The 57671-nt window shown below is 73.8% G+C and carries 44 protein-coding genes and 3 pseudogenes; 15 read left to right on the top strand and 32 right to left on the bottom strand.

The window, feature by feature from the left end:
* Positions 1-182 precede the first annotated feature (182 nt).
* Entirely contained in the window at positions 183-809 is a 627-nt protein-coding gene (locus tag OO57_RS43605; protein WP_158715036.1) for a hypothetical protein, read from the top strand.
* A gap of 170 nt (positions 810-979) precedes the next feature.
* Here the strand turns inward: OO57_RS43605 and leuE are convergent.
* The 11 genes and pseudogenes from leuE to bldG all read right to left on the bottom strand — a co-directional run.
* A pseudogene (gene leuE, locus OO57_RS06700) lies at positions 980-1402 on the bottom strand (leucine efflux protein LeuE); the annotation flags it as partial.
* A 136-nt stretch (positions 1403-1538) separates the two neighbouring features.
* The gene (locus tag OO57_RS06695) at positions 1539-3143 is read right to left on the bottom strand and encodes an alpha/beta hydrolase (RefSeq protein WP_033251360.1); all 1605 of its coding nucleotides are present in this window, start codon (positions 3141-3143) and stop codon (positions 1539-1541) included.
* 251 nt (positions 3144-3394) lie between these two features.
* Entirely contained in the window at positions 3395-4504 is a 1110-nt protein-coding gene (locus OO57_RS06690; protein ID WP_033251359.1) for a hypothetical protein, read from the bottom strand.
* Positions 4505-4663: 159 nt separating this feature from the next.
* Complete coding sequence (locus tag OO57_RS06685; protein WP_033251358.1) at positions 4664-5869, bottom strand: DNA polymerase III subunit delta'; 1206 nt, start codon at positions 5867-5869, stop codon at positions 4664-4666.
* A gap of 227 nt (positions 5870-6096) precedes the next feature.
* Positions 6097-9219, bottom strand: coding sequence for a dTMP kinase (tmk, locus tag OO57_RS06680; protein ID WP_033251357.1), 3123 nt, complete (start codon positions 9217-9219; stop codon positions 6097-6099).
* A gap of 78 nt (positions 9220-9297) precedes the next feature.
* Positions 9298-12198 (bottom strand): type I DNA topoisomerase, encoded by a 2901-nt coding sequence (topA, locus tag OO57_RS06675; protein WP_033251356.1) that lies wholly within the window; start codon positions 12196-12198, stop codon positions 9298-9300.
* A gap of 358 nt (positions 12199-12556) precedes the next feature.
* Positions 12557-13111 carry a DUF3592 domain-containing protein gene (locus OO57_RS06670; RefSeq protein ID WP_033251355.1) on the bottom strand — a complete coding sequence of 185 codons (555 nt, stop codon included), beginning with the start codon at positions 13109-13111 and terminating at the stop codon, positions 12557-12559.
* A gap of 347 nt (positions 13112-13458) precedes the next feature.
* Positions 13459-14964 carry a DUF7059 domain-containing protein gene (locus tag OO57_RS06665; RefSeq protein WP_051776746.1) on the bottom strand — a complete coding sequence of 502 codons (1506 nt, stop codon included), beginning with the start codon at positions 14962-14964 and terminating at the stop codon, positions 13459-13461.
* A gap of 241 nt (positions 14965-15205) precedes the next feature.
* A complete protein-coding gene (locus tag OO57_RS06660; protein WP_033251353.1) occupies positions 15206-15916 on the bottom strand; it encodes a hypothetical protein in 711 nt (236 codons plus the stop codon).
* Positions 15917-16201: 285 nt separating this feature from the next.
* Complete coding sequence (locus tag OO57_RS06655; protein WP_033251352.1) at positions 16202-16621, bottom strand: ATP-binding protein; 420 nt, start codon at positions 16619-16621, stop codon at positions 16202-16204.
* Between the two features lie 158 nt (positions 16622-16779).
* Entirely contained in the window at positions 16780-17121 is a 342-nt protein-coding gene (gene bldG, locus OO57_RS06650) for an anti-sigma factor antagonist BldG (protein WP_014136695.1), read from the bottom strand.
* 222 nt (positions 17122-17343) lie between these two features.
* On the opposite strand from bldG, the gene OO57_RS06645 reads away from it, so the two are divergent.
* Positions 17344-19698, top strand: coding sequence for a DEAD/DEAH box helicase (locus OO57_RS06645; protein WP_033251351.1), 2355 nt, complete (start codon positions 17344-17346; stop codon positions 19696-19698).
* 249 nt (positions 19699-19947) lie between these two features.
* Here OO57_RS06645 and OO57_RS40730 read toward each other — a convergent pair.
* From OO57_RS40730 to OO57_RS45195, 6 genes and pseudogenes are all read right to left on the bottom strand, one after another.
* Positions 19948-20301 (bottom strand): annotated as a pseudogene (locus tag OO57_RS40730) (Rv3654c family TadE-like protein); the annotation flags it as partial.
* Positions 20298-20636, bottom strand: a complete 339-nt coding sequence (locus tag OO57_RS06640) for a TadE family type IV pilus minor pilin (RefSeq protein ID WP_234337242.1) — start codon at positions 20634-20636, stop codon at positions 20298-20300. The pseudogene OO57_RS40730 and the gene OO57_RS06640, both read right to left, overlap by 4 nt.
* Positions 20637-20679: 43 nt before the next feature.
* Positions 20680-20931 carry a DUF4244 domain-containing protein gene (locus OO57_RS06635; RefSeq protein ID WP_033251349.1) on the bottom strand — a complete coding sequence of 84 codons (252 nt, stop codon included), beginning with the start codon at positions 20929-20931 and terminating at the stop codon, positions 20680-20682.
* 138 nt (positions 20932-21069) lie between these two features.
* Positions 21070-21918, bottom strand: a complete 849-nt coding sequence (locus OO57_RS47165) for a type II secretion system F family protein (protein WP_051776740.1) — start codon at positions 21916-21918, stop codon at positions 21070-21072.
* 80 nt (positions 21919-21998) lie between these two features.
* The gene (locus tag OO57_RS40340; protein ID WP_063737509.1) at positions 21999-23078 is read right to left on the bottom strand and encodes a type II secretion system F family protein; all 1080 of its coding nucleotides are present in this window, start codon (positions 23076-23078) and stop codon (positions 21999-22001) included.
* Between the two features lie 94 nt (positions 23079-23172).
* A complete protein-coding gene (locus OO57_RS45195; protein ID WP_033251348.1) occupies positions 23173-23571 on the bottom strand; it encodes a hypothetical protein in 399 nt (132 codons plus the stop codon).
* Positions 23572-23708: 137 nt separating this feature from the next.
* Here OO57_RS45195 and OO57_RS39165 point away from each other — a divergent pair, with 137 nt between their 5' ends.
* Together OO57_RS39165 and OO57_RS06610 are read left to right on the top strand one after the other, a co-directional pair.
* Entirely contained in the window at positions 23709-24896 is a 1188-nt protein-coding gene (locus OO57_RS39165) for a DNA processing protein DprA (RefSeq protein ID WP_051776738.1), read from the top strand.
* Positions 24893-26107: a hypothetical protein gene (locus tag OO57_RS06610; RefSeq protein WP_033251347.1), complete on the top strand. Its 1215-nt coding sequence runs from the start codon at positions 24893-24895 to the stop codon at positions 26105-26107. Before OO57_RS39165 ends, OO57_RS06610 begins: the two co-directional genes overlap by 4 nt.
* A gap of 52 nt (positions 26108-26159) precedes the next feature.
* On the opposite strand, the gene OO57_RS06605 is transcribed toward OO57_RS06610, so the two are convergent.
* From OO57_RS06605 to ssd, 4 genes and pseudogenes are all read right to left on the bottom strand, one after another.
* Entirely contained in the window at positions 26160-28643 is a 2484-nt protein-coding gene (locus tag OO57_RS06605) for a site-specific integrase (protein WP_234337241.1), read from the bottom strand.
* Positions 28640-29848, bottom strand: a complete 1209-nt coding sequence (locus tag OO57_RS06600; RefSeq protein WP_199811214.1) for a tyrosine-type recombinase/integrase — start codon at positions 29846-29848, stop codon at positions 28640-28642. The genes OO57_RS06605 and OO57_RS06600 overlap by 4 nt, the downstream gene beginning before the upstream one ends.
* 146 nt (positions 29849-29994) lie before the next feature.
* Positions 29995-30849: pseudogene (locus OO57_RS06595) on the bottom strand (TadA family conjugal transfer-associated ATPase); the annotation flags it as partial.
* Positions 30850-31257: 408 nt separating this feature from the next.
* A complete protein-coding gene (ssd, locus tag OO57_RS06590; protein WP_033251346.1) occupies positions 31258-32358 on the bottom strand; it encodes a septum site-determining protein Ssd in 1101 nt (366 codons plus the stop codon).
* Between the two features lie 569 nt (positions 32359-32927).
* On the opposite strand from ssd, the gene OO57_RS06585 reads away from it, so the two are divergent.
* Positions 32928-33791 carry an HAD family hydrolase gene (locus OO57_RS06585; protein ID WP_376058606.1) on the top strand — a complete coding sequence of 288 codons (864 nt, stop codon included), beginning with the start codon at positions 32928-32930 and terminating at the stop codon, positions 33789-33791.
* 387 nt (positions 33792-34178) lie between these two features.
* Here the strand turns inward: OO57_RS06585 and OO57_RS06580 are convergent, their stop codons facing one another.
* Positions 34179-35069, bottom strand: a complete 891-nt coding sequence (locus OO57_RS06580) for a hypothetical protein (RefSeq protein WP_033251345.1) — start codon at positions 35067-35069, stop codon at positions 34179-34181.
* Between the two features lie 201 nt (positions 35070-35270).
* Here OO57_RS06580 and OO57_RS06575 point away from each other — a divergent pair, with 201 nt between their 5' ends.
* From OO57_RS06575 to OO57_RS38350, 3 genes are all read left to right on the top strand, one after another.
* Positions 35271-36257, top strand: a complete 987-nt coding sequence (locus OO57_RS06575) for an ATP-binding protein (protein WP_033251344.1) — start codon at positions 35271-35273, stop codon at positions 36255-36257.
* Between the two features lie 189 nt (positions 36258-36446).
* On the top strand, positions 36447-36578 hold the full coding sequence (locus tag OO57_RS46685) for a hypothetical protein (protein ID WP_267884952.1): 132 nt from the start codon (positions 36447-36449) through the stop codon (positions 36576-36578).
* A gap of 80 nt (positions 36579-36658) precedes the next feature.
* A complete protein-coding gene (locus OO57_RS38350; protein ID WP_051776734.1) occupies positions 36659-38995 on the top strand; it encodes a SulP family inorganic anion transporter in 2337 nt (778 codons plus the stop codon).
* Between the two features lie 16 nt (positions 38996-39011).
* Here the strand turns inward: OO57_RS38350 and OO57_RS06565 are convergent, their stop codons facing one another.
* Positions 39012-39518 carry a hypothetical protein gene (locus OO57_RS06565; RefSeq protein WP_033251343.1) on the bottom strand — a complete coding sequence of 169 codons (507 nt, stop codon included), beginning with the start codon at positions 39516-39518 and terminating at the stop codon, positions 39012-39014.
* 311 nt (positions 39519-39829) lie between these two features.
* On the opposite strand from OO57_RS06565, the gene acs reads away from it, so the two are divergent.
* On the top strand, positions 39830-41785 hold the full coding sequence (gene acs, locus OO57_RS06560; RefSeq protein WP_033251342.1) for an acetate--CoA ligase: 1956 nt from the start codon (positions 39830-39832) through the stop codon (positions 41783-41785).
* A gap of 80 nt (positions 41786-41865) precedes the next feature.
* Here the strand turns inward: acs and OO57_RS06555 are convergent, their stop codons facing one another.
* Positions 41866-42948, bottom strand: a complete 1083-nt coding sequence (locus OO57_RS06555; protein ID WP_158715035.1) for a serine hydrolase domain-containing protein — start codon at positions 42946-42948, stop codon at positions 41866-41868.
* A 445-nt stretch (positions 42949-43393) separates the two neighbouring features.
* On the opposite strand from OO57_RS06555, the gene nhaA reads away from it, so the two are divergent.
* The 3 genes from nhaA to OO57_RS06540 all read left to right on the top strand — a co-directional run bounded on the left by nhaA (position 43394) and on the right by OO57_RS06540 (position 46311).
* On the top strand, positions 43394-44647 hold the full coding sequence (gene nhaA, locus OO57_RS06550; protein WP_051776771.1) for a Na+/H+ antiporter NhaA: 1254 nt from the start codon (positions 43394-43396) through the stop codon (positions 44645-44647).
* A 127-nt stretch (positions 44648-44774) separates the two neighbouring features.
* The gene (locus OO57_RS06545; RefSeq protein WP_033251341.1) at positions 44775-45245 is read left to right on the top strand and encodes a phage holin family protein; all 471 of its coding nucleotides are present in this window, start codon (positions 44775-44777) and stop codon (positions 45243-45245) included.
* Between the two features lie 97 nt (positions 45246-45342).
* On the top strand, positions 45343-46311 hold the full coding sequence (locus OO57_RS06540) for an alpha/beta fold hydrolase (protein ID WP_418909873.1): 969 nt from the start codon (positions 45343-45345) through the stop codon (positions 46309-46311).
* A gap of 417 nt (positions 46312-46728) precedes the next feature.
* Here OO57_RS06540 and OO57_RS06535 read toward each other — a convergent pair whose 3' ends face one another.
* Both OO57_RS06535 and OO57_RS06530 read right to left on the bottom strand, forming a co-directional pair.
* The gene (locus OO57_RS06535) at positions 46729-47430 is read right to left on the bottom strand and encodes a metal-dependent hydrolase (RefSeq protein WP_033251339.1); all 702 of its coding nucleotides are present in this window, start codon (positions 47428-47430) and stop codon (positions 46729-46731) included.
* A 124-nt stretch (positions 47431-47554) separates the two neighbouring features.
* Complete coding sequence (locus OO57_RS06530) at positions 47555-48739, bottom strand: MarP family serine protease (RefSeq protein ID WP_033251338.1); 1185 nt, start codon at positions 48737-48739, stop codon at positions 47555-47557.
* Positions 48740-49032: 293 nt separating this feature from the next.
* On the opposite strand from OO57_RS06530, the gene OO57_RS06525 reads away from it, so the two are divergent.
* Positions 49033-49824, top strand: coding sequence for a DUF4389 domain-containing protein (locus OO57_RS06525; RefSeq protein WP_033251337.1), 792 nt, complete (start codon positions 49033-49035; stop codon positions 49822-49824).
* Between the two features lie 28 nt (positions 49825-49852).
* Here OO57_RS06525 and OO57_RS06520 read toward each other — a convergent pair whose 3' ends face one another.
* The 6 genes from OO57_RS06520 to OO57_RS06495 form a co-directional block, all read right to left on the bottom strand.
* Entirely contained in the window at positions 49853-50554 is a 702-nt protein-coding gene (locus OO57_RS06520; RefSeq protein ID WP_033251336.1) for an NUDIX hydrolase, read from the bottom strand.
* Positions 50551-51468 (bottom strand): endonuclease III, encoded by a 918-nt coding sequence (gene nth / locus OO57_RS06515; RefSeq protein ID WP_051776732.1) that lies wholly within the window; start codon positions 51466-51468, stop codon positions 50551-50553. Before nth ends, OO57_RS06520 begins: the two co-directional genes overlap by 4 nt.
* An 83-nt stretch (positions 51469-51551) precedes the next feature.
* Positions 51552-51935: a hypothetical protein gene (locus OO57_RS06510; protein ID WP_033251335.1), complete on the bottom strand. Its 384-nt coding sequence runs from the start codon at positions 51933-51935 to the stop codon at positions 51552-51554.
* 14 nt (positions 51936-51949) lie between these two features.
* A complete protein-coding gene (locus tag OO57_RS06505) occupies positions 51950-53410 on the bottom strand; it encodes a hypothetical protein (RefSeq protein WP_158715034.1) in 1461 nt (486 codons plus the stop codon).
* A gap of 248 nt (positions 53411-53658) precedes the next feature.
* Complete coding sequence (locus OO57_RS06500) at positions 53659-55059, bottom strand: MFS transporter (RefSeq protein WP_033251334.1); 1401 nt, start codon at positions 55057-55059, stop codon at positions 53659-53661.
* Between the two features lie 82 nt (positions 55060-55141).
* Complete coding sequence (locus tag OO57_RS06495; protein ID WP_033251333.1) at positions 55142-56155, bottom strand: hypothetical protein; 1014 nt, start codon at positions 56153-56155, stop codon at positions 55142-55144.
* Between the two features lie 311 nt (positions 56156-56466).
* On the opposite strand from OO57_RS06495, the gene OO57_RS06490 reads away from it, so the two are divergent.
* Together OO57_RS06490 and OO57_RS06485 are read left to right on the top strand one after the other, a co-directional pair.
* Positions 56467-56739 carry a heavy-metal-associated domain-containing protein gene (locus OO57_RS06490; RefSeq protein WP_033251332.1) on the top strand — a complete coding sequence of 91 codons (273 nt, stop codon included), beginning with the start codon at positions 56467-56469 and terminating at the stop codon, positions 56737-56739.
* 59 nt (positions 56740-56798) lie between these two features.
* On the top strand, positions 56799-57671 hold an 873-nt coding region (locus OO57_RS06485; protein WP_033251331.1), incomplete at its 3' end, for a cation transporter.

Genomic DNA, 57671 nt, shown 5'->3' with positions numbered 1-57671 from the left:
ATGGCGCAGTGCTTACAAACCTACTTCCCGGCTTACGAGAGCTCCGCGCCCCGCTAGCGACTGGCTACATCTGGCTAGTCGCGCTGTGGTTCGCACTTAATGGCCACGTCCCCTCGCATAAAAATTCGTCAGGGGTCGCGCTCTCCGCCTACCAATTGGCTGACGCCGCAGGAAAGCCAGCATTGCTGGCCGCCCTGTCATTCCTGGCCTTCCTTATTGGTAGCCTTTTTCAGGTAAGGCCGGACACCATACGCAGCGGCGTAGTGAGGATTGTCGGCCACAATCGAGCCCAGAAGCTCTTGCGCGGAATTCCAACAGGCGGATGGGACGGCAAGCCACCAGCCGTCAGTCAAAGCTCGATCGCCTCATTGGACACTCTTATTTCAGAGATGGCACGCGAGGCCGACCCCTCGGGCTGGCAGGACTTCATGGCAGACCCAACACGCACCGATCAGGTACTGGCTGACGTTACAAGCGACCTGCGGGCGCTCGCCCTCCGGCTACAGGTTGATAAGCCAGACCTTTTTCAAGACTATGACCGAAAAGCATCAGAAGCCGATTTTCGCGTCAATGTCGGATTGGCGATTGGCGCCCTGGCCACCGCCCTAACAATCGCCGCAGGAAACGGCTGGCTTGCGGCAGGCTTTTTGATTACCTTGGCGATGCTGCGCAGCGGAATCTATCGACAGCAGATAGCCAATGACCTGCTGATCGAAACCCTCACATCGCGCGTTGTCACATGCCAAGCGCTGAATAAGCTTGACCAGAACCTGCGCATTCGAAACAATCCCCGAAGCCAGCTTCCCTAGCCTAAATATCTCCGTTGACACCGCCATCTCAACGACGACAGGGCTCAGGACGGCTCCCGCCAGAGCCGTCCTAGCAGGATTGCAACACGGCTGAAAACCCGCAGGGTTGACGACGGCTCATCATCCTAGGCATGATGAGCTGCCAATCCTGTCTTACTCGGGGTAACCAAGGAGAGCAGGAAGAGGATCGCCTTGGGGTTGAAGAGGCTGATCATCAGCGCGCGGCGGAACGGCCGCTCGCCGTCCGCCGCGGCGGGGCCGTCCTCGGCGGGGGCCTCGGCCAGGGCGCGTTCGCGCCACATCTGGCGGGCCGCCCGCAGCATGCCGTAGCCGATCCACAGCAGGTAGGCGGCGCCGCCGAACTTGACCACGGCGAAGACCGCGGGGTTGGCCCGGAGCAGGGAGGCCGCGCCGAGGGCGGTGAGGCTGATCAGGACGAGGTCGCCGAGGAAGACGCCGCAGGCCGCGCGGTAGCCGGTGCGGACGCCCCGGCGGGCGGCGACGGAGAGCACGTAGAGGGAGTTGGGTCCGGGCAGCAGGACGATGGCCAGTGCGCCGAGGACGTAGGTGGCCAGGTCGTGGACTCCGAGCACTTCGGTCTCCAGGGAGCGGGCAGGCGGCAGGGGGCGCCGTTGGGGCTGCGCCATGCTATCCGCCAGCCCCGTCGACCCGAAATGCTCCTGTCACCCCCGGAGGTGCGGGCACCGCCCACCCCCCGCCCGCCCGGGTTCAGTCCTTGCAGACCTTCCCGTTCGCGGGCGCCTGCCCGCCGAGCAGGTAGCCGTTGATCGCGTCGTCGATGCAGGCGTTCTGCCGCTGGTACGCGGTGTGCCCGTCGCCCTCGTAGGTGAGCAGCCGCCCGGCCTCCAGCTGCCCGGCCAGCGACTTCGCCCAGGCGTACGGGGTGGCCGGGTCCCGGGTGGTGCCGACGACCACGATCGGGTCGGACCCGGCGGCGCGGACGGTGTGCGGGACGCCGGTGGCCCCGTCCGGCCAGTACGCGCAGCCGAGCGCCATCCAGGCCATGTTGCGGCCGAAGTGCGGGGCGGCCTTCTCGAAGGCGGGAACGGCGGCGGCGACCGCGGCCGGGTCGGTGAACGGGGCTGGCAGGTCGAGGCAGTTGACCGACATGTTGGCGTACATCAGGTTGTCGTAGCTGCCGTCGCTGTTGCGCCCGTAGTAGCTGTCGGCGAGCTTGAGCAGCCCGCTGCCGTCCCCCGCCCGGGCGGTGGTCAGCGCCTCGCGCAGGTAGGACCAGAGCGACTCGGCGTACATCGCCTCGGCGACGCCGGTGAGCGCCTGGGGCTCGGTCAGCGGCCGGTTCTGCTCGGTGGGGAGCGGGTGCGCGTCGAGCTGCGCGAACAGCGCGGTGAGCTTCTTCCCGGCCTCCTCGACGCTGCGGCCGAGGGGGCAGTCGTCGCGCGCGGTGCAGTCCTCGGCGAACGCCGTCCAGGCGGTCTCGAAACCGCCCGCCTGGGTGAGGTTCCCGGTGGCGGCGTCCAGCGAGGGGTCCATCGCGCCGTCCAGGACGACCTTGCCGACCCGGCTCGGGAACAGGCCCGCGTACGTCGCGCCGAGGAAGGTGCCGTACGACTTGCCGACGTAGTTGAGCTTCCGGTCGCCGACCAGCTCCCGCAGCACGTCCATGTCGCGGGCCGCCTCCACGGTGGAGACGTGGCCCAGCAGGTCGCCCGCCTCGGCCCGGCAGCCGTCCGCGAACTCCCTGTCGGCCTTCACCACCGCGTCGACCTCGCCCTGGTCGTCGGGGGTGAGGTCGACGGCGGTGTACGCGTCCATCCGGCTGCCGGGCAGGCAGGTGATCGGCGCCGAGCGCCCGACCCCGCGCGGGTCGAAGCCGACCAGGTCGTAGTCGGAGCGCACCCCCGCGTCGTAGCGCGCCGCGACCCGCTCCAGGTAGTCGACCGCCGAACCGCCCGGCCCGCCCGGGTTGAGCAGCAGCGAACCGATCCGGTGCGCCGGGTCGCCCGCGGGCTTGCGGGCCACCGACAGCTCCACGTCCTGCCCGCCCGGGTGCGCGTAGTCCAGCGGCACCTTGAAGGTCGCGCACTCGAAACCGGAGTCGCACGCCCGCCAGCTCAACTCCTGCGCGTAGTACCGGTCCAGGTCGGCCGACCGCTCGACCGGCAGCGGCTCCAGCGGGGTGGCCCCGGGCGCGGGCGCGCCGGTCGCCACGCTGTCGGTGGAGCTGTCCGGGCTGCCGGACGGGGTGCCGGACGAGGCCGGGTGCCCGGAGGTGCAACCCGCCAGCAGCAGCGACAGGGCGGCGGCCAGCACGGCGGCGGACGCCGACCGACGGCTCCGGGCGACACTCATGAAGGTGGGTCCTCTCCCCTGGGGAACGGCGCGGCAGCCGGGGCCGACACCGGGAGGCCGAGCCTAGCGGGCAGCACCGCCACGCCCGGCGACCCGCCCGGGCACCACCCCGCCCGGCCGACCGGCACGCCGCCGATCGCACCACCGCCCCGCGCCGAACGGCCCAACCCCCGCACCACGTCGGCGCCACGTCGGCACCACACCGCACGACCCGGCCCTCCCCCAGCGCCCCACCGCGCGACGACCGCCCGCTACTTGGGCAGCCCCTCCGCCAGGTACTGCACCGCGACCCGCACCAGCCGCAGCCGCTCCCGCTCCGGCGTGTAGTCCTGCACCACCTCCGAGGTCCGCACCTGCGCCCGCGCCTTGGCGTCCCGCAGCGCCGCCTGCACGGCCCGCCCGGAGGCCAGCCCGTCCGTGTCCCGCTTCGCCGCGGCCAGCAGCAGCCGCGCCGTCACCGCGCCGGGCGCCTCCGCCGCCGCCCCGACCAGCGCCCGCGCGTCGTACCGGCCGGAGACCGCCGCGGCCGCCCCGTACAGGTCGGGCCGGGCCAGTCCGGCCGCGGCCGCGCAGGGGGCGCCGTCGTCCACGCCGAGCACGCTCCAGCCCGCGGGGCCGGCCGGCAGGGTGCGGAAGGCCGCGCCGACGGCGGAGCGCAGCGCCGCGTCGTCCGCGACCGCCTGCGGGGCGGCGGCCACCAGGTCGCAGGGGTGGCCGGTGCCGCCGGGCGCCTCGGGGGCGACCACCACGAACGGGCGCGCCTTGCCCTGCTGCACCGCCGACGCCACCCCGTCGAACACGTCCGGCAGGTCGGCGTCGGCGGTCCGCCCGGGCGTCCCGGAGTGCAGCACGATCACCGGGAACCGCTCCGCCGTGCTCTTCCCGTACTCGGCGGGCAGCCACACCCGCACCGTCCGGGCCCGCCCGTCCGGCCCGGGCACCGAACCCTGCATCAGCTCCCCGCCCGCCGCCCGGCCCACGCTCGCGAACGCCACCGCAGCGGCCGCCGAAGCCCCGGACGCCCCGGACGCCGCCGACCGCGACGGCACCGACTGCACCGACTGCACCGACAGCGGCGGAGGGGCCGCCGCCCGGTCCGCACCGCCCGCCTCCGCCGCGACCGCCCGCACCGCACCGCGCCCGCCCCGCTCCCCCAGCAGCACCGCCACCCCCAGCGCGCTCACGCACGTCAGGCACAGCGCCGCCGCGGACGCCCGCACCAGCACCGGCCGCACCTCCGCCGCCAGCTCGTACGTCTGCGCGGCCCGCAGGTCCCGCCAGCGCACCATCGCCGACCGGGCGAGCCAACTGCCCGCCACCACCGCCACCAGCAACGACAGGACGAGGAGCGAACGGGGCATGGGGACGCACCACCTCGGGGAAGGACCGGCCGCCGGACGCGGGCGCGTGGTCAGTGCACAGGGTGCAAGACCAGGTGCCCACTCGCCCGGGGGCGGTACGGGCGTCTCCGCACGTTCACTCGAACGAGCGACGGCCGGACGCCGCGGACGGACCGGGGCTCAGCCCGCCCGCAGCGCCACCGTCATCGCCTCCACCGCCAGCAGCGGGTCCACGTTCCGGTCCAGCGCCCGGCGGCAGGCCAGCACCGCCTCGATCCGGCGCAGCGTGTTCTCCGCCGCGCCCTGGCCCGCGACCCGCTGCAGCGCCGGGCGCTGGTCGTCGTTGGCCAGCGCCCCGCCCGCGCCCAACTGCAGGGCCAGCACGTCCCGGTAGAAGCCCAGCAGGTCGCCCAGCGCCACGTTCAGCGTCTCGCGGCGGGTCCGGGTGGCCCGGCTCTTCTGCCGCTTCTCCAGTTCCTTGACCGCACCGGCCATGCCGCGCGGCGCCCGGCTGCCCTCCGCGGCGCCGTACGCGGCCCGCAGGTCCTCGGTCTCCCGGGCGTCCTGGGTCTCGGCCAGCGCCTCGGCGTCCGCCTTCGCGGTGTCCACCAGCCGCTGGGCGGCCGCCAGGCAGCCGCCCAGGTCGGCGACCTCCAGCGGGATCCGCAGCACCTCGGCCCGGCGCGCCCGGGCCTGCTCGTCCACCGCGAGGCGCCGCGACCGGTCGATGTCGCCCTGCCCGGCCAGCGCCGCGATCCGGGCCGCCTCCGGCTCCACCCCGTCCCGCCGCACCAGCATGTCGGCGACCGCCTCCGCGGCGGGCGTGCGCAGCACCAGCAGGCGGCAGCGCGAGCGGATCGTCGGCAGCACGTCCTGCACCGACGGGGCGCACAGCAGCCACACCGTCCGCGGCGAGGGCTCCTCGACGCCCTTCAGCAGCGCGTTCGCCGCCGCCTCGGTCAGCCGGTGCGCGGCGTCCACCAGGATCACCGACCAGCGGCCGCCGGTCGGGTAGCTCGCGGCCCGCAGCACCAGGTCGCGCATGTCGCCGACGCCGATCGACAGGCCGTCCGTCCGCACCTGCTTCACGTCCGCGTGGCTGCCCGACAGCACGGTGTGGCAGCCGTCGCAGAACCCGCAGCCCGGCACCCCGCCCAGTTCCAAGTCCGGGCTGGTGCACTGCAGCGCCGCCGCGAACGCCCGCGCCGCCGTCACCTGCCCGGCCCCGGGCGGGCCGGTGAACAGCCAGGCGTGCGTCATCAGCGAGGCGTTCCCCGCCGGGGCCTCCCCCCGCCCCGCCAGCACGCTCGCCCGGGCCGCCCGCGCCGCCGCCTGCAACTGCTCGACCACCCGGTCCTGCCCCACCAGGTCGTCCCACACACTCACGCCGCGCTCCTCGTCACCGATGCCACCGCTACCGCCGTTCCCGCCGCTCCCGCTCCCGCTCCCGCCGCCCTGGCCCGCCCGCCGAGCCTAACCCCGCCCGGGGACAGCCCCGGCCCGGCAGGGGCCGCACGTGCAACGAGGCCGCGACGCGGGCAGTGACACCTGCCGTCCCGTCGCGACCTCGCCGCACCCACTGCGCCGTTCCGTTCCCGGCCGAGCAGCAGGGCCTAGTCCTTGCGGCGGCGCCAGCCACCCTTCTTCGGCTGCTCGTCCGTCCCGTCCTCGGGCTCGTCCGTCTCCCAGCGGGCCCACTCCTCGCGGGAGCCGAGCAGGCTGTCGGTCAGGCTGGGCAGGTCGTCGAGCGGCGTCTCCTCGGCCCACTCCGGCCGGGGCCGCAGCTCGCGGGTCTGCGTGGAGTCGGGCTCGTCCCGGAACAGGCCCTTGGGCACCCGCGCGGTCGGGTCGTCCGCCTTGGGCAGCACGGCCGTCTCCTCGACGTCCCCGGCCCGGTCCTCGTCCGCGACCACCGGCAGCACCGCGGTCTCGTCGACCCCCGGAGCAACCCCCGGAGCGGCCGCCGGAGAGGTCCCCGGAGCGACCGGCGCGGGCTTGGGCAGTTCCCGGGTGGTGTCCGCGTCCCCGCCCTCCGCTTCGACCTTCGGCAGCACCGCGGTCTCGTCGGCCCGCGCCGGAGCCGGAGCCGGAGCCTCCGCCGCGAGCGCCGCGGCCGCCCCCGCCTCCGCGGCCCGCCGCGCGGCCTCCGCCCGCTGCAGCGCCTCCTCGGCGCGCCGCCGCTGCTCCTCCCGCTGCAGCTCGCGCTGGCGGGCGAACTCGACCCGGGCGGCCTCCTCGGCCGCGGCCTTGCGGGCCGCCTCCGCCGCCGCCTCGGCCCGGGCGGCCTCCTCGGCGCGCCGCTTCGCGTCCTCCTCGGCGCGGCGCGCGGCCTCCGCCTCGGCGGCGAGCCGGGCGGTCTCGGCGGCCTTGCGGGCGGCCTCGGCCTCGGCGCGGGCGGCTTCCTCGGCGGCGAGCCGGTCCTTCTCGGCCTGCTCGGCGCGCAGCTGCTCCAGCAGTTCGAGGCGCTTGCGCTCGGCCTCCTCGGCGGCCTTGCGGGCGGCCTCGGCCTCGGCGGCGCGCCGGGCGGCCTCCTCGCGGGCCTTGCGCTCCTGCTCGGCCTTGGCGACCTTCTCCTGGCTGGAGAGCGGCAGTTCGCGGTCGAGCCGGTGCCGGATCGCGGTGGTGACGACGGCGGGGGCCTGGGTGCCGTCGACGACCAGGTAGCGGGCCGGGTCGGCGGCGGCGAGCGCCAGGAACCCGGAGCGGACCCGCTGGTGGAACTCGGTGGGCTCGGACTCCAGCCGGTCGAGCGCCTCGGTGAAGCGGTCGCGGGCGGCGGTCGGGTCGACGTCCAGGACGACCGTCAGGTCGGGGACGAGCCCGCCGGTGGCCCAGCGGGAGATCCGGGCGACCTCGGTGGCGGCGAGGTCGCGCCCGGCGCCCTGGTAGGCGATGGAGGAGTCCATGTACCGGTCGGTGATGACGACCGCGCCGCGCTCCAGGGCGGGGCGGATGACGTTCTCGACGTGCTCGGCCCGGTCGGCGGCGTAGATCAGCGCCTCGGCCCGGTGCGAGAGCCCGGTGTTGCCGACGTCCAGGACGAGGGCGCGCAGCCGCTGCCCGATCGGGGAGCCGCCGGGTTCGCGGGTGAGGACGACCTCGTGGCCCTTGGCGCGGATCCACTCGGCCAGCGCCTGCGCCTGGGTGGACTTGCCGGCGCCGTCGCCGCCCTCCAGGGCGATGAAGTAGCCCTGGCCGGCGGCCCGGTGCGGGGCGACCTCGGCCCGGCCGCGGACGGCCTGGGCCAGCTCGCGGCCGAACGGGACGACGCCGCGCTGGTCGTCGGTCTTGAGCAGCACGACGGCGGCCAGCACCAGGGTCAGCAGCCCGGCGGTGGAGACGGCGAGCGCGGCGCCGTCGTGGATGAAGGTGAAGTGGCCGCGGCCGACCTCGCCGAGGGAGACCTGCCCGTACGCGGCGGCCAGCAGCGGCATGCCGACCAGGGCGGCGCCGACGACGGTCCGCAGGACGGCGTACAGGTGCTCGGTGACCTTGCCGAGCCGGATCTCCTCGATCTCCTGGGCGAGCAGGCCGCGCCCGGTGGCGATGACCACGCCCGCGGCCAGCCCGGCCAGCACGGTGAACAGCAGCACCAGGACGAAGTCGAGGACGAGCCCGGCCAGGATCAGCGCCACGCCGGAGGTGACCAGGCCGAGGGCCAGCAGTCGGCGGCGGGACAGGCCGGGCAGGGTGGCCCGGCTGAGCCGGACGCCGATCGCGGGGGCGCCCGCGGCGGCCAGCACCAGCAGGCCGTAGCCGATCGGCCCGGCCAGGTGCTCGCCCGCGGTGAGCAGGCCGAGCGCGGCGACCCCGGCCATCGAGGCGTACGCGGCGGCGATCGAGAAGGTGAAGTACGGGGCGGAGCCGGTGCGGCCCTTCTTCAGGGACGGACCGGGCGTGGCGTCGGTGGGCGCGCGCAGGCCCTGCAGCGGGGAGCGCGGTGCGGCGCTCGCCCCGGCGGGCAGCTCCTGGAGGTACAGCAGCGCGGCGTTGGTGGCGAACAGCGCGGCGGCGCCGAGCCCGGCGACGGTGAGCTGGTGCGTGCGCAGCCAGTCCAGGCCGAGCGCGGCGAGCACGTTGTTGAGCAGGGTGAGGCCGACCAGCCCCGCGGCGGCCAGCGGCAGCGCGGCCCAGCCGGTGCGGGCGTCGAGGGTGCGGACGGCGTCCAGCGCGGCGGCGGACGGCGGCCCGGGCTGTTCGGGGACGGCCAGCAGGCCGGGGACGGCAGCGGCCTTGCCGATGGTCCAGACCCGTTCGGCGGCGCCGGCCAGGAAGGCGGTGCCGAGCAGCAGCCAGGTGGCCGAGCCGGGCGACCAGACGGCCCACCAGGGGGCCAGGCCGATCAGCAGGGCGCGGAACAGGTCGGCGCCGAGCAGGCTCCAGCGGCGGTCGAGCTTGCCGCCGACCAGCGCGTGGACGGGGCCGAGCAGGACCGCGCCGAGCAGCCCGGTGGCGAACAGCCGGGCCGCGAACAGCGCGGCGACGGCGAGCGCGAGCGCCCGGTAGCCGTGCCCGAACTGGCCGCCGAGCGCGGCGGCCACCACGGTGAGCGGCACCAGCACCAGGACGGTCAGCCGGTCGGCCGTCCCGCCGAGCAGCTGGGTGGTCCAGAGTTTCCGGTAGGGCCGCAGCCTCAGCAGCGCACGGGCCCGCTCGCCGGGCGTCCCGGCGGGGGCGGCCCCGGGGAGGCCGGGGGCGGCGGTGCGTGCGGTGGGGGGCAGCTCCTCGCTCGTCATACGGTCAGCGTAGCGAGTGCGGGTGCCCTCCCTTAACGGGCCTGCCCGGATTCGAACAGGCCCGTTACGGAGTGTCCGTCAACTCTCCTCGGAACCGCCGCCCGCGGCGCCGGTCTCCGGGGCCGCCGCGGCCTTGGCGGTGGTCTTCTTCGCCGCCGTCTCGGTGGCCGTCTTCTTGACCGCCGTGGTCTTCTTCGCGGCGGCCTTCTTGGCCGTGGTGGTCTTCTTGGCCGCCGTCTTGGTGGCCGCGGCCTTCTTCGCCGGGGCCTTCTTGGCGGTCTTCTTCACCGGCCCGCGGGCGCGCTTCTCGGCGAGCAGCTCGTAGGCCCGCTCGGGGGTGATGGTCTCGACCTCGTCGTCCTTGCGGAGCGTCGCGTTGGTCTCCCCGTCGGTGACGTACGGGCCGAACCGGCCGTCCTTGACCACCACGGGCCGCTCGCTGACCGGGTCGTTGCCGAGCTCCTTGAGCGGCGGCGCGGCGGCGGCCCGCCCGCGCGCCTTGGGCTGGGCGTAGATGGCCAGCGCCTCGTCCAGGGTGATGGACAGCAGCTGGTCCTCGCTGGTGAGCGAGCGCGAGTCGGTGCCGCGCTTGAGGTACGGGCCGTAGCGGCCGTTCTGCGCGGTGATCTCGTTGCCCTCGGCGTCGGCGCCGACGACCCGCGGCAGCGACAGCAGCTTCAGCGCGTCCTCCAGCGTGACGGTGTCCAGGTCCATCGACTTGAACAGCGACGCGGTGCGCGGCTTGACGGCGTTCTTGCCGGTCTTCGGCGTGCCCTCGGGCAGCACCTCGGTGACGTACGGGCCGTACCGGCCGGCCTTGGCGACCAGCGGGTTGCCGCTGACCGGGTCGGTGCCGAGCTCGCGCTCGCCGCTGGGCTTGGCGAACAGCTCCTCGGCGAGCCCGACGGTCAGCTCGTCCGGCGGCAGGTCCTCGGGGACGTCGGCGCGCTGGCCGGGCTCGCCCTCGACGGCGGCCGGGCGCTCCACGTACGGGCCGAAGCGGCCGACCCGGAGCACGATGCCGTCGCCGATCGGGAAGGAGCTGATCTCCCGGGCGTCGATCGCGCCGAGGTCGGTGACGAGCTCCTTGAGGCCGCCGAGGTGGTCGCCGTCGCCGTTGCCCGCGTCGGCGGCGCCGCCGACCGCGCCGCCGACCGCCGCACCGGCCTCGCCCACGCCGAAGTAGAAGCGCTTGAGCCACGGCACGGACTCGGCCTGGCCGGCCGCGATCCGGTCGAGGTCGTCCTCCATCTTCGCGGTGAAGTCGTAGTCGACCAGGCGGCCGAAGTGCTTCTCCAGCAGGTTGACCACCGCGAAGGACAAGAAGGACGGCACCAGGGCGGTGCCCTTCTTGAACACGTACTTGCGGTTGATGATCGTGTCGATGATCGAGGCGTAGGTGGACGGGCGGCCGATCTCCCGGTCCTCCAGCTCCTTGACCAGCGAGGCCTCGGTGTAGCGGGCCGGCGGCTTGGTGGCGTGGCCCTCGGGGGTGAGCTTCTCGGCGGCCAGCGGGTCGCCCTCGGCGACCTGCGGCAGGCGGCGCTCGCGGTCGTCCAGCTCGGCGTTCGGGTCGTCCGCGCCCTCGACGTAGGCCTTCAGGAAGCCGTGGAAGGTGATGATCTTGCCGGAGGCGGAGAACTCGGCGTCCCGCCCGTCGGCGGACCGGCCGCCGACCTTGACGGTCACCGACTGGCCGACCGCGTCCTTCATCTGGGAGGCGACGGTGCGCATCCAGATCAGCTCGTACAGCCGGAAGTCGTCGCCGCCCAGCCCGGTCTCGGCGGGCGTGCGGAAGCGGTCCCCGGACGGGCGGATCGCCTCGTGCGCCTCCTGCGCGTTCTTCACCTTGGAGGCGTAGGTGCGCGGCGCGGACGGCAGGTAGTCGGCCCCGTACAGCTGGGTGACCTGGACGCGGGCCGCGGTGACCGCGGTCTCCGACAGCGTGGTCGAGTCGGTGCGCATGTAGGTGATGAAGCCGTTCTCGTACAGCTTCTGCGCCACCTGCATGGTCCGCTTCGCGCCGAAGCCCAGCTTGCGGCTGGCCTCCTGCTGCAGCGTGGTGGTGCGGAACGGCGCGTACGGGGAGCGGCGGTACGGCTTGGACTCGACGCTGCGGACGCTGAACGAGGTCTGCTGCAGCCCGGCGGCCAGCGCGCGGGCGGCCTGCTCGTCCAGGTGCAGGGTGGTCGCGGCGCTCTTCAGGCGGCCGTCCGGGCCGAAGTCGCGGCCGGTGGCGACCCGCTTGCCGTCGACCGAGACCAGGCGGGCCCCGAAGGACTCCGGGTTCGCCGCGTCGGCGGAGGTGCGGCCGGTGCCGAAGGTGCCGAAGGTGCCGACCAGGTCCCAGTACGAGGCCGAGGTGAAGGCGATCCGCTCGCGCTCGCGCTCGACCACCAGGCGGGTGGCCACCGACTGGACGCGGCCCGCCGAGAGCTTCGGCATGACCTTCTTCCACAGCACCGGGGAGACCTCGTAGCCGTAGAGGCGGTCCAGGATGCGGCGGGTCTCCTGCGCGTCGACCAGGCGCTTGTTCAGGTGCCGCGGGTTGCGCACGGCCTCCTGGATCGCGTCCTTGGTGATCTCGTGGAAGACCATCCGGTGCACCGGCACCTTGGGCTTGAGCACTTCCTGCAGGTGCCACGCGATGGCCTCGCCCTCGCGGTCCTCATCGGTGGCGAGGAAGAGCTCGTCGGACTCCTTCAGCAGCGACTTCAACTTGGTGACCTGGGACTTCTTGTCCGGGTTCACCACGTAGATCGGAGCGAAGTCGTGGTCCACGTCGACGCCGAGGCGGCGCACCTCGCCGGTGTACTCGTCCGGGACCTCGGCGGCCGTGCCGGGCAGGTCGCGGATGTGACCGACACTGGCCTCGACGATGTAGCCGGGCCCGAGGTAGCCCTTGATCGTCTTGGCCTTGGCCGGCGACTCGACGATGACGAGTCGCTTGCCGTGCGCGGTCTCGCTGCTCGGGGACACCTTCGCTCTTCTCTCCCGGTCGTTTACCAAAGCTCCTGGGCTGCCGCAGCAGCTCCTGGGCTGCCGCAGCGCGACGGACCCACCAGCGGAGTGTGACCGTACCCCGGCCACCCTTGTCAAACGGACGGAACCTGCTTTTTCACCGGCAAGGCCGACCGACGCCACTCGAACGGTAACCCGATGGCAGGCCCCGGGGCATGTCTTTCCCCGGCACCACGCCCGTCACCGGGTCCCGTCCGGGCCGCCGCCGAACGGCCGGAACCCGACCCCGGGGCCGACGGACGCCCCCGCTCCGCAGAACCGGAGGAGCGCGTTCCGCGACCGGCCGACGCGCTCCGCGACCCCGGCCGGGGCCGCCTCAGCGCAGCGCCACGGCCAGCAGCGTCAGGCCTCCGGCCAGCGCGGACGTGGCGAGCAGCACCCAGAACAGGTCAGCGGGCAGCGAGGGCAGGTCCTCGTGCGCGGCCAGCACCACCCGGTCCGGCCGGCGCGGGTCGTAGGCGACCTGCACGGCCGCGCCCGGCGCCAACCCGGCCGGCCGCCGCAGCGGCGTGCCGCCCCGCGGCCGGGCCGACACCGACCGGTACGGCTCGGCCGACTCTCCCGGCCCGCCCGCCCCGGCGACCGGATGCAGTTCGTGGACGATCCCGCGGACGGTCCCGCGGGCCGCCCCGGGGCCGACGCCCGCGGCGCCGCCGGTGCGGGCGTCCGGCACCCCCACCGGGTAGGACAGCAGCGGGCTGCTGTCCATCGCGGCGCCCCGGTCCGGATCGGCCACCACCTGCGCGGTGGCGGGCACGCCGCGTCGGCGCAGGTGGTGGCGAAGGCGCAGTTCCACGGCGCACCACAGCAGCAGCGCGCTCCCGAAGACCGTCAGGACCGCCCCGCCCACCAGCGTCGTCGGCGTCTCCACCCCGGTCCTCCCCCGCGCTTCCACAGCCTGTGGACAGCACCCTGGCACCCGGTGGAAAACCGACGGCGGACACCCGGATTACGCCCGGCCACGCGCGGGGAACGACGAGGTGAACACGCCGCCGACGGCGGCCGACCGCCCTGCCCAACGAGACCGGGCCGCGCAGGTCACCGCCCGCGCGCGGCGGCGGCCCCGCACGGTGATCAACGTCACCGCGGCCGGGCGCGGCCGGGCGTGTCCCGGCGCGTCCCGGCGCGTCCCGGCGCGTCCCGGCGCGTCCCGGCGTCTCCTGGTGCGACGGTCGGGAGCGGACGGGAGCGGACGGGAGTAGGCGGGAGCGGGCGGGATCAGCGCACCGGTTCGACGAAGCCCTGCTCGGTGAGCAGCCGCAGCGACTCGGGCACCCGCTCGCGCAGCTGCGCCGCGTCCTCGCCGAGCAGTTGGGCGATCGCGTCGACGATCTCCCCGGCGGCGAGGGTGCCGTCGCAGACGCCGACGAAGCCCGCACCGACCGTGTCGACCTTGGTGGCCCGGCGCATGCCCCGGTTGTGCCGGAGGACCACGTGCTCCGGGTCCTCCGAGCCGGGGTCGCCGATCTGCTCCTGGACCACCTCGTCGGCGAGCAGGTAGCGGGCGGCGAGCAGCCCGGCGTCGTCGTGGGCGCGCAGGAAGTCCTGCCGGGCGAACCACTCCTCGATGTGCGGGCCGAGCGGCTGCTCGACGGGGTGCGGCCACTCCTCGATCCGCACCACGGGCTCGGCCGCGCCGGAGGCCCGCAGGGTGATCCAGCCGAAGCCGATGCCCTCGACGCCCGCCGCCTCGAAGCCGTCCAGCCACTCCTCGTAGCGGGCGGCGTACTCCTCGCCGCGGTGGTCGCCGCCGTCGCGCAGCCACAGCTCGGCGTACTGCGCGACGTCCTGCACCTCGCGCTGCACCACCCAGGCGTCCAGGCCGGTGCCGGCCACCCACCCGGCCAGCCGGTCGTGCCAGTCCTCGCCCTTGACGTGCTGCCAGTTCGCCAGCAGCTGGCAGTAGCCGCCGGGGGCCAGGTGGGCGGCCGCGCCGCGGACCACGCTGCGGCACAGCTCGTCGCCGGCCATCCCGCCGTCCCGGTAGGTGAACCGGCCCGCCGGGGAGATCACGAACGGCGGGTTGGAGACGATCAGGTCGAAGCGACGGTCGCCGACCGGCTCGTACAGGCTGCCCTCGGCGGTCTCCACCTGGTCGAAGCCGGAGAGCGCGGCGGTCAGCCGGGTGAAGTGCAGGGCGCGCGGGTTGAGGTCGGTGGCGGTGACCCGCTGGGCGTGCCGGGCCGCGTGCAGGGCCTGCACGCCGGAGCCGGAGCCCAGGTCCAGCACCTCGCGCACCGGTCGGCGCACCGTCAGGTTGGCCAGCGTGGTGGACGCCCCGCCCACCCCGAGCACCAGGTCGCGCCGCTCGACCCCGGCGGCCGTCCGGCCCGAGCCGATCCCGCCCGCCCCGCCGACCGCGCAGCCCAGGTCGGACACCACCCAGGCGTCGGCGCTGGGCAGCCCGGCCACCTCGTCGGCGTACGGCCGCACGTCCACGGTGGCGCGCAGCCCGTCCCCGTCGGCCGCCAGCCAGCCGTCGGCCAGCAGGCCGTCCAGCAGTCCGCCGCCCGGCAGCGCGGCGGCCGCCGCGGCCGCGGACACCGGCCGCTGCAGCAGGAACAGCCGCACCAGGGTCTCCAGCGGCGAGGCGCCGCGGGTCGCCCGCAGCGCGGGAACGGCCTCGCTCCGGGCCAGCGCCGCGTACGCGGTCGGGCCGAGCAGGTCCAGCAGTCCGTCGGCGGTGAAGGAGGCGCTCAGCAGCGCTTCGCGGAACTCCGCCATCCGGCCGGAATCAAGAACGGGGCTGTTCGTCACCCCGCCATTCTCCCCCGTCCGGCACCCCACCCGCCCCGCCGGACGGGTGGCGACTGGCCCCGCCCCGCCGGACGGGTGGCGACTGCCCTGACGGGGAGTCAACCCGGGCGGCCGGCCCTGCGCACCGGCGCTGCGCACCGGCTCCGAGTGTGGGTCTCGGACCCCGACGCCGGGCGCCGACGCCGGGTACCGGCCTCGGAGCGGAGCCTCAGCTCTTGACGGGCGAGGGCGGACCGGACTGCGCGGCGTCCCCGGACGGGGCGCCGGAGGCCGCCGGGTCGGCCGGAGAGGCGCCGTCGCCGGGGGTCGCGGCGCCGGGCGCGCCGGAGGACGGCTCGGCGGAGGCCGGATCCGTGGAGGCCGTGCCCGTCCCCGCGGCACCGGCCTTGCAGCCGGGCTGCTTCTTCATCGCGTCGCCGAGGTCGCCGCTCTGCAGGGTGGCCAGCGCGGAGGTGGACACCTGGGAGAGCTGCTGCACCTGGTCGCCGACGCTGTGCAGCCCGTCCGCGAACTTGGCCTGGTCGGTGCTGGCCAGCCCGTCGAGCTTCTTCTGCGCGTCCAGGTAGCCCTGCGCGACCTGCTTCAGCTCGTTGACGGCGTCCTGCTGGACCTTCGCCCCGTCGTCGATCTTCGGCGCACCGGCCTTCTGCACCGCGTCGGCCAACTGCTGGTTGGTGGTGGCGAGCGAGGCCAGGTCGGCGGAGAGCCGCTTCTGCAGGTCGGCGGGGGACTCGCCCTCCTTGACGTCCGCGGTGTCCGCGAGGGCCGCCCGGGACTGCGCGACCGGGTCCTTGGCCGCGTCGCAGACGCTCTTCGCCCAGCCGTCGAGTTTCGCCGCCGAATCGTCGGCGGAGCAGCCGACCGCAGCGAGCGCGAGCAGCGCGCCGAGCGCGGGGACGGTCACCAGTCGCTTCTTCACCGGGGCCCTTTCGGTCACTGACACCCGGCTCCGGGCATCGCCAGCGAACCTACACGCCCGCCCGCCCCCGCCCGCCGGGCAGGCCGCAGCACGGCACGACGGAACCCGGCCCCGGCCCCGGCCGCGCAGCAGCAATCGAAGCCGGTGACCGGGCCCGGTGGCGAGAAGCGGTGGCCGGAGGCGGTGCAGCGGTCCGAACGGCCCGAGGGCTCGGGGACTCGACGGCTCAGCCGCCCGCGGCAAGACCGCCCAGCATGTCCGGCGCGTCCGACGGGTCCGACGGATTCAGACCGCGACGGAGATCGGGGTGACCGGCCAGCTCATCCGGATCACGCCGCCGTCGGAGCCGTTGCCGACCTCGACGTCCTCGACCAGGCCGGTGATCACCGCGAGGCCGAGCGCGTCCTCGTCCTCCGGGTCACCGCCGTTCGCGGCGGCACCGGCGGCGTGCGCCGGTCCGGCCTCGTCGGCGACCTCGATGAGGAACCGCTTCTCCTGCTCGGTGAGCGCCACCCGGACCGCGCCGTCCACGCCGTTGCGCTGGTGCAGTGCCACGGCGCGCGAGCAGGCCTCGCCGACGGCGAGGCGCAACTCGTCGAGCACCGACTCGTCCACCCCGGCCCGTCTGGCCACCGCGGCGGCCACCAGCCGGGCGGTGCGCACGTGCTCGGGAAGCGCGCTGAATCGAAGTTCGACGGTTGCCATGTCTCCCCTCCGGGGTTGCTCCCCGCCGCCGGACGCACCGGCCCGCGCGACGGGAGCGGGGACACCGACCACGCCGGCCGGGCAGGGCACTGGGCCCGGCCGACCGGCGACGGTCGATCGAGGTGATTCGGTTGGAACGGCCGATCGACGACGAGTCGTCAGTCGGTCGCGGCGACGGCCTCGTCCACCGAGTTGTGGATCGGGAACACCTTGGTCAGACCGGTGATCCGGAAAATCTTGAGGATGCGCTCCTGGTTGCACACCAGGCGCAGCGAACCCTCGTGCGCACGCACCCGCTTCAGGCCGCCGACCAGCACACCGAGACCGGTGGAGTCGAGGAAGTCGACGCCCTCCATGTCCACGACCAAGTGGTAGTTGCCGTCGTTGACGAGCTCGACAAGCTGCTCGCGCAACTTGGGGGCGGTGTACACATCGATCTCGCCGCCAACCTCGACGACCGTGCGATCGCCGACAGTACGGGTCGACAGGGACAGGTCCACGGAACCTCCAGCACCTTGCCTTGCTACGTCATTGCGATCTTCAACCCGGCGGCTGCCACCGCAGGGTCGCAGGGCCGGGGCGCGGCAAACCGGCAGGTCGGAGCCTCAGCGTTGCGGCCCTCGGCCATGCGGCCGTCACGGGCTTCATTCAACCACCTGCGACCACGGGCGCACGATGGTTAACAGCGATTCTCCGTCACGCCGGTGACACACTGGGTCTTCATGCCGCCCCGTCACCACCAGCCCGAGGCCCTGCTCGCGACCCTTTCCACCGAGCGCGGCAGGTCGGACCGCCTCACCCATACGGAGCACCTGCCCGCCCGCGGGGCCCGGTATGCGCCTTGGCCGGAAGGAATCCGCCAGGAGGTGGTCGCCGCTGCCTCCGGACTGGGCGTGGTGCTGCCCTGGGCTCACCAGGCGGAGGCGATGGACCTGGCCGCCGCCGGGCGGACCACGGTGATCGCCACCGGCACCGCCTCGGGCAAGTCGCTGGGCTACCTGGCCCCGCTGCTGAGCGACCTGCTGACCGGCACCGAGGCCCGCAACGGCCGCGGCGCGACCGCCCTGTACCTGGCCCCGACCAAGGCGCTGGCCGCCGACCAGCGGCGGCGCGCCGCCGAACTCGTCCCCGACCGCGTCCGGGTCGCGCTGTACGACGGCGACACCCCGCCGCAGGAGCGCGAGTGGGTCCGCCAGTACGCGTCCTACGTGCTGACCAACCCGGACATGCTGCACCGCGGGATACTCCCGGCCCACCCGCGCTGGTCCTCCTTCCTGAAGGCGCTGCGGTACGTCGTGGTCGACGAGTGCCACACCTACCGCGGCGTGTTCGGCTCGCACGTCGCCCAGGTGCTGCGCCGGCTGCGGCGGTTGTGCGCCCGCTACGGCTCGGAGCCGACCTTCCTGCTGGCCTCGGCGACCACCGCCGAACCGGCCGTCACCGCCGAACGGCTCACCGGCCTGCCCGCCACCGCCGTGACCGAGGACTGCTCGCCGCGCGGCCCGATGGTGTTCGCGCTCTGGGAGCCGCCGCTGACCGAGAACACCGGCGAGCACGGCGCGCCCGTCCGCCGCAGCGCCACCGCCGAGGCGGGGTACCTGCTCACCGACCTGGTGCACGGCGGCACCCGGACGGTGGCCTTCGTCCGCTCCCGGCGGGCCGCCGAACTGGTCGCCCTGCAGGCCCAGGAGCAGCTCGGCCAGCCGCTCGCCGCCCGGGTCGCCGCCTACCGCGGCGGCTACCTGGCCGAGGAGCGCCGGGCCCTGGAACGCGACCTGCACACCGGCCGACTGCTCGGCCTCGCCTCCACCTCCGCCCTCGAACTCGGCGTGGACGTCTCCGGCCTGGACGCCGTCCTGCTGGCCGGCTACCCCGGCACCCGGGCCTCGCTGTGGCAGCAGGCCGGGCGGGCCGGACGGGAGGGCCAGGGCGCGCTGGCGGTGCTGATCGCCCGGGACGACCCGCTGGACACCTACCTGGTCCACCACCCCGAGGCGCTGTTCGCCACCCCGGTGGAGGCCACCGTCCTCGATCCGGACAACCCGCACGTGCTCGCCCCGCACCTGTGCGCCGCCGCGGCCGAACTCCCGCTCACCGAGGCCGACCTGGAGCTGTTCGGCCCGTCCACCGCACCGCTGCTGCCGGTGCTGGAACGGCGCGGCCTGCTGCGGCGGCGCTCGGACGGGTCCTGGTACTGGACCCGCCGCGAGCGCGCCGCCGACGGCGTCGACCTGCGCGGCAGCGGCGGCAGCCCCGTACAGGTCGTCGAGGCCGACACCGGGCGGCTGCTCGGCACCGTGGACGCCGACGCCGCGCACACCACCGTGCACACCGGCGCCGTCCACCTGCACCAGGGACGCACCTACCTGGTCCGCGAGTTCGACCTGGAGTCCTCGGTCGCCCTGGTCTCCCCCGCCAACCCGCCGTACACCACCTCCGCCCGGGACGTCACCTCCATCGCGGTCCTGTCCACCGACACCACCGAGGAGTGGGGCGAGGCCCGGCTCAGCTTCGGCTCGGTGGAGGTCACCAACCAGGTCGTCGGCTACCTCCGCAAGCGGATCTCCACCGGCGAGGTCCTCGGCGAGAGCAAGCTCGACCTGCCGCCCCGCACGCTGCGCACCCGGGCCGTCTGGTGGTCCGTCACCGAGGACCAGCTCCTCGACGCACTCGTCCCGTTCGACCAGCTCCCCGGCGCCGCCCACGCCGCCGAGCACGCCTCCATCGGCCTCCTCCCGCTGTTCGCCACCTGCGACCGCTGGGACATCGGCGGCGTCTCCGTCCCGCTGCACCCCGACACCGGGCTGCCCACCGTCTTCGTGTACGACGGCCACTCCGGCGGCGCGGGCTTCGCCGAACGCGGCTTCCGGCGCGCCGTCGAGTGGCTGACCGCGACCCGGGACGCCATCGCCGCCTGCGAGTGCGAGCGCGGCTGCCCGTCCTGCGTCCAGTCCCCGAAGTGCGGCAACGGCAACGAACCGCTCGACAAGGCCACCGCGATCCGCCTCCTCACCACCCTCCTCGCCGGAGCACCGACCCCGCCCGCCGCCGAGGAGGCCGCGGCCGACAGCAACTGACCCGGCCCGGCCCGTGCCCGCCCCGCGCCCGGGCACTTCCCGTCCGTCGGGCCCACCGAGCCGGTCGGGCCCACCGGGCCTGTCGGGTCCGCCGAGCCTGTCGGGCCCACCGGTGGACGCGGCCCCGCTCAACTCCCCGCTCAACTCCCCACCCAGTTCTCCTCCCAGCTCTCCGCCCCAGGCCCGGACCGGGCCCGCCCGGGCGCGGGCCAGGGCCGGGGCCAGCGGCACCGGGACGCCGCGGACCGGCGCCCGGACCACCACCTCCACCGCGTCCTGCCCGGGGAGCACCCGGCAGGAGACCAGCTCGGTCCCTTCCTGAGCCTTCGTCAACTCCACGGCCCTCCCGCAGCCGCCGTCCTCGTCGAGCAGCAACCGGTCCGCGGCGGCCAGGGCCGCGAGGTCGGCCGCCGACTCGGCCCGGTGGCGGGCGGTCACCACCGACCCCAGCATCAGGCAGGCCGAGAAGGCCACCACCCCGAGCGCCCCCAGGGCCACCAGCCACACCGTCGCCGACCCGCGGTCACCCGCCGCCCCCGGCGACACCCCGCGCCCCCGCGCCCTCGTCCGCACGGGCCCACCTCCTCCGGTCGTCCACGTCATCCGTCACCCACCGGCACGTCCTCCCGGGCACCCACCGCCGTGGCCGTGAGCCGGACCGAGAGCAGGGCGGCCAGCCGCCCCGGGCCCGGGCAGGGGGCCTCCACGGTGGCCCGGACGGTGGTGGTGTCCAGGTCGATGGCGACCTTCGCGCCGCGCGGCGCCGCGGCGGTGGCCCGGGCCAGCGCGTCGGTGTCGCCGCGGGCGGCGGCCCGGGCCCCGATCCGGGCCGCGTCCACGCAGCGGATCTGGGCTCCGGCCGCCACCACGCCCCAGGTCAGCATCGCCGCCAGCAGTACCAGGGCGGGCAGCCCGACCGCGGTCTCGGCCGTGACCATCCCGCTGTCCGCCGCGCCCCGGCCGCCGCCCGCGGGCCTCCGGTCAGACCGCATGCAGGGCCCGGTCGAGCATCTCGGACAGCGCCCCGGAGACCGTGTCGCTGGTCACCACCTTGTAGAGCACGGCCGCGAAGGCACAGGCCGCCACGGTGCCGATCGCGTACTCGGCCGTGCTCATCCCCGCGTCCGGCGGACCGGCCGCCGCCCTCCGGTAACGGTGCCGGAGCCAGCCACCGAGCCTGCGGGCGGCGAGCAGTACGGCGATCGGCCGGGCGGTCCGTACGAGCTTCTTCATGAGGAACCCCTTCTGGGAGAACGGACTTGAACGGATGTGGGTCGGCGTGGACCGTTGCGGACTGGCGTGGATCGATATGGACCGACGCAGGTGCAACTGGTCGGCCCCGGACGGGCCCGGCGCACGGACGGCGGAGCCTCACAGGCGTTGGGAGAAGGCCGCGGTCAGCCCCGTGACCACCGGCACCACGCCGATCAGCACGAAGGCGGGCAGGAAGCAGAGCCCGAGCGGTGCGGTCGCCAGCACACCCGCCCGGCGGACCCTCGCGTGCGCCGAACGGGCAGCGGCCGCCCGTTGGGACTGGGCCAGCCCGGCCAGGGCCGCAGCCGGCGGGGTGCCGCTGAGGCTGGTGCGGGCCAGGCAGCGGGCGAGCGGGGCCAGCGGCGGGCACTCCTCGGCCAGTTGCCCCCAGCAGTGCTCCGGCCCCGCGCCGAGGGCGAGCCGGGCGGCTGCTCCGGCGAGGCGCTCCCGCATCGGGGACGGCACGCTGTCCGCCACCGCGGCAGCCGCCTCGGCCGGAGAGCCGTTCGACTCCAGGCAGACCGCCAACAGCTCGGCGGTCAGCGGGAGCTGACGGACCAACCGGTCGTGCTCCGCGGCCCGCCGCCGCTCGCCCGGCGACCGCACCCGGGGCAACAGCCGCCAGGCCGCCGAACCGGCCAGCACCCCGGCCACCACCCCCGCCCCGCCGCCGACCAGCACCCCGACCGACACGCCCAGCAGCACCGCCCGCGGCCGGTCGCCCGCCAGCCGTCCGAACCACCGCCGTACGGTGGCCCCCGCCCGCCCGCGCCACCCGTCACGCCCCGCGGAGACCGACACCGCGGAGACCGACGCCCGGGAGGCCGACACCGCCGGAACGCACTGCTCGACCCGGCGGCGTGCCGCCCGTCGGCGCAGCCCCACCAGCACCTCCCCGGTCAGCCCGGCCACCGCCACCGGCGCCAGGACCGCCATCGTCTGCACCTCGTCTCCCTCGTTCGCCACTCGTCGGCACCGGCCCTGCTCGGCCGCGCCCGCTGGATCGCCACGTACCTGCACCACCCCTCGCCGCTGCCCGGCTCCGCTCACCCCCACCGGCCCGCCCACCCCTCCGCCGTCCCCGGCAGGGCCCCGGCCGGGAGCGCCCCGCGCCGCCGGGAGATCCCGCAGCGGGCGGCGGAGGGCCCGGCCGACCGGGGGCGGGCCGGGGCGTCTTCGGCGGCCCGGACGATCCGGGCCGTCCAGACGATCCCGGCCGCCTCCAGCACGGCCCCGGACAGCAGGCCGAGCAGCCCCGCGGGTGTGTGCAGCAGGACGTGGACGGGGTGCGCCCCGAGGGCCGCGCCCAGGCCGAGGCCGACGGCGGGCAGCGCCGCGAGCACCGCCACCGTGGTGCGCGGACCCGCGAGTTCACCCGCGATCTCCTCCGCGAGGGCCTGCTCGGCCCGCAGTGCGTCGGCGACCTGTTCCAGCCCGGCGGCCAGGCCGGTTCCGCTCTCGGTGCTGACCTGCCAGCAGGCCGCCATCGCCGCCGCGCCCGCTCCGCCCGGCAGTTCGGCCACCAGGCGGAGCGCCGCGGGCAGGTCCGCCCCGTAGCGGCCCGCCGCCAGCCGGGCCGCGGGTTCGGCACCGAGGCGGCGGCCCCAGTCGGGGGCGGCACGGCTGAGGACCGCGTGCATGGCCTGCCCCGGGGTGGCGCCGCTGCGCAGTTCGCCGACCAGGCCCGCGCACAGGTCGATCACCGCCGAGGCCCGCCGCCGCGCCGCCCGGGCCGCGCACCGCCCCGCCCGCCAGCGCCGGAGCGGGACCACTCCGCAGGCCGCCCCGAGCAGCGGGAGCACCGAGGAGGTGCCGTACCCGGCCGCCGCCCCGAACGGGAGCAGCACCAGTTCCGGCACCAGCCACACCGGTCGCCGACGCCGCCACAGCGCCCGCGCCCGGCCGAACCGGCCACCCGCCCCGGCTCGGCCCCGCTGCCCGTGCAGCACCCGCCGCGCCCGACCGCCGCCGCGCGCCCGGCGGCCCACCCCCAGCAGCCAGCCCGCCCCGCACAGCCCGCCGACCACCCCGGCGGCGACCCCCAGCAAGGTCGCCGCACCCGCCGCACCGTACGGGCCGAACGCTCCTGCGGGCACCCAGGAGTCCGTCATGACCGCCACCACCATCACGGCCTCCTGACCGCGGAACGCAGCAGGTGCCACGCCACCGCCCCGATCACGCACAGTGCGAGCACCCAGGCACACTCCAGTCGGCCCACCGTCATGTCGTCTCCTCAGCGGTCTCGGTGACATCCGTTCCGGGTTCCTCCGGCGCCCCGGGCGCCCCGGCTACTCCGTCCGCCCCGTCCGACCCGTCTGACCCGACGGCGTCCGGGCGCGGCGGCAGGTCGACGCCGCGTTCGGCGCACAGCTCCCGCAGCCGGGCCCAGCCGGGGCCCGGGTGGGCCCGGCCGTCGCGCTCGAAGTGGACGGCGGCAGCGGTGGAGGTCAGGCCCTCGGGGCCGCCGACGAGCAGGTGGAGCCCGGTGACCCGGCGGCGGCCGTCGGCGCGGTCCCGGCCGAGGTGGACGACCGCGTCGAGGCCTGCCCGGAGCTGGCTGTGCAGGGAGTGCCGGTCGAGGCCCGCGAGCGAGCCGAGCGCCTCCAGCCGGGCGGGCACGTCGGCCGCGGTGTTGGCGTGGACGGTGCCTTCTCTGAACTAAGCACGGAGGCTGGTTGTCCGACCGCTTACCGCCCACAGCCGCTGTCTGGCGGACAGGCACGTCGCTGGTAGTGGTACGCCGGTAGGGTGTCTGCATGGAGCAAGCGGCCGCGGGCGAGCAGCCCATCTCCGGCGAGGCCAGCGAACAGGAGGCCCTACCTGGTCTGCTCCTGCCTGCAGTACCGCCGCGGCCAAGCATGCTCGAGGCGCCGGTGGCAACGCAGGTGCCTTTCGAAGTGGCACTGCTTGCGCTGGGGTCTGTCCGAGGGATGGGGACCAAGGCTCTACGGTCGATCGTGCGGGATTTCGGAGAGCGGCTGGGCGTGCTGTTCGAGCTGGAGCCTGAGGTGCTGCGCGATGCGTTGGCACGGAGCCGAGTTCCCACTAACGCCGCACAGGAGGTGGCCAACAGCGGGGCTCGGCTTGTTGAAGATGCCGCAGCAGCGGCTGATCGCTTGGCGATCAGGGGCGTCCGCGTCGTGGGCCCGGCGCACGTGCCGAAGAGGCTGGCCAGTCTGCCGGACGGACCACTGTGGCTGTTCGTCGAGGGTGACCCAGACGCCTTGGCTGCTGGCCCGCACGTAGCAGTCGTCGGCACACGTAAAGCCAGTGCTGAGGGCGTGCGGGCGACGGAGGCTGCCGTGCGGACCATGGCTGCCTATCCCATGACCCTAGTGTCGGGCCTTGCCAACGGAATCGACGCGGCTGCCCACGACGCCGCCTTGCGCGACGGCGTACGCAACGTCGCGTTCCTCGGCCATGGCACCGACCTGGTTTTCCCTGCTGAAACAGCCCACCTGCGCGCCATGATCGTTCACTCGGGCGGGTGTGTGGCCAGCGAGTACCTGCCCGGTGAGCGCTACCGTAAGGCGCAGTTCGTGCAGCGCAACCGACTCCAGGCGGGTCTGGCCGATCTGGTCGTCGCGGCCGAAGGTGAGTACACCGGCGGTACCGCGCACACAGTGCGATTTGCCACCTCCTACAAGCGGCCGCTGATTGGATTCACCTGGCCGGGCGCGGGAGACCTGACCCGAGCGGTTGCCGAGCAGCCCACGGGGCAGCTGCTCGATATCTTCGACCCAGCTGGCCGCCGCGCGTTCGACGCCCGCTGCCGTGCCCTGGCCAATGCTTACGGTCACTCGGCGTTCGGCCTGCAGTTGGTCGAACGACAACTGCAGCGCGAGGCCCAGCTGCGACAGCTCACCCCCGAGGACTTCAAGCGACTGCGGGCACGTATCGATCAGCTCGAGCAGAGGGGTGCCACATGGCCGTCCGAGCAGTGATCTTCGACTACAAGACCCTGACCGACCTGGGCCACCAGGCGGCGATCGACGCGCGTGAGCTGGTGCACGGACTAGGGACCCGAGGCATCGACTGGGTGCTGTTCAGCACCGACCCGCTTACCGAGCACCAGCGCGGTGAGATGACGGGCTACCCAGAGCCGGCCGCGCACATCCGCCACGCGGATGTCCCCTCTGGTAAGCGTCGCGGCTCTCCCGACTGGATCGACGTCGTTACCGACAAGCTCGATATTGCCCGCAACGAACTGTTGTACGTCGGACAGAGCAACCTTGATTGGCGCACGGCGATCAACTCGGGCGTCCTGTATGTCCATGCCCTGTGGTCGGCTCGCATACCCGGCGGTGTCACCGCGCTGGCCGCGGAAAATCCTGGCGATATCGCCGAAATCCTCGATGACTACCTGAGCGATGCCCCAATCTGGTCTCACCAATTGGACCAAGCGTCCTGGTCACTGCGCTCCCTGCTTCCGGCTTCCGCAGTACTGCCGTCCACCCGCCCGAAAAGCCAGTTCGACCTGAAGGACGTGTTCACGTACGACAGGCGGATCGAAGTCGGCAGCGAGGAAGCGCGGGACCTCCTGATGTTTACTGTCCTGGCTTCCGCCTATCTTGAGGGTCTCATTCCAGCCAATCCTTATATCTGCGTCTACCCCAGCAGCAAGGTAGGTGTGGTCAGCGAGCGACTGGCTACCTACCTGGACAAGGCAACCCGGTTGTTCCATGGCTACTACCGCGAGGACCTGCTGGTGCGCGGTACCGCCGCAATGGACACCAGCCGGGAGCGGGCCGCAGCTCGCCGGGCGGGCCGGATGGCGAACGTGTCGATCGCCACCCAGGCCACGACTGTGCACATTGGCGCCAAGTACAAGGGGAAGCTGGCAGGCAAAACAGTGGTCGTGTTCGATGACTTCACCACTCATGGCCAGTCGTTGGAGTGGGCCCGGATCCTGCTGGAGGCCGCGGGTGTTAACAGGGTCGTGATGCTGACAGTGGGTAAGTACGGCTCCAGGCACACACGCTACGAATTGAACGCGCCGGGAAAGCTAGACCCATACACCCTTAACTCACTTACCCCAGCCGACTTCCGCGAGGTCATTCTGTCACCGCAACACGACGGGACCGCTGAAGAGCGGACCCGGAAAATCCTCCAGGCGGCCATCGACCGCTCCCGGCAGCAGCAACCCAGTTCCTGATCGCTCTGTCCGTGAAAAACCTCGGCGTTCTTCCGGAGCAACGCTGTTTCCATTAAGGAGTGGAGGTGTTCACGGCGGCAGAGTCGGGGAACGAGGGCATGCCCAGATGGATGGCCTGCTGCTTTCGGTCTGCCTCCGCGTCGAGTTGGGCGAGTTTCTGGGTGGCGCCAGCGAGGTGGATCTCCAGGCCCTCGACATCGCCGAGCCAGCCTTCGCGCTTGGCCTCCTCGATCCGTGCGATGAGGTTGTCGTGGATCTCGGCCAGGCGGGAGCGCTGGGCGGGGTCGGGGCGGAGCATGGAGCATCGGATGCAGGCGTGTTCGTGGATGCAGTCGGTCCCAAACGCTCGGCCGCAGGTCCCGATGGAGAGCTTGCGGCGTTCGAAGTGGCCCAGGAAGGCGTCCCATTCCTCGCTGGTCGGCGTACGGTATTCCTCGCTCGGCCGCAGTGACCGGCGGCGGGCGATGAACGCGCGGTGGGCTTCGATCGCCTCTTGCGGGTAGATCGCCTTGTAGCTGACCGTGGTGTTGATGTTGCCGTGCCCGCAGATGATTTGGGCGATGTGCGGAGGGAGTCCGCTCATGATCGCGTCGGTCACGAAGATCCTGCGGAAGTCGTGCGGCTGGTACTGCAGCGGCTGACCGGTGTTGTCCGTGAGCCCGGTCAGGGTGAGCAGGTGGTTGAGGAAGCGCCTGATCACGGCGGCGGCGATGGGCTGGTGGTGTCCCCCGTCGGGTGCCTGGAACAGGGCCGGCATGGGCGGGGTCCACTGCTTCTCGGCCTGGTCGTAGAGCTCGACCAGAGGGATCACTCCGCTGAGGCCGCGGACGCGGAAGACGACCGCGCTGAGCACGTCGGCGAGCTCCGGACTGACCAGGAGGACGCGTTCCTCGTCCGTCTTCGAAGGGGCGATCTGGAGGAGCGGCACCACCTCGCCGGTGGTGGGCAGGGTGTATTGGACCAGGCTGTGGTGGGTGACTTCGAGCATCTCCTCGATGCGGACCCCGGTGTGGCGCAGGAACTCGACCGCGACCCAGCTCCAGAAGCCTCGGTGCTCTTCCCAGCCGAGGTCACGCCGTCGCCCTTCGGCGTCGAAGACCCAGGTGCTTTCGAGCTGGCTCCTGGAGCCCTTCCGCCGGCTGGCGGCCCGTCTGAAGGTCTCTCCGAAGACGGTGAAGATTTCACCCGCCGGGACGGCCCTCATGGCGTCCAGGCGGTCTCTGGCGGCCTTGCGGGCCTCGTCGGCGGCCCGGACGAGGATGGGCAGAACGGGCAGCCGGGCGCGGGTCCGTTCATCCTTGCGGGCCTTCTGCTGGCGGACGAGCTTCTTGTAGTTGATCTCCGAGTCGCTGATGGGGCAGGGAGCGGCCCATCGGCTCCACTGGGCAGGGTCGTCGACGGCCCACTGGGCGATGTCCAGGTAGAACGCGCGGACGGAGGTGATCAACGGGATGTAGCTGACGCGCGGGCTCTCGACCTCGATCACGCGGCCGTCGGGCTGTCGTTCCCGACGGCGCTTGACGCGGATCCGGTCCTTCCAGGCCGCGGCGATCTGCGGGGGGAGGCGGAGGTTGTCGATGCCGGGGTGGTGCCTCTCCAGGTTCGCCCAGAAGTGGCAGGCCAGGACGCGAGACAGGTCGTCGAGGGAGGTGTGGTCCAGGGATGGCTGCCGCTCCATGAGGTAGGCGACGAGGAGGTCCCGGACCGGCCGGCACTGGATCTGGTAGCGGTCGACCATGTCGGCCGGGCTGAGCTGTCCGACGCGCCTGGAGTGGTAGCGCAGGCTCGCCGGGGCGTCGGGCGGGAAGATGTCCAGGCTGCGGAGCCAGCGGTAAAACAGGGCTCCGGTCGAAAAGGTGAAGGTGCTCTGGATCTCGCGGGTCTCGATGCAGTCGCCGACCGTGATGTCTCGGATGGTGCCGCCCTTGGCGGCGAGGAGCCGGGCGATCTGGCCTCGGGCCTCCAGGCCTGGGCTCGACGACCAGACCTCCGGTCCGGCGAGGGCTTCGAGTTCGGCGAAGCCCTCCGGGTCCCGCTGGTCCGCCATGATCTCCCGGAAGTGGCGCGACTGGCGGTGCAGCAGCCAGTCAAGTCCGGGCCGGACGACGTCCAGGGCGTAGAGGGTGAGCGCTCCGGCTGCCAGCGCGCTGCGGGCCCGGTCTCTCACGCCTGGTTGGTCCCGGGTCCACTGGCTGGCGGCATCGAGCCACTCGTAGCCGGCGGCCTGCGGGGCCGGGGACGCGTCCCAGCGCTGCTGCCAGTTGCTCCCGGGGAAGGCCTCCAGCCACTGGAGGAGAGCGTCGGCGCCGTGGCGGCGGGTCCAGCAGCGCTGGTGGCCCTGGGTGCCTTTGGCTGGCACTCGGATCTGGTCGACGATGCCCGTGCGGGACAGCTCTGTCGCCTGCCAGCCGGGCGGGTTGGTGCGTGCCGGGAACTGGGCGAGCTTGGCCTGCAGGGCGCGTCGGGCGACCGAGAGGTCCAACTCTCCTGGGGTGACGGCCACTTCGCGAGCGGCATCCGCCGCAGTCGTCGTCACTGCGGGCCTCCAAACAGGATGTTCATCGACTGGGGGTTGTAGCCGGGGCTGGGCGGGGCCGGCAGCGGGTTCTCCCGACGTTGCTCTTGGCGGGCGTGGTGGGCGAGAAGGTTCGCGATCATCTCGTCCTCGCTGGCAGGCAGGTAAATCTGCGTGGTGGACAACAGGCTGTGACCAAGGACCCACTGAACGTCCGTCAGCGGCAGATCCTTGTCGCGCGCCATGCGGTAGGACGCCGTGTGCCGGAGGTCGTGGAGGGTCCAGTTGGCCCCCAGGAGTTTGTTGGCCCGGATGAACATCGCTCGGGCGGCCGTGTACTGCAGCGGGCGCCAGGGCCGCCGCAGCGTCCACCACAGCGGCTGGCCCGGACCCCTGGGGACGCCGTCGCGGCGAAGCTCCTCCTGGTAGAGACGGAGCCAGACGAAGGCGTCCGGCGATGCAGGAAGCCGCTGGTAGTCGCGGCTTCCCTTCCGGATCACGCCGACGAGCTGTTCACCCGGCGAAGCGTCCTTCTGCCGGCTGGTGAGGAGTTCCTCGGAACGGGCTCCGGTCGAAACCCAGAAGGCCAGGAGGGCCCGGTCCCGGTTGTACTTGAGCTTGACGAAGAGCTCGTTGAACAGCTCGTCCGGAATCCGCTTGGGCTTCTGCTTGGGGATGCTCGGGCGGTAGCGGCCCCGCTTCTCGTTCCGGAACGGCTCCATCGGGTTGTGGTGGGCGTTCGAGCGGGCGGTCTGGTGCTGGCGCCGGCGGTCTTGGGGGAACGGGTTCAGGATCGGGCCGGTGCCCTCATCGCGGTGGAAGTCGTAGTAGGTCCGCAGCACGGTCTCGCTGTGCGCGATGGTCCTCGGCGCGTACTTCCTGCCCGGCGTGGGCTTTCCGGTGACCGCGTTCGGGGTGCCCGGGAGCGGGCGCTTCGGCGACTTGACCGGCGCTTCGGCGAGCCCTCGGCGCTCGTATCGCCAGTGCAACTTCTTTGGCTTGTCTACGACTTGGAACCACCGGGTGAAGTCGCGGGCTTCCGCTCGCGTGGCCTTGTTCCAGGAGATCCCGAGAGCCCACAGGAAGCGGTACCACCGCAACAGGTCCATGCCGTAGGACCGGATCGTCGTCGCCGGTTTGCAGCAGGCCATGAGCTCGGCGAAGAACAGGGCGACCTCGACGACCACCGCCCCGGCCGGGTCGACCAGTTGGTACGGCTCGCTCATCAGGCCCGTCTCCCGCAACTCTCCCGCCAAGGGGATAACCAGCCTCAGGGGATCACGGACGGCCCCTTCTTCATCTCTCATGCCCCGCGTAACGGCGAAGCAGCCATTAGGTCACTGACCTGCGAGAACATCGAAGTTAGTTCAGTCAACGTGCCGCAACCGCCCTCGTGGCCGGTGTTCAGGGCCGCCAGCAGGTCGACCACCTCGGCGCCGCGGACCTCGCCGACCACCAGCCGGTCCGGCCGCATCCGCAGCGCCTGCCGGACCAGGTCGCGCAGGGTCAGTTCGCCCAGCGACTCCTGGTTGGGCGGGCGGGACTGCAGCCGGACCACGTGCGGGTGGTCCGGACGCAGTTCCGCGGAGTCCTCGGCGAGCACGATGCGCTCGTTGCCGGGGACGAGGCCGAGCAGGGCGGCGAGCAGGGTGGTCTTGCCGGTGCCGGTGCCGCCGGAGACCAGCAGCGAGAGCCGGGCCCGCAGGACGGCGGCGAGCAGGTCCGCCCCGGCCGGGGGCAGTGACCCGGCGGCGACCAGTTCGGCGAGGGTGAAGGGCCGGTTGCGGCTGGTGCGCAGCGAGATGTGGGTGCAGTCGGCGGCGATCGGCGGGAGGACGGCGTGCAGCCGGGTGCCGTCGGGAAGCCTGGCGTCGACCCAGGGCCGGGCGTCGTCGAGGCGGCGCCCGGCCGCGGTGGCCAGCCGTTGGGCGAGCCGCCGGACGGCGTCGGCGTTCGGGAAGCGCACCTGGTGGACGCGCTCCAGGCCGTGGCCGCGGTCGACCCAGATCCGGTCGGGGCCGTTGACCAGGACGTCGGTGACGCCGTCCTCGGCCAGCAGCGGGTCGAGCGGGCCCGCGCCGACGATCTCGGCGCGCAGGCTGCGCACCGCGGTCAGCACGTCGGCCCCGCCGAGCGGGGGCCCGGCGGCGCGCAGGGCGGCGGCGACCGACCCGGCGGTGGGCGGCGCCCCGACCTCGGCGAGCCGGATCCGGACGGCGTCCACCAGTTCGGCGGCCTCCTCCGGGCTCGGCCCGGCGGCGGGGCCGGTGGGCGGCCCCTCGTCCGCCGGGGCGGCGGGCGGCTGCAGGTAGCGCACCGGAGGGACCTGCCGGGGCTCGGGGACGGGCAGCCCGTCCCCGACCGGCCGGGCGGCCCCCGCGGGCCCTGAGGGGGCGCTGGAGAGGCTCCGGCGGCGCGGTACGGCGACCCGCCGGTGGGTGCGGGCGATCGGTCGCCGAAGGGCCCGCTGCTCGCCCTGGTGGCCGTCCGTGCCGCGGAGGTCGCCGTGGGGGTCGCCGTGGGGGTCGGTGCGGGGCTCGGCGTGGACGGCGGCGCGGGAATCGATGTGGGAATCGGTGTGGGCGTCGACGGTGTGGGCGTCGACGGTGCGCAAGCGGTTGGTCATGGTCGCTCCTCAGGCCGCCGCGACGGGCGGCATCGCTTCGGTCAGGAATCGCCCGCAGAACCGGGCGAGCGGCCCGCGCTCCCGCAGGCCGGGCGGAGCGCCGCGTTCGACGTCCAGGGCGAGGCCGGGCTCGGGGGCGAGCTCTCCGGCGAGCCGCAGGCGCAGGCCGCGGGCGACGTCGGCGGCGGTGAGCCCGGACGGGCCGGGGGTGCGGACGACGGCCCGCAGGTCGGCGAGCCGCATCCGGACGGCCGCGGCGACCCGGTCGGCGGCCGCCAGGGCGCGCAGTTCGGCGGGCACCACGAGCAGCCCGGTGTCGGTCTGTTCGAGGGCCTGGGCGGCCGCCGCGTCGAGTTGTCTGGGCAGGTCGAGGACGACCAGCCCGCCGCGTCTGCGGGCGGCCGCCAGGACGCTGCGCATGGCTTCGGCGGGGATGGCCAGGGTGTCCGACCTGTCCCAGGACAGGGCGCTGAGCCGGTGCGGCTCTGGCAGCGCCCCGGCCAGTTCGGCCCCGCTGATCCGGCCGCGGGAGGCGGCCAGGTCGGGCCAGCGCAGCCCGTCGGCCTGTTCGGCGCCGAGCAGGACGTCGAGCCCGCCGCCGAGCGGGTCGCCGTCGATCAGCATGGTGCGGTGCCCGGCCCGGGCGGCGCAGACCGCGAGGGCGCAGGCCAGCGTGGAGGCCCCGGCGCCGCCGCGCCCGCCGAGCACGGCGACGGTGAGCGCGGGCGGGCCGACGCCCTCGGTGGCGTCGGCGATGCGGTCGAGCAGCCAGGGCTGTGCGTCGGGCAGGAAGAGCACGTGCTCGGCGCCGAGCCGGACGGCCCGGACCCAGATCTCCCCGTCGTCGAGGTCGAGGCCGAGCAGCAGGACGCCGGGCCGCCGGGCCAGGCCGGCGCACTGCTCGGCGAGGTCGTCGCCGACCAGGACCAGCGGGGCGTCCTCCCAGAGCCGGGCGGGCGGCGGGGCGCCGCTGAGCAGCCGGGGTTCGGCCCCGGCGGCGGCGCACAGGCGGATGAGCTGCTCGGCGAGCGCGTCGTCGGCGGTGAGGATCAGCGGCCCGGGCGGGGGTTCGGGAGCGGTGGCGTGCGGATCGGTGACGGAGGCGGACAAGGCGGTCCTCCCGTGGTGCGGGGACGGTCTGACGGCGCGTCGCCCGCGGTGCCCCGGACGGGGCCCTGCGGGGTGGCGCGGACACCACGGTGAAGGACGGCGGGGAATGCGTCAGTCGACTTCCGATTGCCTGTGGATAACTCGCCCCTGTGGATAACCGAGGTCACTCGGACGGGGGCTAAAGCGACTTGGAATTGACGCATCGGGTATACCGATATGACACTCACACCACTACGCAGAGTGACAAAAACTTGGCGTGCGAAGAACCCTCGACAACGGCTCCCGAGCCGCTGGAGCACCCCCTGCAACCACTGGCACCACCACTCCCTGGAAGCTCAACTACCAAGGAAAACGGGCCCGGACATGCGACGACCCCCGCCGGGGGGGGAGAGCGGGGGTCGTCTATCCACGGCCCGGCTCGGGGGGGAGGAGCCGGACCGGGTTAGCACGGTCGCGCGAACGATCCGTGACTTCCATGGTGTACCCGACCGGCCAGAAACACAAACCCGCACGCTCGCAGGTCCACCGAATGGCCCTCCCTTTTGGTCGCCCCTCTATCCTCGGTTCCCGTGGACACCACCGAGAACGCCGACGAGAACGCCGACTTCGCCGACCGGGGCGGCTACGGCGTGCCCCGCACCGCCGCCTTCTTCGACCTCGACAAGACGATCATCGCCAAGTCGAGCGCGCTCGCGTTCAGCCGGCCGTTCTACCAGGGCGGCCTGATCAACCGCCGCTCGGTGGTGAAGAGCGCGTACGCCCAGTTCGTCTTCCTGGTCGGCGGCGCGGACCACGACCAGATGGAGAAGATGCGGGCCTACCTGTCCGCACTGACCCGCGGGTGGAACGTCCAGCAGGTCCGGGAGATCGTCGCGGAGACCCTGCACGGCATGATCGACCCGATCATCTACGACGAGGCGGCCTCGCTGATCGAGCAGCACCACGCGGCCGGCCGCGACGTGGTGATCGTCAGCAGCTCGGGCTCCGAGGTGGTCGAGCCGATCGGCCAACTGCTGGGCGCGGACCACGTGATCGCCACCCGGCTGCACGTCGAGGAGGGCCGCTACACCGGCGAGATCGAGTACTACGCGTACGCCGAGAACAAGGCCGCGGCGATCCGCGAGCTGGCCGAACGGGAGGGCTACGACCTCGCCAACTGCTACGCGTACAGCGACTCGTCGACCGACCTGCCGATGCTGGAGGCGGTCGGCCACCCGGCGGCGGTGAACCCGGACCGGGCGCTGCGCAAGGAGGCGACGGCCCGCGAGTGGCCGGTGCTGGTGTTCAGTCGGCCGGTCGAACTGACCCGCAGGCTGCCGGAGTTCCACGCGCCGAGCCGTTCGGTGGTGGCCGCGGTGGCGGTCGGCGCGGCGGTGCTGACGGCCGGGGTGCTCTGGTACAGCGCGCGGCGGCGGCGCCCGGCGGCGGCCTGAGCGGCACGCCCCGGAGGCCCGGCGGGTTCGCCAAATCGGACAAACCTTGACCCAAACCGCCAAAGGCGCCGTTTTCGGGTTCCTCTTTCGGGCGATCTGAGGTAGAAATGGGTTACGGCCCGCGAGACCCGGTAAGGACCCCAAGAGGTCGAACCGACAACGCAGTTAAGGCCCCACGGACCGACGTACGGACAATCGGGCACCCACATGCAGCCGACCCGCTGACGGGCCGCCGCACCAGGTGAACGGGCACAGGACCCCGCCTGATGGGCACTGAACGGTGCATGCTCTGGTAACCCGGTCTCCGTACCAGCGGCGACGCCCGGAAGTCTCGGGCGCCGCCGCAACTGCGTTCCGGCACCGGCACCGGTCGGGGGCCAGACGGCCTCAGACCATGCCGCGCTGCATCGCCTCGCACACCGCGGTGCTCTCGCGCACGCCCAGGCCGAGCCCGGCGGCACAGTGCACCACCCAGCGGGAGACGCCCTCGGGAGTGCCCTCCAGGTAGCCGAGCAGGGCCCGGCGGTAGGCGGCGGTGCCGAGCTCGGCGAGGCCGACCTCGGCGGGGCAGATCGCCTTCGGGTCGAGCCCCTCTGCGGTCAGCACGATCCGCTGGGCGGCCCGGGCGACCAGGCCGTTGTAGCTGCCGAACGGGCGCAGCGCGAGCAGTTCGCCGTGCACCACGGCGGCGACCACCAGGGCGGGCGCGCCGCCGGTGAGGCGTTCGGCGCGGGCGGCGAGCAGCCCGGCGAGCTGGTCGAGGCGGGCGGCCGCCTCGGCGGGCGGGGGCGGCGGCGGGAGTTCGCCGACCGGGCCGTCGGGGGCCCCGGTGGCCACGGTCTCGGTGGCCGCAACCTCCAGCGGGAACAGCGGTGCGGCCTGCTCGCCGTCCCGGCGGGGGCGTCCGGCCGCGGGGTCGCCGTCGCCGGCGGCGAGCAGGTGGAGCCGGGCCAGCACCTGGAGCGGGGAGGTGCGCCAGACGCTGAGCAGCTGGCCCGCCTCGGCGGAGAGGCGCAGCGCGGCGCCGACCGTGCGGGCCTCGGGGTCGGCGCCGAAGTCGGTGCGGCGGCGGACCTCCTCGAGCGGCCAGTCGGCGCCTTCCAGGGCGGCCGAGGCGCGGGCGCCGCGCAGGGCCGATTCGGAGGTCACCTCGCCCGCCCGGCGCCGCATCACGCGGTGCCCGTAGAGGCGGTCGACGTTCTTGCGCACCTCGGCGACGGCCTCGGGGACGCCGTCGAGCTGGGCCAGCGGGGCGAGCGGGTCAGTTCCTGTGGTCACCTACCCGAGGGTAATGAGTCCGCGGGGCAGCCGGGAGGCAACCCCCGGGTCACCCTTTCGTGGCAATCCGCCCTTCCCTCATGTGCGGCACCGCAAACCACCGCTAGCATGACCACTAATCGGTGACGATAACGGTTTCCAACAAGCATCGGGTCGGCGAGGGCCGACGAGTGCCAGAGCCAGAGAGCCGGAGACTCAGAGATGAAGATCGCCTTCGTCGGCAAGGGCGGCAGCGGCAAGACCACGCTGTCCGCACTGTTCATCCGCCACCTGGCCGCCACCGGTCACCCGGTGGTCGCCGTCGACGCCGACATCAACCAACACCTCGGTCCGGCCCTCGGCCTGACGGACGCCCGGGCCGCCGCGCTCCCCTCGCTCGGCGCGCACCTGCCGGAGATCAAGGAGTACCTGCGCGGCGAGAACCCGCTGATCCGCTCCGCCGAGGAGATGATCAAGACCACCCCGCCCGGCCCCGGCTCCCGGCTGCTGCGGATCGTCGAGGAGAACCCGGTGTACGCGGCCTGCGCTCGCCCGATCGCCCTGGACGAGGGCTCGGTCCGGCTGATGGTGACCGGCGCGTTCACCGAGGAGGACCTCGGGGTGGCCTGCTACCACTCCAAGGTCGGCGCGGTGGAACTGCTGCTGAACCACCTGCTGGACGGCCCGGACGAGTACCTGGTCACCGACATGACGGCCGGTTCCGACTCCTTCGCCTCCGGCCTGTTCACCCGCTTCGACCTGACCTTCCTGGTCGCCGAGCCGACCCGCAAGGGCGTCTCGGTGTACCGCCAGTACAAGGAGTACGCCCAGGACTTCGACGTCCACCTGCGGGTGGTCGGCAACAAGGTGCAGGGCCCGGACGACCTGGAGTTCCTGCGCCGCGAGGTCGGCGAGGACCTGTACGCCTGCTTCGGGCAGTCCGGCTGGGTGCGCCGGCTGGAGCGCGGGGACGAGCCGCCGCTGCGCGAGCTGGAGCCCGCGAACCGGGAGGTGCTGGCCCGGCTGCAGACGGCCGCCGACACCGCCCACGAGCTGCGCGACCCGCGCCGGTACAGCGCCCAGGCGGTCCGCTTCCACCTGCGCAACGCGGAGAGCTGGGGCAACGCCAAGGTCGGCACCGACCTGGCCGACCAGGTCGACCCGGACTACGTGCTGGGCGCCGGGCAGCCCCGGACCGCCGGGGTCTGAGCCCGCCGCCCGACCCGCCGACCCCGAGGGGCCGGTCCGCCCGCCACGGCCGGACCGGCCCCTCAGGCGTCCCCACCAGGAAATTCCCGCCCGATCGGGGTGCCACACGATGTGGTGAACACCCCTTTTTGCGCTGGCACTCGTCGCACACGCTGTGCAAAGGTTCCATTACTCTCGGTTTACCAACTCTTGAACCACGGGTCGCCGCAGGCCGTCGCCGCCGCGCCCACCCGGCGCGGCCGCCAGCACGGCCGCCCCGCCACACACCCGCTGCACCCGCTGCACCCGCTGCACCCGCTGCACCCGCCACACCCGCTGTGACCCACGACAGCCGATCCGACCAGGCGCACCCGCCGGACCTGACTGCGTTCGTTCCCCCGGAAGAAGACGGGAAGACACCCATGACCCTCGACGTCTCCAGCGCACCCATCGCCTCCGACACCACCGACCACGCCCCGCCGCCGGCCGGCCCGGCCCCGGGCCGGGCCCGCGCCCTGCTGGCGCACGACCTGCCCGCCTCCCTGGCGGTGTTCCTCATCGCGGTGCCGTTCTCGCTCGGCATCGCCCTCGCCACCGGCGCCCCGCTGACGGCCGGTCTGGTCGCCGCCGCGGTCGGCGGCCTGGTGGCCGGCCTCCTCGGCGGCACCCACCTGCAGGTCAGCGGCCCGTCCGCGGCGCTGACGGTGGTCACCGCCGGGGTGATCGCCCAGTACGGCTGGCCGACCGCCTGCCTGGTCACCGTCGCCGCCGGCCTGCTGCAGCTGCTGCTCGGCTCGCTGCGGGTGGCCCGCGCCGCGCTCGCCGTCTCGCCCGCCGTGGTGCACGGCATGCTGGCAGGCGTCGGCCTGACCATCGCGATCGCCCAACTGCACGTCATCCTCGGCGGCACGCCGCACAGTTCGGCCCTGGCCGACCTGCTCTCGCTGCCCGGCGAGCTGGCCGGGCCGCACCTGCCCGCGCTGGTGGTCGGCCTGCTGGCGCTGGCGGTCCTGTACGGCTGGCCCCGGCTCGGCCTGCTGCCCGGCGCGGCCGGCCGGGTCGGCGCCCGGCTGGGCCGGCTGCCCGCCGCGCTGGTCGCGGTGGCCGCCGCCACCACGCTGTCGCTGATCGCCGGGCTGCGGCTGGCCCGGGTCGAGCTCCCGGTCTGGGAGCACCACCAGTTCTTCTCGATGCCCTCGGCCGACCTGCTCTCCGGCCACTGGGCGGCGCTGCTCGGCCTGGTGCTGACGGTCACCGTGGTGGCGGGCGTGGAGTCCCTGCTGTCCTCCGTCGCGGTCGACCGGATGACCCGCCGCAGCAGCGACCTGGACCGCGAGCTGCGCGCCCAGGGCGCGTCCAACCTGGCTTCGGGGCTGCTCGGCGGCCTCCCGGTGGCCGGTGGCGCCGTCCGCTCCACCGCCAACGTGCAGGCCGGTGCGGCCACCCGGGCGTCCGCGGTGCTGCACGGCTGCTGGGTGCTGGTCGCCGCGCTGGTGCTGACCGCCGGGCTGCGGCGGATCCCGCTGGCCGCGCTGGCCGCGCTGGTGCTGGTGGTCGGCGTGCAGATGGTCAGCTTCGCGCACATCCGCCAGGTGCACCGGCACCGCGAGTTCCCGGTGTACCTGGCCACCGTGCTCGGGGTGGTGCTGCTCGGCGTCCCGCTCGGGGTGCTGCTCGGCGGTTCGGTCGCCGTGCTGCTCGCCCTCTACCGGCTGACCCGCGCCCACGTCGACGTGCTGGCCGAGGAGGACGGCTCGTACACCGTCCGCACCCACGGCCCGCTGACGTTCGCGGCCGTCCCCAAGCTGAGCCGGGCGCTGGGCGGGATCCCGGCCGGGGCGCGGGTGACGGTCCACCACGACGGCTCGTTCCTGGACCACGCCGCGTACGAGGCGCTGCACGCCTGGCGCACCGGGCAGCAGGCCGCCGGTGCCCAGGTCACGATGCTGACCGAGCGCCGCCCGCAGGACGTGCTGGATCCGGACGGCACCGTCCGGGCGGGCAGCTCCCCCGGCCCGCACCGCTGCCGCGCCTGGACGCCCTGGGTCGGCCACCACTGCATCGAGCAGCGCGAGGACGACCCGCACGTCCGCCTGCTCGACGGCGTCCGCGGCTTCCAGCAGCACACCGCCCCGCTGGTCCGCCAGGAGCTCGCCCGCCTCGCCCGGGACGGCCAGACGCCCTCGCAGCTCTTCCTCGCCTGCGCGGACTCCCGGATGGTCACCAGCATGATCACCAGCTCCGGCCCGGGAGACCTCTTCACCGTCCGCAACGTCGGCAACCTGGTCCCCGCCCCGTACGAACCGGGCGCCGCGGACGACTCGGTGGCCGCCGCCGTGCAGTACGCGGTGGAGGTCCTGGAGGTCGCCTCGATCACGGTCTGCGGGCACTCCGGCTGCGGGGCGATGAAGGCCCTGCTGGACGGCGTCACCGAGGCGGCCGGTCCACCCACCGCGCTGGCCCGCTGGCTGCGCAACGGCCGCAGCTCGCTCGACCGGCTGCGGCGCGCCCCCGCCGAGTTCGAGGGCCGCCCCGCGGCGGACGTGGTGGAGCAGCTGTGCATCACCAACGTGGTGCAGCAGCTCGACCAGCTGATGGCCAACCCGGCGGTGGAGCGCCGGGTCGCGGACGGGTCGCTGCGGTTGGTCGGGATGTACTTCGACTTCGCGACCGCGCAGGCCTACGTGATGGACGCGCGGACCGGTCGCTTCGCTCCGGTGCACGCGCGCGTCGAGCCGGAGCAGGACCTCGCGGCCTGACCGGCCCCGGGTTCCGTCACAGCAGCAGCCGGGCCAGGTCGGCCGGGGTCACGTAGCCGGGCCAGCGGTGGTCGGCGAAGAGGTGGACCCCGGCGTCCTGGTAGCACTGGTCGACGAGCTGGGAGCAGATCATGTGCTTGGTGCTGGCGACGTAGTGCCGCAGCGGGGGCCCCATCGGGAGGTGGAGGCGGACGGCGGCGAGGGCGAGGTAGTCGGCGAAGCTGTAGGGGGTGCCGACGTAGGAGCGGGCGGCCGCGGCGATCGCGGAGCGCTGCCCGTCGGTGAGCGGGACCCGGCCGGTGGACCAGAGCGCGGGGCGGTCGTCGTAGGAGGAGAGCGGGCGGAGCACCGCGCCGCCGGGCTGGGCCTCGACGAGTTCGCCGTCGCCGACGTGCACGAAGGCGTGCTCGTAGTCGGCGAAGCCGTCGCCGTTGAGGAACTGGCCGATCCGGATCAGGCGGCCGGTGCGGCCGCCCATCCGGACGACCGCGAAGTCGCCGGGGAGGGGTGGGGTGGCGGTCATGGCGGTACCCCCGTTTCTGTTGCGCACAGTAGTGAGTCGCGCACTGTCAGTGGAGTACCGGCGGGCGGGAGCGTCAAGGCGTTGCGCGGGATTGACCGGCGCGGGGGGCGGGAAGGGGTCGGGAGGACCGGCGGGCGCGCCGGGGCGGCGCCCACCTGGGGCGGAGCCCTCGATCGATCAAAGGTCTACACCAATTTCCCGGCAGCTCTTGTCAACGGAGCTGTTGGCCTGGTGAGCTGTGCGCTGGGACACACGGGACAATCCCTCCGCACGGGGTTCCCCGGTATTTGAGACTCGATGAGGAGTGCGCGTTGAGCAACGAGAGCCTGGCCAATCTGCTCAAGGAGGAGCGGCGTTTCGCCCCGCCCGCGGAGCTCGCCGCCTCCGCCAACGTCACCGCCGACGCCTACGCGCAGGCCTCCGAGGACCGGCTGGCCTTCTGGGCCGAGCAGGCCCGCCGACTGAGCTGGGCGGTCGAGCCCACCGAGACCCTGGACTGGTCGAACCCGCCGTTCGCCAAGTGGTTCGCCGACGGCAAGCTGAACGTGGCGTACAACTGCGTGGACCGCCACGTCGAGGCCGGCCACGGCGACCGGGTCGCCATCCACTTCGAGGGCGAGCCCGGCGACAGCCGCGCCATCACCTACGCCGAGCTCAAGGACGAGGTCTCCAGGGCCGCCAACGCCCTGCAGCAGCTCGGCGTGGCCAAGGGCGACCGGGTCGCCGTCTACCTGCCGATGATCCCCGAGGCGGTCGTCGCGATGCTCGCCTGCGCCCGGATCGGCGCGGCGCACTCGGTGGTCTTCGGCGGCTTCTCCGCCGACGCCGTGGCCTCCCGGATCAAGGACGCCGACGCCAAGCTGGTCATCACCGCCGACGGCGGCTACCGCCGCGGCAAGCCCTCCGCGCTCAAGCCCGCCATCGACGAGGCGCTGACCAAGGTCGACGGCGTGCAGAACGTCCTGGTCGTGCGCCGCACCGGCGAGGAGGTGGCCTGGACCGAGGGCCGCGACGTGTGGTGGCACGAGCTGGTCGACGCCCAGTCGGCCGAGCACGCCCCCGAGGCGCACGACGCCGAGCAGCCGCTGTTCATCCTGTACACCTCGGGCACCACCGGGAAGCCCAAGGGCATCCTGCACACCTCGGGCGGCTACCTCACCCAGGCCAGCTTCACCCACAACGCGGTCTTCGACCTCAAGCCGGAGACCGACGTCTACTGGTGCACCGCCGACATCGGCTGGGTCACCGGCCACTCGTACATCGTCTACGGCCCGCTCTCCAACGGCGCCACCCAGGTGATCTACGAGGGCACCCCGGACACCCCGCACCAGGGCCGGATGTTCGAGATCGTGCAGAAGTACGGCGTGACCATCCTCTACACCGCGCCCACCCTGATCCGCACCTGGATGAAGTGGGGCGACGACATCCCCGCGCAGTTCGACCTGACCAGCCTGCGGGTGCTGGGCTCGGTCGGCGAGCCGATCAACCCCGAGGCCTGGGTCTGGTACCGCGAGCACATCGGCGCCGGCAAGACCCCAATCGTCGACACCTGGTGGCAGACCGAGACCGGCGCGATCATGATCAGCCCGCTGCCGGGCGTCACCGAGACCAAGCCGGGCTCCGCCCAGCGCGCCCTGCCCGGCATCGCCGCCACCGTGGTGGACGACGAGGCCCGCGAGGTGCCCGACGGCTCTGGCGGCTACCTGGTGCTGACCGAGCCGTGGCCGTCCATGCTGCGCACCATCTGGGGCGACGACCAGCGCTACGTCGACACCTACTGGTCGCGCTTCGAGGGCCGCTACTTCGCCGGTGACGGCGCCAAGAAGGACGAGGACGGCGACATCTGGCTGCTCGGCCGCGTCGACGACGTGATGCTGGTCTCCGGCCACAACATCTCCACCACCGAGGTCGAGTCGGCGCTGGTCGGCCACCCGGCGGTCGCCGAGTCCGCGGTGGTCGGCGCGACCGACGCCACCACCGGCCAGGCGATCGTGGCCTTCGTGATCCTGCGCGGCACCGCCGCGGACAGCGCGGAGCTGATCGCGGACCTGCGCAACCACGTCGGCAAGACGCTCGGCCCGATCGCCAAGCCGAAGCAGATCAAGGTGGTCTCCGAGCTGCCGAAGACCCGCTCCGGCAAGATCATGCGCCGCCTGCTGCGCGACATCGCCGAGGGCCGCGAGGTGGGCGACACCACCACGCTGGCCGACTCCTCGGTGATGAACCTGATCCAGTCCCAGCTGCCGGCCGCCGGCACCGAGGGCTGATCCGCCGCACCACCCGGCCCGGGCCCCGTTCCGCACGAAGCGGAACGGGGCCCGGCCCGTCGGTGCCGTCGGCCGACCGGTCAGCCGGCCAGCGCCCGCAGCGCCTCGTGCGCGCTCTGGGCGAAGCGGCGCCGCCCGGTGGCGAGCGGCCCGGCCAGCACGACCAGGCCGGTCTGCGCGGCCCGGTCGAAGCCCACGAAGGCGGTGCAGCGGCCGGTCGAGCCGCTGTGGAAGACCACCTCGCGGTCCGCGGCGCCCTCGGCGGGGCGGTGGTGCCAGCTCAGGCCGATCCGCTGCCCGAACCCGCGCCGGGCGACCCGGGGCAGCGACACCTCGCGCAGCGCGGTCCGCAGGCTGGCCGCCGCGCCGGTCCGCTCGGGGATCGGCACCGCGTCCACCGCGAGGTGGGCCTGCAGGTAGCGCAGCATGTCGTCGGCGGTGGAGCGCAGCGCCGCCGCGCCGGGCAGCGCCGGGACCTTGAACGAGGGGATCCAGCGGCCGCGCCGGTAGCCGGTGGTCTCGTCCCGGCCGGTGCCGCAGGAGGTGTCGACCAGGCCGAGCGGCTCGCAGACCCGCCCGCCGAGCAGTTCCTGGTAGCGCTGCCCGGCGGCCCGCTCCAGCACCAGGCCGAGCAGTCCGGCGCCGAGGCTGGAGTACCGCACCCGGGTGCCCGGGGTGCCGCGCACGGGGGTGCGGGGCAGCGCCCGCAGCAGGTGCGCGGCGCTGAACGTGGCGTACGGGCTGGTGAACCAGCGGGGCACCGCGGCGGGGGCGAGGCCGACCGGCAGCCGGGGCAGCCCGGAGGTGTGGGTGGCCAGGTGCAGCAGGGTGATCGGGCGCTCGTGCGGGTAGCCGGGCAGCACCTCGGCGGGCAGGTAGCGGTCGATCGGGTCGTCGTAGCCGACCTCGCCGCGGGCGACCATGTCGGCGAGCAGCAGGGCGGTGAAGGTCTTGGTGACCGAGCCGAGCTCGAACCGGGTGTCGGCCCGCACCGGGCGCTCCCCGGCCCGGTCGGCGTAGCCGCGGCAGGCGACGGTGCGCTCGGTGCCGCGGATCGCCGCGACGGCGATGCCGCCCTCGGGCGCGGCGGCGGCGAACAGCGGGCGCAGCAGGTGTTCGAGGTCCGGGTCGCTTAACGGGGGCTGGGCGGTGTCGGCGCCCACGTCTCCTCTCCCCTGGGGACCCACGGCCTGCACCGGTATGGGTTCGGTCTCCTGACTGGGCATCGATTCCTCCTGGTCGGGGCGGGCGGCCGGGGCGGCGGCCCGCTTCTGCGGCCGACCCTAGGAACGCGGCGGGTCGTCCGCATCCGGCCGAACCCATCCGGGTCAGTGCGCCGGGGGCCCGCCCGTCGCACCCCCGAAAATCCTCATAAAGTGGGACGAACCGATTGACCGCTTGTCACGCGCCCTAGGATGTCAAGGAAGTACCAAGAACCTGAGGCGCGCCGGGAAGTCTGGTCGGCACTGCACCACCCGTGTGTCCGCATGCCGCCCGCCCAGGAGGTCCCCCGCCGTGACCAGCCCGTCCGACGACCGCCGCAGCTCCGACGACCGCGACAGCTCCAGCGACCGCGGCGGCTCCGACGACCGCCGCCAGTTCCTCGGCCTGCTGTCGCTGCCCGAACGCCGCTACCTGACCGACGCGCTGCGCACCGAGACGGTCGGCGGCGTGCTGCTGCTGGCGGCCGCGGCGGTCGCGCTGCTCTGGGCGAACCTGTGGCCGCACGCGTACGAGGCGGTGCTGGAGTACACGGTCGGGCCGAGCGGGCCGCTGCACCTGGACCTGCCGCTGGAGGCCTGGGCGCAGGACGGGCTGCTGACGGTCTTCTTCTTCGTGGCGGGCATCGAGCTGAAGCGCGAGTTCGTGGCCGGGGAGCTGCGCACGCCGAGCGCGGCGGCGCTGCCGGTGGTGGCGGCGGTGTGCGGGGTGCTGCTGCCCGCGGTGCTGTTCACGGTGATCAACGTGGCCGCGCCGAACGGGCACCCGGCGGGCTGGGCGATCCCGACCGCGACCGACATCGCCTTCGCGCTGGGCGTGCTGGCGGTGGTGGGCAGTCACCTGCCGTCCGCGCTGCGGGCGTTCCTGCTGACCCTGGCGGTGGTGGACGACCTGATCGCGATCCTGGTCATCGCGGTCTTCTACTCGTCCGGGATCGAGTTCTGGACGCTGGGGGCGGCGCTGGCGGGGCTGGTGCTGTTCTGGTTCCTGCACCGGCGCGGGGTGCACGGCTGGTGGCTGTACGTGCCGCTGGCGGTGGTGATCTGGGCGCTGATGCACGAGAGCGGGGTGCACGCGACGGTGGCGGGCGTGGCGATGGGACTGCTGCTGCGCTGCCACCGCGAGGAGGGCGAGGAGCAGTCCCCCGGCGAGCACATCGAGCACCTGGTGCGGCCGCTGTCGGCGGGCCTGGCGGTGCCGGTGTTCGCGCTGTTCGCGGCGGGCGTGCCGGTGTCGGCGGAGATCCTGGGCGAGGTGTTCACCCAGCCGGCGCCGCTGGGCATCGTGATCGGGCTGCTGGTCGGCAAGTCGGTGGGCATCTTCGGCGGCACCTGGCTGGCCGCCCGCTACACCCGGGCCACCCTGAACCCGCAGCTGACCTGGTCCGACCTGGTGGCGCTGGCCACCGTCGCGGGCATCGGCTTCACGGTGTCGCTGCTGATCAGCGACCTGGCGTTCCCGGACGACCACCACCTGGCCCAGCTGTGCAAGGAGGCCGTGCTGGTCGGCTCGCTGACCTGCGCGGTGGTCGGCTCGCTGCTGCTGAAGCGGCGTAACCGGCACTACCGGGAGCTGTACGACGAGGAGAACCTGGACGAGGACGGCGACGGCATCCCCGATGTGTACCAACGGCAGGGGTGACACGCCGTCGGCCGGGTACCCGGAGTGGTGCCCGACTCGCCGGTAGGGGCATGATGCTGAGCTGACACCCACTCGCGTGACGGCCGCTCAGGACGCCTCACCCAGCCCTTCGAACGGAGACCTCCCGATGGCCGCAGGAGCCGCACCCCCGAACGGCCGCACCCCGCACGAGGGTGAGCGGACCGTCGGCGAACTGTTCGCCGACGCCACCGCCGAGCTGTCCAGCCTGGTGCACGACGAGATCGCGCTGGCCAAGGCCGAGATCAAGGCCGACGTGGTGCGCGGCGGCGTCGGCACCGCCGCGGGCGTGGTGGCGGGCGTGGTGGCGCTGGCCTCGATCCCGATGTTCTCCTTCGCCTTCGCCTGGGGCCTGCAGGCGCTGGGCATCACCACCGGCTGGTCGTTCGCCATCGTCGGCGGCGCGTACGTGCTGATCGCCGGACTGCTGGCGTTCCTGATGATCCGCTACTTCAAGAAGATCAAGAAGCCGGAGCGCACCATCGCGGGCGCCCAGGCCACCGCCGAGGTGCTGAGGAGCGCCAAGCCGCGGCCGGCCACCAAGGAGGAGATCGACCGGGCGCTCGGCCGGATCCAGTGAGCCGCGGCCCGGTCCGGTGAGCGGCGGCCGGTAACGGTTGCGTGCGTGCACGAGTGCCGGGCGGGTGCGGGGAGGGCGGGTATGACAGGCTGCGGGTATGTCGTTGGACCAGAAGCCCGTGGATGAGACCACTCCCGTTCCCGTCCCGCCGGTGCCCGCGGAGCCGTGGAGCGTCCGCTCGGCCGGGCCGTGGACGCACCGGGACCTGGCGGCGAACGGGGCGCGCTTCCACATCGCCGAGCTCGGCGAGGGGCCGCTGGTGCTGCTGGTGCACGGCTGGCCCGAGTACTGGTGGGCGTGGCGGCACCAGCTGACGGCGCTGGCCGGGGCGGGCTTCCGGGCGGTCGCGCTGGACCTGCGGGGCATGGGCGGCTCGGACCGCACCCCGCGCGGCTACGACCCGGGCAACCTGGCACTGGACGTCACCGGCGTGATCCGCTCGCTCGGCGAGCGGCGGGCGCACCTGGTCGGGCACGCCACCGGCGGCACGCTGGCCTGGGTGGCCGCGGTGATGCGCCCCTCGGTGATCCGCAGCCTGACGGTGGTGTCGGCGGCGCACCCGCGGCACCTGCGCCGGGCGCTGCTGACCGACCGCAAGCAGATCGCCGCGTTCGAGCACGTGCTGGGCTTCCAGCGGCCGTGGATCCCGGAGCGCCGGCTGGTCGCGGACGACGGCGCGCTGGTGGGCGAGTACCTGCGGGACTGGACCGGGCCGAACATGCTGCCCGCCGAGGCGGTGGCGGCGTACCGGAAGGCGATCCAGGTGCCGAGCACCGCGCACTGCTCGATCGAGCCGTACCGCTGGCTGATGCGGTCGATGGCGCGGCCGGACGGCATCCAGTTCGCGCGCCGGATGAAGAAGCAGATCACCGCGCCGGTGCTGCACGTGCAGGGCGCCTCGGACCCGGTGCTGCTGTCGCGGACGGCGCTGGGGGCGGGCGAGTTCGTGTCGGCGCCGTACCGGTGGCGGCTGCTGCCGGGGGTCGGGCACTTCCCGCACGAGGAGGTCCCGGAGGAGTTCACCGCGGAGCTGATCGAGTGGGTCCGGCAGCACGGGGAGGACTGAGCGGCGGGCCGGGCGGCAGGCTCCAACCGGCCCCCGCTCCCCCAGAGTTGACGCCGTTCATATGACAAGCGCATAGGCCAGTCGGCGGCCCCGGGCACGGTTACTCCGGGCGGCCCAGGGGAATCCCTCCGGTATGACCTGGATGCCCGATCGAGAAGCCCAGCCGCGCCGACGCAGCCGTGGCAGCAGCAGCTCGCAGCAGCACGTCCCGCAGCCGGAGTGGCCCTACGAGCCGACCGGGCGGACGCCACGCAGCGCGGGGTACCGGCTCGGAATTCCGAAGATCATCGGACGGCGCGCCCGCTGGGTCGGCGCCCGACTCCGCCGGGAGGGGTGAGACCCGCACTCGGCACGCGCAACGGCCGGGGCCCGTACGGAGGAGTCCTCCGCACGGGCCCCGGCCCCGTCAGCGGACGCTCAGCTCAGCACGGTCGGCGAGATCGCGGTGGACCACAGCAGCAGCGCGAACGTCGCCAGCGTCATCACCGGCACCAGGATCTTGGTCTCCACCTTGTTGCCGGTGCGCTTGATCAGCACGACCTCGTAGCGCTCCTTGTGGGGCCACAGCAGCGGCGAGCCCTGCTTGGTCAGGCAGTCGCCCAGCAGGTGCGCCAGCGTGCCCAGGGCCACCGCGTACGGCAGCCAGCCCGGGGCGCTCGGCAGCCAGTTGAGCATGCCGAAGGTGCCGAGCGCGGCCAGGCCCATCACGGTGATCCAGCCCTGCGGGCCGTCCCCCGGCGGGTGGAGGTGCAGCGCCTTGATCGCCATCGCGAGCAGGAAGAACGTCAGGCCGATGGTGAAGTTCCGGCCCAGGTAGGTGATCCCGGCCCAGCTGCCGCCGCCCATCAGCGCCACGAACAGCAGCGAGTGGGTGGCGTGCCGGTGGCCGCCGGAGACCCAGGCGACGAACTGGCACAGCACCTTGGAGATCGGGCCGAGGAAGTTGGCGATGGTGCCGTCGTGGTGGTCCAGGTCCGGCAGCAGGGCCGCGCCCGCGCACAGCACGGTGCCCATCAGCACGTCCGCCGGCTGCAGGTGCATGCCCATCAGCGGCGGGACGAACGGCGCGGTGGCCGCGAACAGCAGGGCGCCGCTGACCGCGTGCGAGTGACCCATCATGACGTGTGTCCGACCTCCCGGAGGGCTCCTGCCACGGCGGCCCGGTGCGGCCGTTCGGGTGAGCCCGGCCGACGCTACCAGGAGCGGCGGACGGCCCGTCAGAGTGGTTTCGGCGTCCGTGCGGTCACAGGGCGCAGCCCTCGGTGCTGACCTTCCCGCTCGCGGCGGCGCCCTGCACCACGTCCTCCCGCACCTCGGCGGCGGTCAGCACGTAGCCGGTGTCGGAGCTGTCCAGCGACTTGGCGAACACCACCCCGTACACCTGCCCGTCCGGGGTCAGCAGCGGGCCGCCGCTGTTGCCCTGGCGGACCAGCGAGCGCACCGAGTAGACGTCCCGGACGACCTGGCCGCGGTGGTAGATGTCCGGGCCGTTGGCCTGGATCCGGCCGCGGATGCGGGCGGGCTGGACGTTGAACGCGCCGTTCTCCGGGAAGCCCGCGACGATCGCCGAGTCGTTGGAGCGGGCCTCGCCCGCGAAGGCCAGCGGCGGGGCGTTCAGCTTCGGCACGTCCAGCACCGCGATGTCGCGCTGCCAGTCGTAGCGGACCACCGTCGCGTCGTACAGCTGCCCCGCCCCGGCGACCTGCACGGTCGGCTCGTCGACGCCGCCGACCACGTGGGCGTTGGTCATCACCCGGTGCGGGGCGAACACGAAGCCGGAGCCCTCCAGCGTCTTGCCGCAGGAGGCCGCGGTGCCCAGCACCTTCACCAGCGAGCCCTTCGCCCGCAGCACGCCCGGGCTGTTGGCCAGCGCCGGGTCGGGCGGCTCCACCTCGGTGATCGGCTCCTGCTCGAACGGGTTGAACACCTGCGGGAAGCCGTTGCGGGCCAGGTCCTGGCTGAGGTCGGAGAACCAGTTCGGCGCGTCGTCCGGCAGCGCCTCCTGCACCGTGCCGAGCACCTTCGAACTGCGGACCTGCTTGGAGACGGTCGGCAGCGAGGTGCCCGCCAGCGCCGACCCGATCAGCCAGGCCACCAGCAGCATCGACAGCACGTTCACCAGCGAGCCGCCGACCGCGTCCAGGGTCTTCACCTTGTTCCGGCCGATCCGCCCCCGCAGCTTCCACCCGAAGTGCGTGGTGACCGCCTGCCCGACCGCCGCCAGCACGATCACCACCACCACGGCCACCACCGAGGCGGTGGTCCCCGGCGAGAGGTGGTGCAGCAGCAGCGGCAGCAGCTGGACGGCGATCAGGCCGCCGCCCAGGAAGCCCAGCACCGAGAGCGCGCCGACCACGAACCCCTGCCGATAGCCGGACACGGCGAAGCCGAGCGCGGCGGCGATCAGCAGCAGATCCAGGACATTCACCCGAACACCCTCCCACGTCCCGCCGGGCGGGGGACACCGGTCCCCGGCCGTCGCCCGATCGGGTCAATCCGGCGGGCAGCGGTCCCGGAACGGTTGGGACGGTCTGACCATCCGGTCTCGTGAACGGCCGACCGGACGAGGACCGGACGAGGACCGGACGAGGACCGGACGAGGACCGGGGAACGCGCCCGGGGAGGCCGGAACCGACCGGGGACGACCGGAACCGACCGGGACCGACCGGAAACAACCGAGAGCGACCGTCCGGGAACGGACGGGAAACAGGGAGCCGAACCATGGAGCAGCCCAGGTGGGACGTGCCGGTGGTGGACCGCACCGAGTTCCAGCCGGCCCTGGACATCCCCCCGCCCGGCCCGCAGAACCGGCTCACCGTGCTGCTGCGCCTGCTGCTGCTGGTCCCGCAGTACGTGGTGCTGTGGCTGCTGTCGGTCGTCGCCTTCGTGGTCGTGGTGATCGGCTGGTTCGGCGCGCTGTTCGGCGGCCGCCTGCCGCGCTTCGCCGCCGACTGGCTCAGCGGCTACCTGGCGTACGACACCCGGGTCTACGCCTCCTCGCTGCTGGTCACCGACCGCTACCCGCCGTTCCGGTTCGCGGCCCCCGACCACCCCGTCCGGATCGAGCTGCGGCCCGGCGGGCCGCTGAACCGGCTCGCGGTGTTCTTCCGGCTGCTGCTGGCGGTCCCCGCCGCGATCGTCCAGGGGCTGCTGCAGACCGGCTGGTGGGCGCTGTCGTTCGTCAGCTGGCTGGTGGTGCTGGTGCTCGGCCGGATGCCGGAGGCCCTGTTCGGGGCCACCGCGGCGGTTCTGCGCTACCGGATGCGGTTCCAGGCGTACCTGATGATGCTGACCCCCGCCTACCCCAAGGCCGTGTTCGGCGACCCCGTCGACTCCGAGCCCGTCCGCTCCGCGACCCGGCCGCTGGTGCTGACCGGGGCCGCGAAGGCGCTGCTGGTGGTCTACCTGGTGCTCGGGGTGATCGGGTCGGCGGCGAGCTCGGTCACCACCGACTGGAACGCGTACGAGGACGGCGGGGACACCGTGTCGACCACGGCGCCACTGCCGCGCTGACCGGCGGGTCCCCAGGCCCCAGGACCCCTCAGGAGCCGTGGCGCCGGGACAGCGCCACGGCCTCCTCGGAGAGCTCCACGGTGCGGCGGGTGTCCCAGGGCCGCTCCAGGCCGCTGAAGTGCAGCACCCGGTCGATCACCCCCGCGGTGAACCCCCACACCAGGCGGCCCGCCACCTCGAACGCGGGCCCGGTGAACCCCGACGGGTGGCGCAGCTTCGCCCGGTTCGCCGGATCGGTCAGCTCCGCCAGCGGCACCCGGAACACCGCGCCGGTCTCCGCCGGGTCGACCACCGCGACCGGCGACTCCCGGCGCCACCACCCCAGCACCGGCGTCACCACGAACCCGCTGACCGGGATGTACAGCGCCGGGAGCCGGGCGAACAGCTGCACGCCCGACGCGTCCAGACCGGTCTCCTCCACCGCCTCGCGCAACGCCGCCGCGAGCGGGCCGCTGCCCGCCGGGTCACCGTCCTCCGGATCCAGCGCACCGCCGGGGAAGGACGGCTGGCCCGCGTGCGAGCGCAGGCTGCGGGCCCGCTCGATCAGCAGCAGGTCCGGCCCCGCCGGGCCCTCGCCGAACAGCACCAGCACCGCCGACGGACGACCGCCCTCCGCGGGCGGCAGGAACCGGCTCAGCTGCTCCGGCACCGCCCGCTCCGCCGCCTCCCGCACCGGCAGCAGCCACTCCGGCAGGCCGTCCCGGACCAGCGCGGGCGGCGTCGTCGTCATGAGGTCTCCTTCGCGGCCGCCTCGGCCTTCGCGGTCTTCGCGGGCGCCTCGGCCTTCGCGGCCTTCGCGGGCGGCAGGGCCTGCGGGTCGGTGTCCGGCAGCGGGTGCCCGGCGGCGAGCTCGGCGCGGGCCGCGGCCTCCCCCGGGAAGTCCGCCGGAGGGCGCAGGCGCTGGCCGGGCTGCCCCGCCAGCTCGTACTTCAGCAGCTTGCGGGCCTGCTCCGGGTCGGTCTCCCCCACCCCGTACGACGGGCACAGCGGCGCGATCGGGCACGCCCCGCAGGCGGGCTTGCGGGCGTGGCAGACCCGGCGGCCGTGGAAGACCACCCGGTGCGAGAGCATCGTCCACTCCGACTTCGGGAAGATCGCCATCACGTCGGCCTCGACCTTCTCCGGGTCCTCCTCGGCCGTCCAGCCGAAGCGGCGGGCCAGCCGCCCGAAGTGGGTGTCGACCGTGATGCCGGCCCCGCCGAACGCGTTGCCGATCACCACGTTGGCGGTCTTGCGGCCCACCCCCGGCAGCGTGACCAGGTCCTCCAGCCCGCGCGGCACCTCGCCGCCGAAGCGGTCGCGCAGCGCGATCGACAGGCCGATCAGCGACTTCGCCTTGGCCCGGAAGAACCCGGTGGGCCGGATGACCTGCTCCAGCTCCTCCGGGACGGCCGCCGCGAGGTCCTCCGGCGTCGGGTACTTCGCGAACAGCGCCGGGGTCGTCTGGTTCACCCGCAGGTCGGTGGTCTGCGCCGACAGCACGGTCGCCACCAGCAGTTGGAACGGCCCGTCGAAGTCCAACTCCGGGTGCGCGTACGGGTACAGCTCCGCCAGCTCACGGTTGATCCTCCGGGCCCGCCGCACCATCCCCAGGTGCGTCTCGGGCTTCTTCCGCCCGACCTTCGCGACCTTGCTCTCTGCCATGCACGAAGGCTACGCCGAAGCGGCCGGGCCACGGCCGGGAATCGGCCGCACCCGGCCGCCGCGGGCGGGCCCGGCCGACCGGTTCAGAGCAGCGCGGCGACCGCCTGCTGGGCGACACCCGCGATCGTGAACAGGCCCGGGACGCCGCCGCAGCGCCCGTAGAGCGAGCGCATGACCGCCCGCAAGGTGGTCCGGGACTCGGCCGCTCGGGGCAGGTGCTCCTCGACCACGGCCAGTTCGTCCAGGCACGCCTGCGGATCGGACAGCTCGTGCCGGTGCCGCACCAGGGCCTCCCGGAGCTCCTGCAGGCGTCGGCGGGCCTCGGCGAGGTCGGCCTCCGCCGGGCCGGTGGCCTGGTGCAACGTGCTGCCCCGGGCCGCCGGGGCGTTCTGGACGCTGCCGGTGAGGTCGCCCCCGACGATCACGCCGTAGTTGACGGGGGCGGAGGGGTGCCGGTCAGGGTTCACGGGTGCTCCTTCGGTCACTCGGAGCCCTCGGCTCCGGGCTGGTTGGTGACAGTGCCCGAGATGTCGCCCCCGGCGATCACCCCGAAGTTGTAGATCTGCGTGGCCTGCGCCCGGTAGGCGGTGAGGTCGATGTGGCGGTGGCCGAGGAACACCTCGACCGTCTCGAACACCCGGCGCTGCATCATCTGGACGTAGCGGCGGGCGTCCTCGTACATCTCCATGTCGTCGATGTGGCTGGTGGAGTACGCCTCGCGCAGGCTGACCGGGCCGCCGCCGTCGCGTTCGGGCTCGCGGGCCGCCGTCTCCGGGGCGAGCGGGCGGGTGACGGCGTCGACCAGGTCGAGCAGGGCGTTCAGCCAGGAGGTCCGCAGCCACCTCCAGGACCACGGCGGGGGCGGGTCGGTGGCGGCGTCGAGGTCCTGGTTGAGCGGGCCCGTGACGTGCGGCCGGGCGGTCACCCGCAGGAACCCGCTCTCGTAGGCGAAGTTGACGATCAGTGACACGGCCAGCTCGCCGTGCCAGGACAGGATGCGGGCCCACAGGTAGCGGCGGGCGACGAACTCCCCCGGCCCCGCGTCGGGTTTCCCGATCGCGAGACCCTCCAGTTCCAGCCAGTCCTGCTCGTCCAGGTCCTGCCAGCGCTTCGCCGACAGGGTGGCGACGCCCAGGACCTCGATGTCGGCCAGCGGGTGGTCCGCCGCGTGCGTCGGCGCCGGATCGAGCAGCCGGTCAGCGACGTAGTCGTGCAATTCGGGAACGGTGAACTGGCGGAATCCGGCGGGCGGCTCCGGCTCCTGCTCCGCCTCCGGGAGGGGGAAATTCTTCCGCATCCAGGAATCCGGACCGGAATTGCCTTCCCGCTCCGGCGCCTTTCCGTCCGGCCGCCGGGGCACCGGTTCGACGTCGATGCCGATGGAGCTCTCCGGCCAGACCGTCCAGCCCGCGCCGATGAAGTGGTCCCGGGCCCCGGCGGCACGCAGGCTCCGCTCGTGCGGGAGGGCGTACGGCGCCGGCCACACCTTCCGCAGGCGGCGCGCGGCAGCCGGTTCACGACTGCGGCCGGCACGGAACGCCTCGGGCCGCAGGGCGTACGTCGCGTACTGGGCGCGGGCCCGGTCGATCCAGAGCGCCAGCCAGGCCCCGCCCACCACCAGGCCGCCCGCCACCGGCCACGACGCGGCCCGCAGCGCGGCACAGACGACGCCCGGTGCAACCAGCAGCGCGAGGAAGGACCTGCGCCAGACCCGGAGCCGGACCGCCCGGAGGCAGTGCGCGACCACCAACGGCTGGTCGAACCCGAAGGACGGCACCGGCCGCTCGACCGCCACCCGGCGCAGCACCCAGTCCGCGTACCGCTCCCCCCGGAGGACTCCCGGCTCCTCCTTGCGCTTCTTCCCGGCCCTCAGCCAGCGCTCGATCCTGACCTGTAGGCCGTTCTTCCTGGAATAGGCATTGACCGCCAATCGCCGCGTCACCTCGGAAGGTTCGCCGCGGCCACGCCTGTCGCGCCATTCTGACAATTCTCCCCCACCCGTTTCCTGGAATTCCCCACCCGTTGGCGGACGACCGTACCAACCGGCCCGCGCGGCCACCTCCTCTTCGGACGAAGTGGCCCACGGTGGTGCGGAGTTGGCCGGAAACCGACGTCGTGCGGCGGCTCCGGAGGGAGCCGCCGCACGACCGGGGGCCGGGGCCACAGGGGGCCGGGCTCAGGAGGACCGGGTCAGGAAGGGCGGGGGCGGAGGGTGAGGAGGGAGGCGAGGGCGCCGAGGAGGGCGAGGGCGGCGGCGCCGAGGAAGGCGGCCGAGAAGCCCTGGGTGAGGGCGGCGGGGTCGGTGAGGTCGCGGGCGCCGTTGGCGGCGGCGACGGCGGTCATGGCGGCCAGGCCGAGGGCGGAGCCGACCTGGTAGGAGGTGTTGACGATGCCGGAGGCGAGGCCGCCCTCGGTGGGGTCGGGGACGGCGAGGGCGGTGCCCAGCGAGGGGATGAAGGCCAGCGCCATGCCGAGCGCGGCGAGCAGCGAGGCGGGCAGCACGTCGACCGCGAAGCTGCCGTCCGGGCGGGCCAGCGAGAGCCAGTACATGCCCGCCGCGAGCGCGGCGAGGCCCGTGACGACCAGCGGCTTGGGGCCGAAGCGGGCGATCAGCCGGGGCGCCAGGACGATCATCATCAGCATGATCGCGGCGGTCATCGGGAGCAGTGCCGCGCCCGAGGCGAACGCCTCCAGGCCGAGCACCTGCTGCAGGTAGAGGTTGAGGAAGAACCACATCGGGATCCAGGCCGCGGCCATCAGCAGCTGCGCCAGGTTGGCCCCGGCCAGGTTCGGGCTGCGCCAGATGCCGAGCCGCACCAGCGGTTCGCGGCGGCGGTGCTGGAGCAGCAGGAAGACGGCGATCAGCAGGAGCCCGGCGGCCAGCACCAGCCAGGTCTGCGCCGAGCCCCAGCCCGCCTGCGGGGCGCGGACGACCGCGAGGACGGTGACGGCGAGGCCGGTGGTGACGGTGGCCGCGCCGAGCCAGTCGATCGAGCCGCGCCGGCCCGCCGCGGCGGGCATCACGGACGGGGTCGCGGCGAGCACGGCCAGCGCCACCGGGACGTTGATCCAGAACACCCACTGCCAGCTGGCGTACTGGGTGATCAGCCCGCCGAGGAAGACGCCCGCGGTGCCGCCCGCCGGGGCGGCCGCCCCGTACAGCGCGATGGCCTTGGGGAGTTCGGTGGGGCGGGCGCCGAAGAGGGTCATCAGCAGGGTGAGCGCCGCCGGGGCGATCAGGGCCGAACCGGCGCCCTGGACGGCGCGGCCGACCAGTTCGACCCAGGCGGTGCCGGCCAGGCCCGCCAGCAGGGAGCCGACGGCGAGGACCGCCCAGCCGGTGGCGAAGACGCGCTTGGCGCCGAGCAGGTCGGAGAGGCGTCCGCCGAGCAGCAGCAGGCCGCCGAAGGCGATCACGTAGGCGTTGAACACCCAGGAGAGGTCCTCCTGCGAGAAGCCGAGCGCGGACTGCACCTCCGGCAGGGCCACGCCGATGATCGAGGTGTCCATGATGACCGTGAACTGGGCGAGGGCGATCAGGGTGAGCGCCGTCCAACGGCGCGGTGCGGGTGGTGCGCTGGGGTCGGACATGGCCGGGCTCCTCTGGTGATATACCGGGTGGGGGTATGTGGGGGACGGATGGGCGGGGCGGGAGGGGAAGGAGGGCGCGGGGTCAGTGCTGGTGGGGCTCGGTGGCGGGGGTTTCGGTGACGGGGATGCCGGTGGTGGGGGTTTCGGTGGCGGGGATGCCGGTGGCGGGGGTTTCGGCGGCGGTGAGGGTGAAGGCCGCGGTGCGGACGGTGCCCCGGTGCTGGAAGTCCAGGAAGAGGCGGTAGTCGCCGGGGGTGGGTGCGGTCGCGGTGAAGTCGACCTCGGGGCCGGGCGCGGTGGTGCCGTCGCCCGGTTCGCCGTCCGGGTGGACGTGCAGGTAGCCGAGGTCGCCGGCCCGGAGGACCACCAGGTGGCCGTACGCGGCGAGGTACGGGTCGAGGTCGGTGACCGGGCGGCCGTCGCGGCTCACGGTGAAGGCGAGGCGACCGGGGCGGCCCGGGGTGAGGTCGCCGGCGAGGGTGAGGGTGTACCCGTCGACGGTGACGGTGCGGCCGGTCTGCGGGAGGGCTGCGGGGCGGTAGTCGCCCGCGGCGTGCAGGTCGGCGCCGAGGGTGAGCGGGTCGGTCTCGGCGGCCGGGGTGAAGTCGGCGAAGACCCGGTAGTCCCCGGCCGCGGGGATGTTCGCCGGGGCGGTCCAGGTGCCGTCGGCGGTGCGGACGGGGTGCAGGTGCTGGAAGTCCGCCAGGTCGCGGCTGGCGACGATCAGGTGCAGCTCCTTCTCGTGCGCGGGCCGGTAGGCGGTGAGCGGGCTCCCGTCCGGGGCCAGCACCTGGAAGCTCAGCTCGGTCGGGCCGCCGGCCGGGACGACGGTGCGGTCCAGGCGGAGGGTGTAGCCGCGGTCGGCGACCTGTAGGCCGCCGACCTGGTGGTCGCCGTGGGCGGCGGGGGCCGTGGGGACGGCGGGGGCGGTGGGGTTCACGTGGGCTCCGTGGGCTCCGTGAGCTCCGTGGGCGGCGGGGTGCGGCTGGGCGGCGGGGGCCGGGGCGGGGCCGACCGCGTGGCCGACGCCGTACGCGGCGGTGAAGGCGGCGGCGAGGCCGGTGGCGAAGGCGGTGACCTTGAAGGCGGTGTTCATGGCGCGCTCCCGTGGGTGTGGCAAGGGGGTCGCTCCCGGGGGTCCGGGGTGTTCCGACGCAGCGAGTACATACCCCCTGGGGGTATGTGTCAATCGAGTCGAGGAGGCGGAGGCGGGGCAACCCCACCCGCAGGGGCCGCCATGTGCGCAGGTCAGAGCGGGTGCGGCAGGGGCTTGAAATTCGCCCGCGACGGACGGGGTGCGAGGGGCGGCGGAGTGAATGCTTGCGCTGCATACCCCCCAGGGGTATAACTGGAGACATCGAAGCCGATACCCCCACCCGGTATCGCAGGATCACTCCGGAGGTTCCCATGTCCTGCTGCTCCACCGACGGCACCTGCTCCACCACCACGACCGCGACCGCCCCGGCCGCCGTCACCACCGTGTACGCCGTCGCCGGGATGACCTGCGGCCACTGCGAGCAGGCCGTCGGCAAGGCGGTCGGCGCCCTGACGGGCGTGCAGGCCGTCCGGGTCGACGTGCAGGGCGGCCTGGTGAGCGTCGACTCGGCCGCCGAACCGGACGACGAGGCGGTGCGCGCCGCGATCGACGAGGCCGGCTACGAGCTGACCGGCCGGGCCTGAGCAAGCCCTCCACCCGTAGGAATCCGGCCCGCGGCCGGGAGAGACCACGAGGAGCCCTGATGACCACCCAGGCAGCACCCGCCTCCACCGAGGTGGAACTCCGCATCGGCGGCATGACCTGTGCGTCCTGCGCCGCGCGGATCGAGAAGAAGCTCAACCGGATGGACGGCGTCCGGGCCACCGTCAACTACGCCACCGAGAAGGCCAAGGTGGTCGTCGACGGGCCCGTGGAGGTCGCCGACCTGATCGCGACCGTCGAGGCCACCGGCTACACCGCCGCGCTCCCCGAGCCCCCGGCCGCGGCGGAGGCGGCGGCCGGGGCGGACGGCGCCGCGGCCACCGGCCCGGCCGACGAGCTGGCGCCGCTGCGGCAGCGCCTGGTCACCGCCGTCGCGCTGGCGGTGCCGGTGATCGCGATGGCGATGGTGCCCGCCCTGCAGTTCGACAACTGGCAGTGGCTGTCGCTGACCCTGGCCGCGCCGGTGGTGACGTACGCCGCCTGGCCGTTCCACCGGGCCGCCTGGACCAACGCCCGGCACGGCGCCGCCACCATGGACACCCTGGTCTCGGTCGGCACCGGCGCCGCGTTCCTGTGGTCGCTGTGGGCGCTGTTCTTCGGCGACGCGGGCATGACCGGGATGCGGCACGGCTTCGAGTTCACCATCGCCCGCTCCGACGGCGCGTCGAACATCTACCTGGAGGCGGCGGCCGGCGTCACCGCGTTCATCCTGGCCGGACGCTACTTCGAGGCCCGCTCGAAGCGGACCGCGGGCGCCGCGCTCAAGGCGCTGCTCGAACTGGGCGCCAAGGACGTGACGGTGCTGCGGGACGGGCGGGAGACCCGCGTTCCGGTGGGGCAGCTCGCGGTCGGTGACCGGTTCGTGGTGCGGCCCGGTGAGAAGGTCGCCACCGACGGCACCGTGGTCGAGGGC

The sequence above is a fragment of the Kitasatospora phosalacinea genome (assembly GCF_000717185.1).
GTDB lineage: Bacteria > Actinomycetota > Actinomycetes > Streptomycetales > Streptomycetaceae > Kitasatospora > Kitasatospora phosalacinea_A.
Note: the sequence above shows the minus strand (reverse complement) of the source record. Positions and strands in the feature narration are given on the sequence as shown.

Bases quoted from the DNA above. Each gene is read 5' to 3' on its own strand.
- OO57_RS06600 (WP_199811214.1), bottom strand. From the start codon at position 29,848: ATGAGCGAGCCGTACCAACTGGTCGACCCGGCCGGGGCGGTGGTCGTC.
- OO57_RS06500 (WP_033251334.1), bottom strand. From the start codon at position 55,059: ATGTCCGACCCCAGCGCACCACCCGCACCGCGCCGTTGGACGGCGCTC.
- OO57_RS06690 (WP_033251359.1), bottom strand. From the start codon at position 4,504: ATGCCCCGTTCGCTCCTCGTCCTGTCGTTGCTGGTGGCGGTGGTGGCG.
- OO57_RS06490 (WP_033251332.1), top strand. From the start codon at position 56,467: ATGTCCTGCTGCTCCACCGACGGCACCTGCTCCACCACCACGACCGCG.
- OO57_RS06635 (WP_033251349.1), bottom strand. From the start codon at position 20,931: ATGAAGAAGCTCGTACGGACCGCCCGGCCGATCGCCGTACTGCTCGCC.
- OO57_RS06520 (WP_033251336.1), bottom strand. From the start codon at position 50,554: ATGACGACGACGCCGCCCGCGCTGGTCCGGGACGGCCTGCCGGAGTGG.
- OO57_RS06535 (WP_033251339.1), bottom strand. From the start codon at position 47,430: ATGATGGGTCACTCGCACGCGGTCAGCGGCGCCCTGCTGTTCGCGGCC.
- OO57_RS06495 (WP_033251333.1), bottom strand. From the start codon at position 56,155: ATGAACACCGCCTTCAAGGTCACCGCCTTCGCCACCGGCCTCGCCGCC.
- OO57_RS06665 (WP_051776746.1), bottom strand. From the start codon at position 14,964: ATGGCGGAGTTCCGCGAAGCGCTGCTGAGCGCCTCCTTCACCGCCGAC.
- OO57_RS39165 (WP_051776738.1), top strand. From the start codon at position 23,709: ATGGAGCAAGCGGCCGCGGGCGAGCAGCCCATCTCCGGCGAGGCCAGC.
- OO57_RS06695 (WP_033251360.1), bottom strand. From the start codon at position 3,143: ATGAGTGTCGCCCGGAGCCGTCGGTCGGCGTCCGCCGCCGTGCTGGCC.
- tmk (WP_033251357.1), bottom strand. From the start codon at position 9,219: ATGACGAGCGAGGAGCTGCCCCCCACCGCACGCACCGCCGCCCCCGGC.
- OO57_RS40340 (WP_063737509.1), bottom strand. From the start codon at position 23,078: ATGGTGGTGGCGGTCATGACGGACTCCTGGGTGCCCGCAGGAGCGTTC.
- OO57_RS06525 (WP_033251337.1), top strand. From the start codon at position 49,033: ATGGAGCAGCCCAGGTGGGACGTGCCGGTGGTGGACCGCACCGAGTTC.
- OO57_RS06565 (WP_033251343.1), bottom strand. From the start codon at position 39,518: ATGACCGCCACCCCACCCCTCCCCGGCGACTTCGCGGTCGTCCGGATG.
- OO57_RS06640 (WP_234337242.1), bottom strand. From the start codon at position 20,636: ATGGTCACGGCCGAGACCGCGGTCGGGCTGCCCGCCCTGGTACTGCTG.
- nth (WP_051776732.1), bottom strand. From the start codon at position 51,468: ATGGCAGAGAGCAAGGTCGCGAAGGTCGGGCGGAAGAAGCCCGAGACG.
- OO57_RS06655 (WP_033251352.1), bottom strand. From the start codon at position 16,621: ATGGCAACCGTCGAACTTCGATTCAGCGCGCTTCCCGAGCACGTGCGC.
- OO57_RS06575 (WP_033251344.1), top strand. From the start codon at position 35,271: ATGAAGATCGCCTTCGTCGGCAAGGGCGGCAGCGGCAAGACCACGCTG.
- OO57_RS06545 (WP_033251341.1), top strand. From the start codon at position 44,775: ATGGCCGCAGGAGCCGCACCCCCGAACGGCCGCACCCCGCACGAGGGT.
- OO57_RS06645 (WP_033251351.1), top strand. From the start codon at position 17,344: ATGCCGCCCCGTCACCACCAGCCCGAGGCCCTGCTCGCGACCCTTTCC.
- OO57_RS38350 (WP_051776734.1), top strand. From the start codon at position 36,659: ATGACCCTCGACGTCTCCAGCGCACCCATCGCCTCCGACACCACCGAC.
- OO57_RS06540 (WP_418909873.1), top strand. From the start codon at position 45,343: ATGTCGTTGGACCAGAAGCCCGTGGATGAGACCACTCCCGTTCCCGTC.